Source organism: Cobetia sp. 5-11-6-3, assembly GCF_013374055.1.
Lineage (GTDB): Bacteria > Pseudomonadota > Gammaproteobacteria > Pseudomonadales > Halomonadaceae > Cobetia > Cobetia marina.
This window is the reverse complement of the sequence record NZ_BLWJ01000005.1, coordinates 1-57,671: the sequence shown is the minus strand read 5'-3', so window position 1 is coordinate 57,671 and position 57,671 is coordinate 1. Positions and strand designations below refer to the sequence as shown.

Sequence of the window (57,671 nt, the reverse complement as noted above, 5' to 3'; positions counted from 1 at the left end):
AGGCGCCAGCCTTCCTGACGGGCGCGCGGCTGGTCACTGTCCAGCGCCGGCCACCAGGAGTACTGGTGAGCCTCGCGATTGACCTCACGGAAGGCATCGATGAAGCCGATCGGGCCGAAGACCTGATCCATCCAGGCGCGCTCTTCCGGCTTGAAGCCGGGCGTCATCTGGTTGTCGGACCAGTTGGCGAGATCGACGGTCTTGTGGGCCACATGCCAGGTGCCGCAGATCATGTAATCACGACGCTTGCGGCGCAGCTTGCTGAGGTATTCCTGATACTGCTCCATGAAGGCGCCCTTGGCGTCCGGATCACTGCCGTCAGGCATCAGGAAGGAGCAGATGCTGAAGCGGTCGTAATCGGCCTGCAGGTAGCGGCCTTCGTTGTCGCACTGCTCGAAGCCCAGTCCATACATGATGGCCTTGGGAATCTGGCGGCAGTAGAGGCCTACGCCCGAGAAGCCGTCTTTCTCGGCGTCAAGGAAGTAGCCTTCATACCCTTCCGGGTAGAGGATGCTGTCGTCGAGCTCGAAGCTCTTGGCCTTGAGGTTCTGGATGCAGACGACGTCGGCGTCCTGACTGGCAAGCCAGTCGAGGAAGCCGCGGCTGACCGCTTCTCGAATACCATTGACGTTAACTGTAGCGATTTTCATACGTGGTCCCTGGTTCGTCGCGCCTGTATGATACCCGAGCTTTAGACGATTTGGTAAATGGCTAACGAATTCAAAGGTGATATCGGATGCAGGACTACCAGCGGGAGTTCATTGAGTTTGCCATCGAGCAGGACGTGCTGCGGTTTGGCGAGTTTACGCTCAAGTCCGGGCGGGTGAGCCCCTACTTCTTCAATGCTGGCCTGTTCCGCTCCGGTCAGGCGTTGGCGCGCCTGGGCCGTTTCTACGCCCGCGCCATCGTCGACTCGGGCCTGGAGGCCGACGTGCTGTTCGGCCCTGCCTACAAGGGCATCCCGCTGGGTGCCGTGACGGCCGTCGCGCTGGCCGACCACCATCAGCGCGACATGCCGTTTACCTTCAATCGCAAGGAAGCCAAGACGCATGGTGAAGGCGGCTCGCTGGTCGGCGCGCCCCTGGAAGGCCGCGTGATGATCATCGATGACGTCATCACCGCCGGTACCGCCATCGGCGAAGTGATGGAGATCATCCACGCCGAGCGTGCCAAGGCGGCGGGGGTCGTGATCGCTCTGGACCGTCAGGAGCGTGCTCCGGATGGACAGGGTGGCTTGAAAGCGAACAGTGCCATCCAGGAAGTGGAAGCACGTTTCTCCATGCCCGTGGTCAGTATCGTGACGCTCGACCAGGTGCTGGAGTATCTTGAGCAATACGCACAGCAGGAACTGTCTGGGTACGCGGCAGCTATCCGCGACTATCGTGCGCAGTACGGTCTCCAGAGCGCCTGAGAGCGCTCATGACCCGCGCACACCACATTTCCCAGTCACGTAGAGAGACATGCACATGACAGCTTACCGTAACATTCTCGGCCTTTCGGCAGCTATCCTTGCCGCTAGCCTGTCCGCCCCGGCACTCGCCGGCAACGCCGATCTCAACCTCAACAGTGAAGCCGTCCAGGGCGAGCTGAACGGCGAGATCAGCAACGGCGTCCAGCTCGGCGGCGGTATCCTGTCCAGCGATGACCACGATGATGTCACCGCCGGTCACGTCCAGCTGCTGGGCACCGAGCGCACCAGCGAATACGACGTGGGCCTCGGCGCACGCTGGAGCCAGTACGACACCGACCACGGTGACGGCGGCGGTCTGGGCCTGGGCGGCTATGGCTACTACTACCTGCCGGGCGCGCCGCGCGTCTCGCTGGGTGGCTATGGCTACGTCACCCCGAACGTCGTGACCAGCGACGAGCTGGAGCACAGCTACGAGTACGGCCTGCGCGCCCGCTACCAGGTCATCGACAACGTCGAAGGCTATGTCGGCTACCGCAAGGTGAAGGCGGACTTCGACAACCGTGACGAGCGCACGCTGGATTCCGGCCCGCTGGTCGGCATGCGTCTGCAGTTCTGATTCCCGCCCTGCGCGATGGATGCGCATTGCGGTAAGATGGCGGGCCCTTCGGGGCCCGCTTTGCGTTGTCCTGGCGGGCGGTGCTGCCATGAGGGGAATGCTGGCCTGCCAACGCCCTGTTTCGTCATCTGCCGCGAGTTAGCTCATGCTCGATATCGTGCTCTATCAGCCCGAGATTCCGCCCAATACCGGCAACATCATCCGCCTGTGCGCCAATACCGGCTTTCGCCTGCATCTGATCGAGCCGCTCGGGTTCGAGCTGGAGGACAAGCGCCTGCGGCGTGCCGGACTCGATTATCATGAGTGGGCACGTGTGCAGCGCCATGCCAGCCTCGATGACTTCGTCGCAACCGTGAAGCCTGCGCGCATCTTCGCGCTCTCTACGCGGGGTCGCACCGCGCCACATGAGGCCAACTTCCAGGCTGGTGATGCGCTGGTGTTCGGCCCGGAGACGCGCGGCCTGCCACAGGCGATGCTCGACAGTCTCCCCCGCGAGCAGGTATTGCGCCTGCCGATGCTGGCCGACAGCCGCAGCATGAATCTGTCGAATGCCGTCGCCGTCGTTGTCTACGAAAGCTGGCGTCAGCTCGACTTTGCCGGGGCCGTGCAGCTTGATTGAGTGCGCTGCCCGGTCGTGCCCGGCACCACCAGAGATGTTTCTTCGATTGATTTCCTCGCCCAGCAGGACACCGTGATGACCGAGATCCGTGATCGCCTCGCCAAGCTCAATCCCCGCCAGCAGGAAGCCGTGCGCGCCATCGATGGCCCCTGTCTGGTACTGGCAGGGGCCGGTTCCGGCAAGACCAGCGTGATCACGACCAAGATCGCCTATCTGGTGCAGGAATGCGGCATGAAGGCACGCAACATCGCCGCCGTGACCTTCACCAACAAGGCGGCGCGCGAGATGAAGGAGCGAGTCGGCAAGATGCTCAAGGGCCGCGAGGGCCACGGGCTGATCGTCTCGACCTTCCACACCCTCGGCCTGACCATCATCCGCGGCGAGCTGAAGACACTGGGCTACAAGCCGGGCTTCTCGCTGTTCGACACCGATGACGCCAAGGTGTTGATCAAGGAACTGATGCACAAGGAAGCCGACACCGACGCCGAGCAGATCAATGCGGTGCAGAGTCAGATTTCCACCTGGAAGAATGACCTCATCCTGCCCGGGGCGGCGCTGTCGCATGCCGAGGATGAAGACGCCCAGTACGCCGCAGTGATCTACGAGGCCTACAACCGGCATCTCAAGGCCTACAACGCGGTGGACTTCGATGACCTGATCCTGCTGCCGGTGGTGCTGTTTCGTGACCACCCCGAGGTGCTGGCACGCTGGCAACGGCGCATCCACTACATGCTGGTCGATGAGTATCAGGACACCAACATCAGTCAGTACCTGCTGGTGAAGATGCTGATGCAGGAGCGTCAGACCTTCACCGTGGTGGGGGACGATGATCAGTCGATCTACGCCTGGCGTGGCGCGCGCCCCGAGAACCTCGTCACCCTCGGCGAGGATTTCCCGCGCCTCAATCTGATCAAGCTGGAGCAGAACTATCGCTCCACCGGCATCATCCTGCGCGCGGCGAACACCCTGATAGCCAACAACCCGCACGTCTACGACAAGACGCTGTGGTCGCAGATGGGCGATGGCGACCCGATCCGCATCATCATGAATCGCAACGAAGAGGCCGAGGCCGAGCGCGTGGCGGGGGAGATCCTGACGCGGCGCATCAAGGAAGGCGCCGAGTGGCGTGATTTCGCGGTGCTCTATCGTGGCAACTTCCAGGCGCGCCTGCTGGAGCTGAAGCTGCAGCACTATCAGATTCCCTACAAGCTCTCCGGCGGCACCTCCTTCTTCGGGCGCAACGAGATCAAGGACGCGATGGCCTATCTGCGTCTGCTGATCAACCCGGCGGACGACAATGCCTTCCTGCGCATCGTCAACGTGCCGCGACGCGAAGTCGGGCCGGGCACGCTGGAGAAGCTGGCCAACTACGCCACCGGACGTGGCGTGTCACTCTACGCCGCCTGCAGCGAGATGGGCCTGCGTGAGCAGCTCAGCGAGCGGGCGCTGGACCGCCTCGGCCGCTTCACCCACACGCTGGACCGCGTGCGCCGCGAGATGGATGCCGGTCAGTCGATCAGCGCGATCCGCGAGCTGTTTCATGAAGTGGATTACGAGGGCTGGCTGTATCAGAACGCCAGTGCCCCCAAGATCGCCGAGCGGCGCATGGCCAACGTCTGGATTCTGATCGACCAGCTGGAGAAGTCGATCAGCGGCAATCCCCAGGAGGAGGTGGAAGAGCTTGAGGGCAGCGAGGCGATGGTCGGTGACACCGAGACCGGTGATGTCGCGGCGGCCATCTCACGTCTGGTGCTGCGCGACATTCTCGAGCAGCAGGCCGAGGAGGACGATTCGGACCGTGTGCAGCTGCTGACGCTGCATGCCTCCAAGGGCCTGGAATTCCCGCACGTCTACGTGATGGGGCTGGAGGAAGACCTGTTGCCGCACCGCAACTCCATCGAGATGGAGACGGTGGAGGAGGAGCGTCGCCTCGCCTATGTCGGCATCACGCGGGCACGGCGCACGCTGGTGCTGACACTGGCCCGGCAGCGCAAGACCTATGGCGAGATGATGGACTGTGTGCCGAGTCGCTTCCTGGACGAGCTGCCCCCCGAGGATCTCGAGTGGGAAGGGCGTGCCGACAAGCCGCAGGATCAGGAGAAGAAGGTGGCCCGCGGACGGGATGCCATCGCGGGCCTGCGTTCCCTGCTCGGTTAGTCGCGCTCGAGGGTCAGCGCACGGAGTCGAGCAGATAGTCCACGGCGGCCTTCACTTCCTCATCGGACAGCGCCGGGTTGCCGCCCTTGGCCGGCATCGCATTGAAACCTTCGATGGCATGGGTGTAGAGCGTCTCGTCGCCCTTGGCGAGACGCGCTTCCCAGTCGCCGGCCTCACCCAGACGCGGTGCGCCTGCCGCGCCCGTGGTATGGCAGGCCATGCAGATACCGCCGTAGACCTTCTCGCCGTCGATCGCGCTGGCAGCACGGGCGGAGTCAGTCTCCGCCGCCGCAGACGGCTGTTGGCCCGCTCCGGCCATGTCACCTGCGCAACTCTCACCTTTCAGGCATAGCTCACCCACCGGCTTGAGGCGCTCGGCGATGGCGTCATGCGAATTGTCCGCGGCGAGCGCCTGTGAACTGACAAGCACGCTGAACAGCATCGCGCTCAGGGAAACCGGCAGGGAAGAGCGCGTGAGGAATGACGCGGATGGCTGGCGAGCTTGCATGAGGTGCACCTTTTGAAGGCTGTGTATCGAGCCAGTATAGCGCTGGCCGAGGGGGCGGCAACCGTGTGACGGGCGTGATATCTCGACAACGTAGAATCAAGACGTTACCATAAGCGCGCCTTGGTTCTCCGCAACCATGGCATGCGCGCCCATAGCTCAGCTGGATAGAGTACTGCCCTCCGAAGGCAGGGGTCGCAGGTTCAAATCCTGCTGGGCGCGCCAACGAATTCCGTCATCGGCCGATCGGCAAGATGACATCCGAGAAGCCCTCGCACCTCACGGTGCGGGGGCTTCTTGCATTCTGGCTTGCGTGGATTGTCGTGCAGACTTTCTTTGACGCCATCAAACGAGTGTTCTAAAACGGAGTGAGCCACGACGACGTCTGTCATTCTCGACAGCTCCCACCGGATACGCTCATGACGCCTGCTTCCCCTGAAGACCCCCGTGCTGTTGACGACCTGCCTGCCACCTCCGACGCTGCGACTGCCTCATCAGACCACGAGGGAGAGGCCGAGATGGCTCGCATGCGTGAGTTGCTGGACGCTCAGCGAGCAGCCTTCGCCCACGCGCCGATGCCGAGTGCCGAGGAGCGGCGTGGCTGGCTGGCAGCGCTGCGTGATGCCCTCAAGGCGCACGAGGAGGCCTTGGTCGCGGCCATCAGCCGAGATTTCGGTCATCGCAGTGCTCACGAGACACGCCTGGCGGAACTGGTACCGAGCTACGAGGGCATTCGCCATGCACGCCGTCACCTGAAGGGCTGGATGAAGCCCTCGAAGCGCCACGTCAGCGCCGCCTTCCAGCCAGCCAGTGCAAGTGTCGTCTACCAGCCACTTGGTGTGGTCGGCATCATCGTGCCGTGGAACTATCCGCTGTATCTGGCGATCGGCCCCTTGATCAGCGCGCTGAGCGCCGGCAATCGGGTGATGATCAAGATGAGCGAATTCACGCCGGAAACCGCCGAGGCGCTGCGCGGCATGCTCGCGGATGCCTTCGAGGAAGTGCAGGTCGCGGTGGTGACCGGCGAGGCCGAGGTCGCGGCGGCCTTCTCGGCACTGCCCTTCGACCACCTGCTGTTCACCGGCAGCACGGCGGTGGGCCGGCATGTGATGCGCGCCGCGGCGGAGAATCTGACCCCCGTCACGCTGGAGCTGGGCGGCAAGTCGCCGGTGATCATGTCGCGCCAATTGATGGCGGACAACGCGCAGCGCCGCGAGGCGGCCTCACGTCTTGCCTTCGGCAAGGGCATGAATGCCGGCCAGACCTGTGTCGCTCCGGATTACGTGCTGTGTGCGGAAGATCAGATCGAGTCGCTGGTTCAGGCGTTGGGGGAGTGCTTCCAGCGCTTCTATCCGCGCTTCGCCGAGACGCAGGATTACTCGCGCATCATCAATCAGCGTCAATACCAGCGCGTGAGGGAAGTGCTCGAGGATGCACTGGCCAAGGGTGCGACGCTCAGGCCACTGCTCGACAGCCCTGACTGGGATGACCCGGCGCTGGTCGAGAAGCGTCTGATGCCGCCGCTGGCACTGCTTGAGGTGACGGATGAGATGCGGGTGATGCAGGAGGAGATCTTCGGGCCGCTGCTGCCGATTGTCGCGCTGCCGGACGCGGCGGTGGATGAGCTGTCCGCTGCGATGGCCTACGTGAATGCGCGCCCACGCCCGCTGGCGCTTTACTACTTCGGCCACGACAGGCACGAACAGCAGCGGGTCACCGAGGGCACGCATGCAGGTGGAATGTGTCTGAACGACACCTTGCTGCATGTGGCGCAGGATGACATGCCGTTCGGCGGCATCGGGCCATCCGGCATGGGGCATTACCACGGGCGGGAAGGATTCCAGACGCTGAGCAAGGCCAAGGGCGTCTTTGCCAAGGGGCGCATGAATGGCGCGAAGCTGATGTATCCGCCCTATGCCGACGGGCCGGCAGCACGCGCCATCCATGGTCTGATCCGCCGCCTGCTGATGCGCTAGGCGCTGTCAGCGGTGCAGATCGCCCGCGCTTTCCGGCTGGTAGTGGAGCGCCTCGATGCGTACCTCGTGCAGGCTGCCATCCGGCAGCTGCCACTCGATGAGGCTACCGACCCGCAGCCCCAGCAGAGCGGCTCCCAGAGGCGCCAGTACTGACAGGCCATCCTGCTGGTCTGACAGGGCGTGCGGATAGACCAGCGTGCGTATCAGGGTCTGCTGGCGGGTCAGATCCGTGAACTCCACGCGGCTGTTCATGCTGACGATATCGGCGGGCACCTCGTGAGGCTCGACGATATCGCCGCGCTCCAGTTCGTCCTCAAGCTGTTCCGCCACCTGGCGGTCGGCAGCCGAGACGCGATCAATCAGGCGCTCGAGGCGTTCGGCATCCAGACGATTGATGATGATCGAGGGAAGTGTGGCCATGTGACCTCCTGTCAGGTGTGGTATCCGCGCCTTGCTGACAAGGCCTGGCGAGTTACCAAAAAAACAGCCCTCCGCCGGGTAGGCGAAGGACTGTGTGCAGAAGTCATCATATAAACTTCACTCAGCGCTGGATAGTCCTGCAAGCCATCGTTTCAGGCGCTGGAGCTGACGAACAACCAGTCGCTGATCTCGGCATGATTCAACACCACCAATTGCTGCGCACGGGGCGACTCATCCAGATAATCCGGATTGATGCCCAGCTCACGCAGCACATACTGGACGAGGGCGCCGCGAGTTGGCAGGTGAAGCTCGCCGTCGACCATGCCGTGGTCCTGTTCGATCAGGCCACGCTCATCTGGCGTCAGGCGAGGGTCTGCCCCCAGGCGCAGGGTGACCCGGGTTTCCCAGCCGTCATCGAATTCACGTTGACTGCCTTCAAGTGCCTCGCCGAACAGCTCAGGGACATCGCGGAATCGAGACAGCACGAAGTCGCGAAAAGCCCGGTTCTTCTCACAGAAGGCCCGCACATGCCAGCGACCTGCGGCATAGACCAGCGTATGTGGACACAGGATACGTTCTTCCCCCTGAGGGGAGTTCAAAGAGGCGTAGGTGACCTCCAGGCGTGCTCCCTGGCTGGCCGCTTCAATCAATGTCCGGACCACGGGCGGGCTGGCGCTGCGGGACGGCAAGCGGAGCGCCTCGGTGTTGGCCTGACCGAGTCCGAGTCCGGTGAAGTGGGGATTCAGATTGTCATGATTGCCGAGCAGCTGCAGATATTCATCCACCTCACCCCGCGTCAGCATCGGGTGAAAATTGGCGGAGGGGCGGTAGCCCTTGATCACGGGATCATATTCAAGATTGTGTTCGGCGACGGTCTCGCGATAGGTCTTCATGACGCGTGACGCCTGCTGGCGTGCTATCCCGAAGGCGTTGCCCAGATGACGTGACGTGACGCGGCCTTCCCACAGGGCGATGATCTCGATCAGACGGTAGCGTGCCAGCGTGTCCCAGGGCAGGGTTTCCAGGCGTTCCTTGATGCTCATTGATGAATCCTTTCATACGGGTCTTCTATGGCGCCGAAATGCGAGATTGCTGGAGAGGGCCCTAGCAATGGCAACGCGTGGCAGGCGTCATTGATGATCGGGAAGATGACCCGGTTCCGGGCTTCCTGTGATGGCTGAGGACTTCTTAAATGCTGGGTAGGCATGAAAAAAGCTCCGGCAGAAGATACCTGTTCGGATGCGTTGACCCCAGTGTCCGCGAAAGGCGCGACATCATTGCGTCGCATGGAAGTGACGCATTGAAATAATCTGTTGCCATATAAACAGGTTCCAGTTTTCTATTGCGGCTTCTGGCCATTACGGGCAACAAGTTGGCGCATCCGAAAACCACTATCGCCGGGTGGAAGAGAGCAGCACTGCGATATGCGCAACAACAGAAGCTTGATATGACTCACATTTAAGAGGTTAGAACGCGTTAGGCCAAGGAACGGACGTTTGAGGGGGGAAACTGCCGGCCCTAATGGCGACGCACTATCTGCAATGACATGCTCGAGTATTAGGGAAGTGGCGTTGTTAACGCCTGAAACGCAAAAGACCCGCCGGGAGGCGGGTCTTTTGCGTTTCAGGCTTGCCCTCCACTTGGGGTGGAGGGCTGCACGGGCAGCGTCTTACTTGCTGGCGCGCTTGCGCTCGTTCTCTTTCAGGTACTTCTTGCGGATACGGATGTGCAGCGGAGTGACTTCCACCAGCTCATCGGAATCCAGGAACTCGATCGCCTGTTCCAGAGTGAAGCGGATCGGCGGCGTCAGCACGATGTTCTCGTCGTTGCCGGTGGAGCGCATGTTATCCAGCTTCTTGGCCTTGGTCGGGTTGACGACCAGGTCGTTGGCACGGTTGTGGATACCCACCAGCATGCCTTCATAGACTTCGGTACCGTGACCGATGATCAGCTTGCCGCGCTCCTGCAGAGTGTACAGGGCGTAGGACAGTGCCTTGCCCGGCACCATGGAGATCATGACACCGTTGCGACGCTCGACGCCTGCGCCTTCCTTCAGGTCACCGTAGTGATCGAAGCGGCTGGTCAGGATGCCGGTACCGGAGGTCAGGGTCAGGAACTGGCCACGGAAGCCGATCAGACCACGTGACGGGATGATGAAGTCCAGACGCACACGACCCTTGCCATCCGGGTTCATGTTGGTCAGCTCACCCTTGCGGTAGCCCAGCTCTTCCATGATGGAGCCCTGGTGCTGCTCTTCACAGTCGATGATGACTTCTTCGTACGGCTCCTGCTTCTTGCCGTCGATTTCCTTGATGATGACTTCCGGGCGGCCCACGGCCAGCTCGAAGCCTTCACGACGCATGGATTCGATCAGTACGGAGAGGTGCAGCTCACCACGGCCGGAAACGACGAATTTCTCCGGCGTCTCACCCTGTTCGACGCGCAGGGCGACGTTGTGGATCAGTTCCTGATCCAGACGCTCACGGATGTTGCGGCTGGTGACGAACTTGCCGTCCTGACCGGCGAACGGAGAGTCATTGACCTGGAAGGTCATGGAGACGGTCGGCTCATCGACGGTCAGCGGCGGCAGCGCTTCGACGGTCGCGGTGTCGCAGATGGTGTCGGAGATCGCGAGGTTCTCGATACCGGTGATGCAGACGATGTCGCCGGCGGTCGCCTTGTCGGTCTGCACGCGGTCCAGACCCATGTGGGTCATGACCTGGCCGATCTTGCCCTTGCGGACAGCGCCTTCCTTGGTGACGATGGAAACCTGCTGACCCGGGCTGACGGAACCGCGCTTGATGCGGCCCAGACCGATGACGCCGACGTAGCTGTTGTAGTCCAGTGCGGAGATCTGCATCTGGAACGGACCGTCCAGCTCGACCTTCGGCGGCTCGACGATGTCGACGATGGACTGGAACATCGGGTCCATGGTGTCTTGCAGGTCTTCCGGATCCATGCCGGCAATGCCGTTGAGGGCAGAGCAGTAGATGATCGGGAAGTCGAGCTGCTCGTCGGTCGCGCCCAGGTTGTCGAACAGATCGAAGATCTGGTCGACGACCCAGTCAGGACGAGAGCCCGGACGGTCGATCTTGTTGACGACGACGATCGGCTTCAGACCCTGGGCGAAAGCCTTCTGGGTCACGAAGCGAGTCTGCGGCATCGGGCCATCGACAGCATCGACCAGCAGCAGCACGGAATCGACCATGGACATCACGCGCTCGACTTCGCCACCGAAGTCAGCGTGCCCAGGGGTATCCACGATGTTGATGTGGTAATCGTTCCACTGGATCGCGGTGTTCTTCGCGAGAATGGTGATGCCGCGCTCTTTTTCCTGGTCGTTGGAATCCATGATGCGTTCCTGACCCTCGGCCTTGCGGTCCAGGGTGCCAGACTGACTCAGGAGCTTGTCGACCAGGGTAGTTTTACCGTGGTCAACGTGGGCGATGATGGCTATGTTGCGAAGTTTCTCGATCACGACGGGAACCTGTGCGGAAAATGGGCGCTCGCGTACCGGGCGCTTGTGATTTGGGGCGCATTATAGGGGGCATGGCATGCCTCCTGCCAGCATCGTGCATTCACGAGGCGGGTCAGTGAGGGCCATGGATTGGCCTGAAGTGCCCAAATGATTGTCTCTCAAGTCTTTTCCGCGCGCTTGTGACAGATGAAAAAAAACTTGTGGCCAGGGGCTGCCATGACGATCACGAGCGAAAAAGACCGTCATCGACAGCGAGTTCTCTCGAATTGACGCGGCCAGCGTGAGGCTGATGCGACCGGTCAGATCGGCCTGATGGCTCGCCGTGCACCATATTGGTGCCAGGGCATTTTTTGATGCACCAATATGATAATTCGTGCCTGCGCAATCCTCTTTTCTGCACCTTGTGGGGTCATGTTTCTCGCTGCAAAATCCAGCATGTCATCTTTGGGTGCATGTATTTCTTCATTGTTTTCAGTCAGTTATTGTTGTTGATGTTCTGGTGCGCTTCATTCTGGCACGCTCGATGCATTATCAGGTCATCCTCTTCATGGCTGGCATCCATTGGCTGACCATGAGAAAAAAGACAGACAACGAAAGACCTGAACAGACAACGCTGACACCAACTGCAACCGAGCCGCCGGCTCCATCGGAGAATTACCATGGCTGAGAAGACACTTGCCCTGATTGAAGAACACGAAGTCAAGTGGGTTGATCTGCGCTTCACCGACACCAAGGGCAAGGAGCAGCACGTCTCCATCCCGGCGCGCACGGTTGACGAAGAATTCTTCGAGAATGGTCAGATGTTCGATGGTTCTTCTATCGAAGGTTGGAAGGGCATCAACGAGTCCGACATGATCCTGATGCCGGACGACGGCACTGCCTTCCTTGACCCGTTCACCGAAGACACCACTCTGGTGCTGCGCTGTGACGTCATCGAGCCGGCCACCATGCAGGGCTATGAGCGCGACCCGCGTTCCGTCGCCAAGCGTGCCGAGGAATATCTGAAGTCCACCGGTCTGGGCGATACTGCCTTCTTCGGTCCGGAGCCGGAATTCTTCATCTTCGATGAAGTGCACTGGAAGAACGAGATGAACGGCGCGATGTTCAAGATCTCTTCCGAAGAAGGTGCATGGGCGACCGATTCCACGCCGGAAGGCGGCAACCTGGGTCACCGTCCGCGTCTGAAGGGCGGCTACTTCCCGGTCCCGCCGATCGATAGCTTCCACGATATCCGTGCTGCCATGTGCAACACCCTGGAAGCCATCGGTCAGGAAGTCGAAGTTCACCACCACGAAGTGGCGAACGCCGGCCAGAACGAGATCGGTGTCAAGTTCAACACCCTGGTCAAGAAGGCCGATGAGGTTCAGGAACTCAAGTACGTGATCCACAACGTGGCGCACGCTTACGGCAAGTCCGCGACCTTCATGCCCAAGCCGCTGGTCGGTGACAACGGTTCCGGCATGCACGTTCACCAGTCCTTCTGGAAGGATGGCGACAACCAGTTCGCCGGTGACGAGTACGCGGGTCTGTCCGAAATGGCCCTCTACTACATTGGCGGCATCATCAAGCACGCTCGTGCGCTGAACGCCTTCACCAATGCGTCCACCAACTCCTACAAGCGTCTGGTGCCGGGCTTCGAAGCCCCGGTCATGCTGGCCTACTCTGCCCGCAACCGTTCCGCTTCCATCCGTATCCCGTACACCGCCAGCCCGAAAGGCAAGCGTGTCGAGGCTCGCTTCCCGGATCCGACGGCCAACCCGTACCTGGCGTTCTCCGCGATGCTGATGGCCGGTATCGACGGCATCAAGAACAAGATCCACCCGGGCGATGCCATGGACAAGAACCTCTACGACCTGCCGGCCGAAGAAGCCAAGTCCATCCCGACCGTGGCCGAGAGCCTCGAACAGGCACTGACCGCGCTGGACGGCGATCGTGAGTTCCTGACCCAGGGTGGCGTCTTCACCGACGACATGATCGATGCCTACCTCGAGCTGAAGGGCGAAGACATCCAGCGCCTGCGCATGGCGACTCACCCGCTCGAATTCGACATGTACTACAGCGTCTGATCTACCGACGGCGCATGTCGCTCACGGCCCCGCCCGGAGCAGTCTGAGCGCGGGGCATGCGTGAGGCGAGACACACAGGGTCATACCGACAGGTATGGCCCTGTTCTCGTTTCTGAGACATGTGCTCCAAGAGCTGACTCCCGGCTGTCCAGGACCCGTGACCCGTCGCGGAAAGTCGCGTCGCAACAAGCAGGGCTGGTATCAACGCGGGAAGCTTTGTAACTTGGCAGCAGGATATGTCACTTCTGGCACGCTGGTAGCGTCCGAGTGAGTGACACGACTGGCAGGAGCGGATGCGCGCTTCTGGCTTCCCATGACTTCTTCAGGAATTCCCGGATGTGGCCCTTCACTTCTTCTTCGCGTGGCATCGGTTCAGTGGGTGACAGCAGGTCCTTGCCGGTCAAGGGAATGCGGCGGATGGCTCGCCTGCCGGGCATGACGACGCTCGGTCTCTGCCTGTCAGCGGTGCTGGCCCTGAGCAGCGTCTCGGCGGACCTCGAGGCGGCTCAGGTCTACCGGCACGTGGATGCCAACGGCAACGTGGTGTTCAGTGATCAGCCGGCGGGCGGCAGCAAGGTCAAGCTGACGCCGCTGAGTGTGGTGCCTTCCACCGAGGCTGCTCCCTCGCGCGCGCCTGCTTCGCGTGGCGTGTCATCTTCCCCGTCCGAGACCGCTTCCCGTAGCCGACCCTCCGCGCCTGCCGTGGATGTCAGCTTCCGTGGCTATACCCGCTTCTTCATCCAGAGCCCGAGCAATGAAGAGACGCTGCCCACGGGGCAGGCCGGCAACCTGGCGGTGCGCCTTGCCATCGAGCCGCAGCTGCGTCCCGAGCACAAGGTACGCGTGACCGTGGATGGCGCGCCGTCGCAATCGGCCATGAACAGCAGTGTCTTCATGGTGCCGGGGCTCGAGCGTGGCAAGCACGTCATCCAGGCGGAGCTGCTGGATGCCTCCGGACGAGTGCGCCAGACCACCGAGCCCCGAGTGGTCTACGTGCAACGCGCCAGCGTCAATCTCCCGCGCAATCCCAACAACCCGGCCAATGCCGGGGGTGGCTGAGAGACGGGGATGACAGCCCTCCTGGCTTGCGAACGACACGTGACTCGCGCGCCAGGTCATCAGGCCACCTTCGGGTGGCCTTTTTTGTCGCCAGGTCTGGCAACGGTATCGCCCGCGATGCAGCAGCACGCCCGCTGATGAGCAGGTCTGCTGCATCGGGTTGGCAGTGCGATCCTTTGGTGCACCATAATGGTGCTTCAAATCGACGCCCGAAAGAGGTGCATCGGCGCGGGTGCCATGCACGCGGCATTTGCACCAGACTGGCGCGGTTATTGCAGAACAGGGAGACGTACTGCGAATGGCGGATAAAGGCATGCATCAACGACTGCTCGAACACCTGAATACTGCCGTGGTGGTGCTGGATGCACAGCTGCGCGTGGTATGGCTGAACCCGGCGGCTGAGACGCTATTGGCGGTCAGCCTGGTGCGCGTCAAGGGCAGCTCCCCTGAACATCTGACCGGGCTGGATGAAGAGCCCATCAAGGTGCTGCGCAAGGCGCTGGAAGAACAGCATCCCTATACCCAGCGTGAGGCCGAGATCGTCAATGCGGCCAACGAGCCGCTGACGGTGGACTTCACCGCGACCCCGGTCAGCGCCAATGAGCTGCTGGTGGAAATCGAGCCGCGTGATCGTCTGATGCAGATCTCCCGCGAGGAGGCGCTGATCGCTCGGCAGGAAGCCGTCAAGGTGCTGACACGCGGGCTGGCGCATGAAGTGAAGAACCCGCTTGGCGGTATCCGGGGCGCGGCCCAGTTGCTGGAGCGCGATCTGCCGGAGCCGCAGATGGTGGAGTTCACGCGCATCATCATCGAGGAGGTGGATCGCCTGCGCGATCTGGTCGATCGCATGCTGGGGCCGAATCGGCCACCGCTGCAGTCGCCGGTCAATATCCACTCGGTGACCGAGCGGGTGCGCTCCCTGCTGGCGGCGGAAGGGCATCACATCAAGCTGACGGCCGACTATGACCCGAGCCTTCCTGAAGTCATCGGCGATGAAGGCCAGTTGATCCAGGCGGTGCTCAACATCGCGCGCAACGCGACCCAGGCCCTCAACGAGCAGCCGCAGCCCGAATCAGCCGATGGCAATGAGGCGCCGTGGGAGATCACCCTGCGCACGCGGGCCCGGCGGCAGTTCACGCTGGGTCATGAGCGCCATCGTCTGGTCTGCGAGCTGGCGATCAGTGACAACGGCCCGGGCATTCCCGAGGCGCTGCGCGAGACGCTGTTCTACCCGATGGTCTCGGGGCGCGCCGAAGGCTCAGGGCTCGGGCTTTCCATCGCCCAGGGCATCCTGCACCAGCATCAGGGGTTGATCGAGTGTGACTCGCGCCCCGGCCATACCGAATTCCGACTATTAATCCCGCTTGCCGGCACTTCTGGAGATCCCTCATGAGCGAGACTGCACGCGTCTGTATCGTCGATGATGACCGCGCCATCCGCTGGGTACTGGAGCGCGCTCTGGCCCAGCCTGACCTCGAGGTGGAAAGCTTCGAGCGCCCGGATCAGGCAGAAGCCAGCATCATGCGCCAGTGCCCGGATGTGCTGATCACCGACATCCGCATGCCCGGTATCGATGGCCTCGATCTGATGGCACGAGTCCGCGAGCGCTATCCGGACCTGCCGGTGATCGTGATGACGGCCCATTCCGACCTCGACAGTGCCGTGGCCTCCTATCAGGGCGGTGCCTTCGAGTATCTGCCCAAGCCCTTCGATGTCGATGAGGCGCTGGCGCTGGTGCGGCGTGCCGTGGCGCACGCGCGGGAATCCAAGGCCCCCGCGGTGGTGCCGGAAGGATTGACCAAGGAGATCATCGGGGAAGCGCCAGCGATGCAGGAGGTCTTTCGAGCCATCGGCCGCCTGTCCCAGTCGCACATCACCGTACTGATCAACGGCGAATCCGGGACCGGCAAGGAGCGTGTCGCCCAGGCGCTGCATCAGCATTCGCCCCGCAAGGCCAAGCCGTTCATCGCGTTGAACATGGCGGCGATCCCCAAGGACCTGATGGAGTCAGAGCTCTTCGGCCACGAGAAGGGCGCCTTCACCGGTGCCACCGCTCTGCGTCGCGGACGCTTCGAGCAGGCCGATGGTGGCACCCTGTTCCTGGACGAGATCGGCGATATGCCGGCGGAAACCCAGACACGCCTGTTGCGGGTGCTGGCGGATGGCGAGTTCTACCGCGTGGGGGGCATCACGCCGGTCAAGGTGGATGTGCGTATCATCGCCGCGACCCACCAGCACCTGGAGGCGTTGGTGGAGGATGGTCGTTTCCGCGAGGATCTCTTCCACCGCCTCAACGTGATTCGCGTCCACCTGCCGCGGCTGTCAGAGCGCCGTGAGGACATCCCGCGCCTGATGCAGCACTTCCTCGCTGAAGCCGCACGCGAGCTGGCCACGGACCCCAAGGTGCTCACCGAGGCGGCCGAGAAGCACCTCACGCGCTTCGACTGGCCGGGCAACGTGCGCCAGCTGGAGAACACCTGTCGCTGGCTGACGGTGATGGCCTCGGGCCGCGAGGTGATGGTCGAGGATCTGCCGCCGGAACTGCGTGACGTCAGTGGCACCGAGGCCGCGTCCGGGGACTGGCGTGGTGCCTTCCGTGAGTGGGCGGACCGCGCGCTCGCCGCCGGCCACACCCATCTGCTGGAAGAGGCGGTGCCCGACTTCGAGCGCATCCTGATCGAGACGGCGCTCAAGCATACCGGCGGTCGCAAGGGCGAAGCCGCCGAGTTGCTGGGCTGGGGACGCAACACGCTGACGCGCAAGCTCAAGGTGCTGTTGCCGGCACTGGCCGAGGATTGAGCCGCCCCGGCGCCAGGCAGTGTCGAGCACCCTTCTCAGACTGAGCGGGTGATGAACCACCTGAGCGGGTAGAGAAACCGTCTGGGCGGACAGGAGAACCGCCCAGCGGTCTGGAGAGAAAGAGAACAGGGTGCCACAATCCCTGTTCTCTTTTTTTCTGCCCGTCATTCACCGTTGTCTGCTCGCCGGCGTCGTTTCTCGGGCGCCTGCCAAGGAGTTGCCTGATGTCATCAATGAACTGGGAACGACTGCTGGAGCCGAGTCGCCTGCATGACGCACCGGGCACCGTATCGCGTGAGATGGGCCGTACGCCCTTCCACAAGGATCACGACCGGATCGTGTTCGCGGGCTCCTTCCGACGGCTGGGTCGCAAGACCCAGGTGCATCCGCTGACCGACAACGACCACATCCACACGCGTCTGACCCACTCCCTGGAGGTCGGCTGCGTCGGGCGTTCGCTGGGCATGATGGTCGGCGAGAAGTTGAAGGACCATCTGCCCGAGTGGGTCACGCCCGCCGACCTCGGCGTCATCGTCCAGACCGGCTGTCTGGGACATGACATCGGCAACCCACCCTTCGGGCATGCCGGAGAATATGCCATCCGTGACTGGTTTGCCGCAGAGGCCGCCAGTGACCACGGGCGTCTGTCAGGCTTGAGCGAGGCCGAGCGCGAAGACCTGCTCACCTATGAAGGCAACGCCCAGGGCTTTCGTATCGTCACCCAGATCGAATACAACCAGTTTCATGGCGGCATGCGCCTGACGGCGGCGACGTTGGGCACCCTGCTCAAGTATCCCTGGACGGTGAAGCACGCCACGGCAGGCGGCAAGTTCGGTTGCTACCAGAGTGAGCGTGAACTGCTGGATCAGGTGGCCGAGCGCTGCGGGCTGCTGGCGCGTGACGATGGCCGCTGGTGTCGCCACCCGTTGGCGTGGCTGGTCGAGGCTGCCGATGACATCTGCTATGCGCTGCTCGATCTCGAGGATGGTCTCGAGATGGGCATACTGCAGTTCGAGGAGGTCTACGAGATTCTGACCGGCATCAGTGGTGGCGCGCCGCGGGAGTATGACGACATGGTCGCGCGTGGCACGTCACAGCGGCGCAAGGTGGCGGCCCTCAGGGGCGCGGCGATGGAGCGGGCGGTCAATGACGTGGCCCAGGCCTTCGTGCAGCATGAGGCGGAATTGCTGGCGGGCACCCTCAGTGAGGACCTGCTGGATCTGTGTCATCCCGATCTCGGCTGGGGCGTGCGGGAAGCCAAGAATCTGGCGCGCCAGAAGATCTTTCGCAACGAGCGCAAGGCCAAGCTGGAAATCGGCGCCTACACCACGCTGGGCATCCTGCTCGAAGCCTTCATCGGGGCTGCCCATGAGCTGCACACCACGGGGCGCTCCAGCTTCAAGCATCAGCGCGTGCTGGCGCTGATCGGCGAGAACACCCCGACGCGTGACTGGGATCTCTACCGCAGTTACCGGCGCATGCTCGATTTCATCGGCGGCATGACCGATCACTTCGCCGTGGACCTCGCTCAGGAGATGGGTGGCCGCCTGCGCGGCGACTGAGCCATCCGCTCGAGCATGACGACTGTCCGGCAAGCCGTGCCGGGCAGTCGTGGTCTGCCGTGTCATTTCCGCGTTGCCTTGCCGGCCTCCTGCCGGTCACGCGGCCCATCTGTTCCGGCAACTCCTTTCCCGCTTTCCCTCCGTCCCTCTTTTCCTCGATGTCTCCGTTGACGTCATCCTGGCCGGCTGCTGTCTCGCGTGACGTCCTTGCGCTGACAAGCGGTAAATTTTCTTTACGTAGCCTATCGAGTTGTTGTACTAGCTTTGTACGAAGTGTGAACGCGCAGGTCACTTTTCATTCATGATAAGCTATTATCATGCAGGGCAATAACGATAAATGAGGCTTATTTATGAGCAAGAAAACCCCCGGAGGAACCGCTGCCAACGCGGAGAACAAGCCAGAGAAGGCCTTCGACATGATCGACAAGCCGACCTTCTTCGGCTCGATCTTTCTGCTGCTGGCAGTGACGTTGCCATTGGTCATCTTCCCCGAGCAGGGTGCGATGTGGGTATCGGCGGCCAAGAATTTCGTCACCAGCAAGCTGGGTGTGCTCTACCTGATGCTGGGTGTCGGAGCCGGTGGCTTCATGATCTACATCATCTTCAGTGATATCGGGCAGATCAAGCTGGGCGACGCCGAAGAGAAGCCCGAGTTCTCGATCGTGTCGTGGGCGGCCATGCTGTTCTGCGCCGGTATCGGGGCCTCCATCCTCTACTGGTCGATGATCGAGTGGGTCTACTACTACCAGTCGCCGCCGTTCCACGTGGAAGGTCAGACACCGGAGGCCGCGGAATGGGCCGCCGCCTACGGTATCTTCCACTGGGGGCCGCTGGCATGGGCGATCTATCTGATTCCCGCCGTGCCGATCGCCTACTTCTACTACGTGCGTCACCACAGTGTCCTGAAGATTTCCGAGGCGCTGATGCCGGTGCTCGGCGAAAAGCTGGCGCGTGGCTGGCTGGGCAAGCTGGTCGACATCAGCTTCGTCTTCGGCATGCTGGGTGGCGGGGCGACCACGCTCGGTCTGGCAGCTCCGATGATCAACGAGGGGGTGCATGAGCTGTTCGGCGTACCCAAGTCGCTGATGACCCAGGTCGTCGTGCTGCTGGTGTGTACCGCGCTGTTCGGCTACAGCGCCTACGTGGGGCTCAAGAAGGGCATCAAGCTGCTGTCGGATATCAACTTCTGGCTGGCGGTCGGGTTGCTGCTGTTCATCTTCATCGCAGGTCCGACCCTGTTCATGGCCAATACCGGTCTGGACGCGCTGGGGCGCGTGATGAGCAATCTGATCCACATGGCGACCTGGCTTGAGCCGTTCGCCGAGTTCAAGGGCTTCGAGAACACCCACTTCCCGCAGGACTGGACCATCTTCTACTGGGCCTGGTGGCTGGTGTTCGCGCCCAGCGTGGGGCTGTTCATCGCGCGCATCTCGCGGGGTCGCACCATTCGCGCGATGGTGGCGGGCTCGATGTTCTTCGGCACCATGGGCTGCTTCCTGTTCTTCATGGTGATGGGCAACTACGGCCTGTACCTGCAGCTGTCAGGTGAGCTGGACGTGGTGACCATACTCAACGAGCAGAGTCCGACCGCTGCCATCTTCGCCATGCTGCATACCCTGCCGCTGGACTATGTGGTGATCTTTGCCTTCACGCTGCTGGCACTGATCTTCACGGCCACCACCTTCGACTCCATCTCCTACATCCTGGCGGCCGTGGTCCAGAAGGAAGTGGATGAGGAGCCGATGCGCTGGAACCGTCTCTTCTGGGCCTTCGCGCTGTCGTTCATGCCGATCGTGCTGATGTTCGTCGGCGGGCTGGAAACCCTGCAGACGGCCTCGATCATCGGTGGCGTGCCGTTGCTGGCGGTGGCGTTGCTGCTGTGCATCTCCATCGTGCGCGCCGCGCACTATGACCTGCGCTATCAGCCGGATTACACGGTCAAGGAGATCAATATCGAGGAATTCCCGGAAGACGACCCCTGGACGGAAGAGGGCACCTGGGAGATTCCGGACGAGGACGTGCCTGCGGCGGGCAAGCCGCAGCAGGACACGCCCAAGGATCATGTCGAAGGCGACCCGCACAGCCGTCCATCCCGACTGTGATCCGGCCGGCCTGAAGGATCAGGCCGCCGACGACAGAAAGCCGCCCCTCGGGGCGGCTTTCTGTCGTCTGGATGGGCTGGTGAGTCTCAGGGGCGATGACTCAGGCGGTTTCCTGCAGTGTCTCGCTGCGGGAGCGGCGCGGTATCAGCACCGGCGGCGTCGGGTCCTTGTCGTCATTGTCGAGGGCCAGATAGCGACTGATGGCGGCACCGATACGCCGTGAACTGTCCTGAATGCCCTGGTTGCCGAACAGACGATTGAACTCGAAGACCATCGGATGGCCATCGACCATCGCGATATCGAAACCGGCGTGGTCGACACTCAGCGCCTCGGCCAGCTGCAGCGCCAGCTCGATGGCGGGCGCCGGGATGTTGTCATAGGCCGTCTCGCCGCCCTGACTGACATTGGAGCGATAGCCGCCCAGCGGCGTGACGCGCCAGTAGGCAGTGATGACTTCGCCACCGACCACCACGATGCGCAGGTCACGATCGATATCCAGCCGCGGCTGGGCATACAGCACCGGGTGCTCGGCTGCGTGGGCTTCCAGCTCGCCACGTGACTGGATCAGCTTCACCCCGGCCCCCATGGAGCTCTTCACTTCCTTGACGATCAGCGGATAGCCGAAGCGTGCCTCGATGTCGTCGATTGCCTGACGGCTGGCACCCCGAATCTCGGTGGGCGGCACATTGCCCGGGCAGATGGCCTGAAAGACGCGCGTCTGCTCGACCTTGTCGTGGCCGATGGCGTAGCTGGGCAGGCTCGGGAAGATGCGTTTTCCCAGGCCGTAGACCAGGGTGGTGATCTGCCAGTATTCGGGAAACAGCAGGATGTCGGCGGCGCGGATCTCGTCGAGGTGATCCAGCATGCGTTCCGGCTTGATGTAGCGAACGCCGGCGATACCGAGGGTGCGAAATGCGTCGAAGGTGATGAGTTTCATGGGGGATATGTCGCCAGAAGCGCCATCATTGCGATGGCGCGATCAAGGAGCCAGGGCTGGACCGGCGCGTATTTAACGTCGCGCCGGCCCGCTTGGCAAGTCCTTGTGACGGGCGGATGGGAGACCGCCAGTCGCTGGCCTAGGGCGTTGCCATGCGTTCGGCCTGTACCCGCAGCAGAATCGCCTCGTTGATGCGCTGCTTGAGTGCCTCATCCAGCGCCGGGCAGCCATCCTCCGGGGTCATGCAATGGGTGCTGAGCCACTCGGCCAGCCCTTCGCCATTGACGACGTCCGGGTCTCCCTTGCGCTGTTCACCACGCCGGATGATCTGCCAGCCCGGCAGCGCCAGAATGCCGTGTACCGGTACCTCGACACCACACTCGCGCTTGAGCCAGGCGGCAGTCCAGTCACGCGCGACGCGTGTCTCGCGCAGCGGCTTGCGCTCGCGCCCGCCGGGGAAGTGCAGACGCCCATCCTCCAGCTTGACCTCGTTCTTGATCGCTCCCAGAGCATCCAGCGGACGCGAGCGCGCCTTGGTGCGGATGGCATAGGCACCGAGCGGCGTGAGTACCAGATGGTCGATATGGAAGCCGTCGGCGGGGACGTCATGATAGACCACGCTGCTCAACTGCTCCGGGCGAATGAGCTGATCCAGCTCCTGGCCGATGGACAGCTCGCAGGCCAGCCCCAGCTTCAACTTGCGGATGCGCTGGAAGTGGCGGGTGAGGCGCAGCGCGAAGATCAGCACGAACAGCGCGCAGGCCAGTCCATAGCCCGCCCACTCCAGCCAGTTCTGTTCTTCGCCGAACACCATGCGTCCCATGCCATAGATCAGCGGGCTCAGTGTGATGAGCGGTCCCAGTGCGCCATCGAGAAACAATGACTGGAAGGCGTCATCGAGGCGGTCTCGCAGGCTCTGGCCCGGCTCGCGCAGCTGGCGGCGGGTCAGGGGTGACTGGATGCGGCGCTCATGCAGGCCGCGCATGCCCAGCACCACCAGCGCGATGGCGCCCAGCGGGGTGAGAAAGAAGACAGGTAACAGGTATTCCAGCCAATCCATCGGGATGTCCTATCTACAGGAGAGGGGAGCGTATTCAGTGGCCCAGCGCACGTGGCAGCGGCACGATCGGCACCTCGACCTCACCCTGCGCTGCGTTGTGGGTAGTGTCCAGTACTGGCACCACGCTGTCATTGATCCAGTACAGCTTGCCGTCACTGCGCACGTCGGCCTGCAGTGCATAGCGATGGCCATCCTCGATGGCATTGCGATCATATTGCAGGCTGACCGGGAAAGGCCCCTGGCGCAGACCGCCGAAGCGGGTGCTGGCGATCAGGTTGGCCGGTGTATCGGCTCTGGAGATATCCACCAGGCGGACCTCCAGCAGCGCATCACCCGGTGCCTGGAAGGCCTGCTGTGGCACCACGCGTGCCTCCAGCTGAGCGAAGTCAGGGCCGGTCATGCAGCCCGCCAGCCCCAGCGTGCCGAGCAGCAGTGCGCCGATGGCCAGAGAGCGGGAAGGATGAGGCATGGAGAGTTTCAGCATGGAGGTCCCTTGTGCGGTCGGCGATACGCCGCCAACCGAGATGTCTGATGAGACGGATGCCGGGGCGTGCAGGTTCAGCCGCCGGCCAGCTTGACGGTATAGCCGCGTCGCGTCAGCTCGGTCTTGAGCGTCTCGCGGTGATCGCCCTGGATCTCCACGATACCGTCCTTGAGGCTGCCGCCGGTGCCACACCGCTGCTTGAGAGTCTTGGCAAGCGCCTTGAGTTCCTTCTCCGCCAGCGGAATCCCGCTCACGGTGGTCACGCCCTTGCCCTTGCGGCCGCTGGTCTCGCGGCGGATACGCACCACGCCATCGAGGCTGTCGAGCCGTTCGCGCTCGGCGAGGTCCGCGCACTCGCAGTCGGCTTCGGCGCGGCGGCATTCGGGGCAGGTGGCGCCGTGTTCAGTGGAATAGACAAGCCCGGAAAGTTGATCCTTGAGCGAGGCCATGATGTCTCCTGCGGTACCAGAAAAATGATGCGTTGTCGGCGGTGTCTGAGGAAAGGATACCCGTGCGCGTCGGCAGCGGCACCCTGATGCGTCAAAAAAAGGCGGCCCCTGCGGGCCGCCTTTCGTTCATGCCGTCGTGCGCATGGCCGTCAGATCAGTTGATCTTCGGGTCCAGCTCGCCACGGTGGTAACGCTCGAACATCGCTTCGAGGTTGATCGGGTCGATCTTGCTGCCGTGGCCGGCAGCACCGAAGGCTTCGTAGCGAGCGATGCAGATGTCGCGCATCGCCTTCACGGATTCCTTGAGGTACTTGCGCGGGTCGAATTCAGACGGGTTCTGGGCCATGAAACGACGGATGGAGCCGGTGGAGGCGAGGCGCAGGTCGGTATCGACGTTGATCTTGCGCACGCCGTGCTTGATGCCTTCGACGATCTCGTCGACCGGAACCCCGTAGGTTTCCGGAATCTTGCCACCGTATTCGTTGATGATTTCCAGCCAGTCCTGCGGCACGGAGGAAGAGCCGTGCATCACCAGGTGAGTCTCGGGGATGCGGGCGTGGATTTCCTTGATGCGCTGGATGGACAGGGTGTCGCCCGTCGGCGGCTTGGTGAACTTGTAGGCGCCGTGGGAGGTGCCGATGGCGATGGCCAGGGCATCGACGTGGGTCTTCTTGACGAAGTCGGCGGCCTCTTCCGGGTCGGTCAGCATCTGGTCGTGGTCCAGCTTGCCTTCCGCACCGATGCCATCTTCTTCACCGGCCATGCCGGTTTCCAGCGAGCCGAGGCAACCCAGTTCGCCTTCGACGGACACGCCACAGGCATGCGCCATCTCGACGGTGCGACGGGTCACATCGACGTTGTATTCGTAGCTTGTCGGGGTCTTGCCATCTTCCCCCAGCGAACCGTCCATCATCACCGAGCTGAAGCCCAGCTGGATGGAGCGCTGGCAGACGGCTGGCGAGGTGCCGTGATCCTGGTGCATGACCACCGGGATATGCGGGAATTCCTCGATCGCGGCCAGAATCAGGTGGCGAAGGAACGGCGCGCCGGCGTATTTGCGAGCGCCTGCAGAGGCCTGGACGATCACCGGAGAGTCGGTGTGGTCGGCGGCTTCCATGATGGCGCGCATCTGCTCGAGGTTGTTGACGTTGAACGCGGGAATGCCGTATCCGTACTCGGCTGCGTGGTCCAACATCTGGCGCATGCTGATCAATGCCATGACATCACCTGTCTTCTTGGGGAATGGAAAAGGGAGTAGCGTCTGGCCACCCTGTGCCGCAGGCAGAGGATGGCCCTGTTACCGTGACCCAGTTACCGGGTACCCCGGGCATGTGGCTGGCTCAGGGTACCGGGACAGTCGATGAGGACCTTGTCGCTGCGCCATTCGAGCGCAGCCCGGGTCAGCTTGCAGCGGCTTCCAATGCCGCCACGGCCGGTAGCGTCTTGCCTTCCACGTACTCGAGGAAGGCACCGCCACCGGTAGAAATGTAGGACACGCGGGACTCGACAGCGTATTTGTCGATGGCCGCCAGGGTGTCCCCGCCGCCAGCGATGGAGAAGGCGTCGCTCTCGGCGATGGCCATGGCCAGCTTCTCGGTACCGTTGGCGAACTGGTCGATCTCGAACACGCCCACCGGGCCGTTCCACAGAATGGTGCCGGCATCCTTGAGCAGCGCCCCGAAGCGGGAGGCGGTGTCCGGGCCGATATCCAGAATCATCTCGTCATCACGCACGTCGGCAACGTCACGCACGATGGCCTCGGCCTTGTCGGAGAACTCGGTGGCCACGACGACGTCGGTGGGCAGCGGGATCTCGACCTTGTCCATCAGCGCGCGAGCGGTCTCCAGCAGGTCAGCCTCGTAGAGCGACTTGCCGACGTTGTAACCGGCGGCGGCGATGAAGGTGTTGGCGATGCCGCCACCGACGATCAGCTGATGGCACTTGTCGGACAGCGCCTTGAGCACGTCCAGCTTGGTGGAGACCTTGGAGCCGCCGACGATGGCGACCATCGGCGCGCGCGGCGCGGCGAGTGCCTTCTCGAGGGCTTCCAGCTCGGCAGCCAGCAACGGGCCGGCGCAGGCGTCCGGGGCGAAGCGTGCCACGCCATGGGTGGAGGCCTGGGCGCGGTGCGCAGTGCCGAAGGCGTCCATCACGTAGATGTCGCACAGGGCGGCGTAGGCGCGAGACAGCGCTTCATCGTCCTTCTTCTCGCCGGCATTGAAGCGCACGTTTTCCAGCAGCACGACCTCGCCCTCGGCGACGTCCGGTGCCGTGTCGAGATAGTCGGTGATCAGACGCACCGGGCTGCCCAGCAGCTCGCCCAGGTGTGCCGCGACCGGTGCCAGAGAGAACTGCTCTTCCGGCTGCCCTTCGGTGGGACGGCCCAGGTGGCTCATCAGCATGACGCGCGCTCCCGCATCGCGGGCCGCCGTGATGGTCGGCAGGCTGGCGCGGATACGCGCGTCGCTGGTCACCTGACCATTGCGAACCGGCACGTTGAGATCTTCGCGGATCAGCACGCGTTTGCCTGACAGGTCGAGGGCGGTCATCGTTTGCACGTTCATGACGGGTTCCTTGGTCGTGAATCGGTGGAGAGAGCTCCCGTCGCCAGAGGCGTTGTCATCTCGCAGGCGTGCCAATGGGTGGCGACGTCCAGCATGCGATTGGCAAAGCCCCATTCGTTGTCGAACCAGCACAGCATCTTGATCAGCCGGCCGCCGGCAACACGGGTCTGGGTCGCATCCACGATACCCGAGCGCGGATCGTGGTTGAAGTCGATGGACGCCGTCGGCTCCTCGCTCAACCCCATCAGGCCCTGCAGGCGTCGTGCGCAGGCCTCGCGCAGCAGGTCATTGACCTCGTCCGCGCTCACGTCGCGCTTCACCTCGATGGACATGTCCATGCAGGACACGTTGATGGTCGGCACCCGCAGGTGCAGACACTCGAAGCGTCCTTCCAGATGCGGCATCAGGCGGTTGATGCCCTTGGCCAGCCCCGTATCCACCGGCACGATCGAACTCATCGCGGAGCGCGTCAGGCGCAGGTCCGTCTGGTGGTAGGCGTCGATCACCGGCTGGTCGTTCATCGCCGAATGCACCGTGGTGGTGACGCCACGCTCCAGCCCGAAGGCCTGCTCCAGCACCGTGAGGATCGGGATCAGGCAATTGGTCGTACACGACGCCGCCGAGACGATGCGCATGCCGCCAGCGTCCTGCCCTGTCCCGGCGGGGGCCAGCGCCGACTGGTTGATGCCGCACACGATGGTGGCATCGACATCGGCGTCGGTATCGCCGGGCTGGGAGAACAGCAGCCGTCCCGCGCCTGCCGACAGATGGCGCTCGGCGGTGGCCCGGTCCTTGAAGCTGCCGGAGCACTCCAGGACCAGGTCAATCCCCAGTGCCCGCCAGGGCAGGCAGTCTGGATTGGCCTCGGACAGGATGCTGATCGCATGGCCGTTGACGACCAGCTGGCCGTCGCGCTGCTCCACCGTGCCGGGGAAGCGGCCATGGGTGGTGTCGTAGCGTGTCAGATAGGTGATGGTGTCCAGGTCTGACAGCTCGTTGATCGCCACCACTTCCAGTGGCAGCGTCTCGCCACGTGCTTCACGTTCCACCAGCGCTCTCAGCACACACTGACCGATGCGTCCGTAGCCATTGATGGCCACTCGCAAGGGGGCGTTCCTCTGGCGAAGGCGCATGCTGGCCTCCTGGGAGGCGTCGGAGGTGGGCAGAGGGGACTGATGGCTCAATGAGGTCTCGTTCCGGGTGTTTTTCAGGGGGTCCATGGTAGCGCATCGCTTTGCTGGGCGGAGGGAGCGAAAGGCGCGCAAGCGCCTGATTTCTGGTTTTTTTCGTCTAAGAACACGTAGTCACACTACCCAACTGGAGGGGTTGTGTAGTCGCCATCCACGCTGTCTGTCGAGGGCTGGATCGCCGGAGAATGACCGTTCATGCAGGATGAATCGTGTCATCAAGCTGTGACTGACATGGAGCGCGTCGACTACAGGCGACAGCCGGTGACGGTGGAGGGCTTCTCGAGTGTCGCACAGACGAAAACGCCGCCGCTCCCAGCGGGAAGCGGCGGCGTCGATCTGCATCCCACTCCGTCATCGACGGGGTGAGTCAGGCGGTGATCAGCCCAGCAGCGTGTTGGCGCGTTCGACCACGTTCTCGACCGTGAAGCCGAAGTGCTTGAACAGGTCGCCAGCCGGCGCGGATTCCCCGAAGGTCTCCATGCCGATGATGTCGCCGTTCAGGCCGACATACTTGAACCAGTAGTCACGATGCCCGGCTTCGATCGCCACGCGCGCGGTGACGGAGGACGGCAGCACGGATTCGCGGTATTCCGCGTCCTGGGCATCGAACAGGTCGGTGGCCGGCATGGACACGACACGCACGGCGCGACCGGCGGCTTCCAGCTCGGCGGCGGCATCCATCGCCAGGCCGACTTCGGAGCCGGTGGCGATCAGGATCACTTCCGGCTGGCCGTTGGCGGCGTCCTTCAGCACGTAACCGCCACGGCTGATGTTGGCCAGCTGGGCCTTGTCGCGGTTCTGGTGCGGCAGGTTCTGACGCGACAGGATCAGCGCGGTCGGGCCAGAGTGACGCTTGATGGCCGCATCCCAGGCGGCTGCGGTCTCCACGGCATCCGCCGGACGCCAGGTGGACAGGTTCGGCGTGGTGCGCAGGCTGGTCAGCTGCTCGATCGGCTGGTGCGTCGGGCCATCTTCGCCCAGACCGATGGAGTCGTGGGTGAAGACGTAGACGGCCTGCTGACCCATCAGGGCGGCCATGCGAACGGCGTTGCGCATGTATTCCATGAAGATCAGGAAGGTCGCGCCGTACGGGATGAAGCCGCCGTGCAGACCGGCGCCGTTCATGATCGCGCCCATGCCGAACTCACGCACACCGTAATGCAGGTAGTTGCCGCTGAAGTCTTCGCGGGTGATCGCCTGGGCGCCCTTCCAGAAGGTCAGGTTGGACGGGGCGAGGTCGGCGCTGCCGCCGAGCAGTTCCGGCAGCTGCGGGCCGAGCTGGTTCAGGCACTCGAAGGAGGCCTTGCGCGATGCCGGGCTGTCGCCGGCGGCCTGAGCGTCCTCGATCATCTTCTCGCTGCTCAGGGCGTGCGGCAGCTTGCCTTCCAGACGACGGGTGAACTCGGCGGCCAGTTCCGGGTGCGCGTCGGCGTAACGGGCGAAGCGCGCATCCCAGTCACTCTCGAGCTTGGCGCCGCGCTCGCTGGCATCCCAGCTCTGATAGATGTCTTCCGGGATGTGGAAGGGTGCGTGGGTCCAGCCCAGCTTCTCGCGGGTCGCCGCGACTTCGTCGTCGCCCAGCGGAGCGCCGTGGCAGGACTCGGTGCCTTCCTTGTTCGGGGAGCCGAAGCCGATGACGGTCTTGCAGATGATCAGGCTCGGCTTGTCGTCGTGGCTCTTGGCCAGGGCGATGGCGGCGTTGATCTCTTCCGGCTTGTGGCCGTCGACGTTGGCCACGACGTGCCAGCCATAGGCTTCGAAGCGCTTGGCGGTGTCATCGGTGAACCAGCCTTCGACTTCCCCATCGATGGAGATGCCGTTGTCGTCATACAGGGCGATCAGCTTGCCCAGACCCAGGGTGCCGGCCAGCGAGCCGACCTCATGGGAGATGCCTTCCATCAGGCAGCCATCGCCCAGGAAGCACCAGGTGGTGTGGTCGACGACGGTGTGGCCCGGACGGTTGAACTGCGCCGCCAGTGTCTTCTCGGCGATCGCCATGCCCACGGCATTGGCCAGCCCCTGGCCCAGCGGGCCGGTGGTGGTCTCGATACCCGGCGCATAACCGTATTCCGGGTGACCGGCGGTCTTGGAATGCAGTTGGCGGAAGTTCTGCAGATCTTCAAGGCTCAGCTGGTAGCCCGTGAGGTGCAGCAGGGAGTAGAGCAGCATGGAGCCGTGGCCGTTGGACAGCACGAAGCGGTCACGGTCGGCCCAGTTCGGGTTGGCCGGGTTGTGCTTGAGGTGGTCGTTCCAGAGCACTTCAGCGATGTCGGCCATGCCCATGGGGGCGCCGGGGTGGCCAGACTTGGCCTTCTGAACGGCGTCCATGGAAAGTGCACGGATGGCGTTGGCCAGGTCAAAACGGGAAGGCATGCAATAGCTCCTCGCCTGCGGGGCGTCAAGAGTGTGGCAATGAATCACGGCGTTCTGCCTGTGGTGCGCAGCGCGCCGGAAAGGACAGTGCGTCGCGTGAACCTTGTGCGTACGAAGCTTCGCCCGTACGCGATCTCCGGGCCAGTATTGTCACCGAGATGACGGGGCGCGGCAAATCGCATCCGGGCCCCGCAGCCGTCCATGCGTCTTGCTGACTTATGCCGGTTGGTGTCCTTCTTGTGGCAAAAAGGTCTCGAAACGGCCGTCGTGCAGTCCGCATGGCGCTAGGCACTCACATAAGTGGCGTGTAAACTCGCCCCCCCGAGGCCGGGCCGTCTGTGTCAGTCCTCAACGTGCGCCGCAAGCGTGTTTCTACTCGGTCTCAAGCAGCCATCTGCCGTCAGTGGCCGAATCATCCCCGCATCCGAAAAGAGGGTCGAGGACCAATGAGCGAATACTCACTCTTCACATCCGAGTCCGTGTCCGAAGGGCACCCGGACAAGATTGCCGACCAGATTTCCGATGCCGTGCTCGATGCCATCATCGCGCGCGACAAGCAGGCACGCGTGGCGTGCGAAACGCTCGTCAAGACAGGCGTGGCCATCGTGGCCGGTGAGATCTCCACCAGCGCGTGGGTCGATCTCGAGGAGCTGGTACGTCGTGTCATCACGGATATCGGCTACACCTCTTCCGATGTCGGTTTCGACGGCGAGACCTGTGGTGTCCTGAACCTGATCGGCAAGCAGAGCGTCGATATCGCCCAGGGCGTCGATCGCACCAAGCCGGAAGATCAGGGCGCGGGCGACCAGGGCCTGATGTTCGGCTATGCCACCAACGAGACCGACTCCTTCATGCCGGCGCCGATCCACTACGCTCACCGTCTGGTGGAGCGTCAGGCGGAACTGCGCAAGAACGGCATGCTGCCGTGGCTGCGTCCGGATGCGAAGAGTCAGGTCACCTTCCGCTACGACGAAGCCGGCAAGCCGGTCGCCGTCGAAGCCGTCGTGCTGTCCACCCAGCATGACCCGGAAGTGTCCCAGGAAGACCTGCGCGCGATGGTCAAGCGCGAGATCATCGAGCAGGTCCTGCCGGCCGAGTGGCTGTCCGAGACCACCGAATACCACATCAACCCGACCGGCAACTTCGTCATCGGTGGCCCGGTGGGTGACTGTGGTCTGACGGGCCGCAAGATCATCGTCGACACCTACGGCGGCATGGCCCGTCACGGTGGTGGTGCCTTCTCCGGCAAGGACCCGTCCAAGGTCGATCGCAGCGCCGCCTATGCCGGTCGTTACGTGGCCAAGAACGTCGTCGCCAGCGGTCTGGCCGACAAGTGCGAGATCCAGGTCTCCTACGCCATCGGTGTCGCCGAGCCGACTTCCGTCTCGATCAACACCTTCGGCACCGGCAAGATCAGCGATGCCAAGATCGTCGAGCTGGTGCGCGAGCACTTCGACCTGCGTCCGTATGCCATCACCACCATGCTGGATCTGGCGCACCCGATGTATCAGCTGACCGCTGCCTACGGCCACTTCGGTCGTGAGCCGTTCGAGCACAGCTACAGCTGGACCGACGTGACCGGCGAGAAGAAGACCGAAACCTTCACCGCCTTCCCGTGGGAAAAGACCGACCGTGCCGCTGGCCTCAAGGCTGCTGCCGGCCTGTAAGGTCGTCAGCTCGACAGGCTTGGCAGGGGAGGGGCATCTCGCCCCCACCGGCTCAGTGTCATGACAGGAAAACCCGCTTCGGCGGGTTTTCTTGTCTCTGGTGGAGCGTTAGCGGCGCGAGCCCGACTGACACGCAGGTCTGACCCTTTGTGGGACAGCAACAGGAGAGAGGCCCAGTGGCTGATCTACGCTATCTCAAGGGCTACGGCCCCGAGATCCAACAGCAGGCGAGTGAACTGCTGGCGTCGGGCAAGACGGCAGCCTTCTTTCTCGCTAGATATCCCGAGCCACATCAGCTGCAGGGGGCCCGTGCGCTGCATGACTACACCATGGCGCTGAAGAATCAGTACCTGCGCAGCTCGGCGCCGATCAGCAAGGTGGTCTATGACGACCGGATTCACGTCATCGACAACGCCCTGGGGCTGCACACCTTCGTGTCGCGTGTGCAGGGCAACAAGCTCAAGGCCAAGCACGAGATCCGCATCTCGTCGTTGTTTCGGCGCCTGCCGGAGCCGCTGCTGAACATGATCGTGGTCCATGAGCTGGCGCATCTGCGCGAGAAGGCTCACGACAAGGCGTTCTATCGACTCTGCTGTCACATGCAGCCGGAGTATCATCAACGTGAGTTCGAGCTGCGTCTCTATCTCTGTCACCGTGAACGTCACGGCGATCTCTGGTAGTCACGGCCAGTGCTGGGAATCACGGCCAGTGCTGGCAGTCACGATCAGCGCTGCTGGCCACGCGAGTGGCTCACCACACCAGCTCGTATGAAAGACGAATGACAAGGACGTCATGCCCTCCAGGGTATCGGCGCCACTGCAAAGGATCGTTTTCGGATGCTCAATCTCGCTGCACTGTTCATTACCATCACTGCCGTGTGCATGTGGTTCAACCACCGGGTCCTGCGCCTGCCCCCGACCATCGGCGTGATGGCCATCGGTCTGGTGCTGTCACTCGGCGTGATCGGGCTGGATCACTTCGCGGTGACCACCGTCGTGGCCGACATCGCGGAAGACTGGCTGGGGCGCATCAACTTCAACAGCCTGCTGATGGACGGCATGCTGTCCTTCCTGCTGTTCGCCGGTGCGCTGCACGTGGATCTCTCGCGTCTGAAGGCCTATCGCCGCTCCATCGGCCTGCTGGCCACGCTGGGCGTGCTGGTCTCGACCCTGGTGATCGGCTCCGCCGCCTGGTGGCTGTTCCAGTGGGCCGGCATCGAGGTGCCCTACCTGTATTGCCTGGTGTTCGGCGCGTTGATCTCGCCCACCGACCCGATCGCCGTGCTCGGCATCATGCGCAGCGCCGGAGCGCCTGCCGACATGGAGATCCGCATCGTCGGCGAGTCACTGTTCAATGATGGCGTGGCGGTGGTGCTGTTCACCGCGCTGTTGAGCGCGGCCTCGGCGGGCAGCGGTGAGGTCGAGCTCGGCCACATGGGGCTCCTGTTCCTCGAGGAAGCCGGCGGCGGGATTCTGCTCGGGCTGGCACTGGGAGCGCTGGTCTATCAGCTGATGCGCAGCATCGACCAGTATCAAGTCGAGGTGATGCTAAGCCTGGCGCTGGTGTTGGGCGGCTACGCGCTGGCCTCGGCGCTGCACGTCTCCGGCCCCATCGCGATGGTGGTGGCGGGGCTGATCATCGGCAACATGGCGCGTGATGGCGCCATGTCCGACAACACCCGCCGCTATCTGGACGGTTTCTGGGAGCTGGTCGACGAGATCCTCAACGCGGTGCTGTTCGTGCTGATCGGCCTCGAGCTGGTGCTGATGCCGATCACCCTGACCTCGATCGGCATCGCCCTGGCGCTGGTGGCGGTCATCCTGCTCTCGCGTCTGGCGCTGATCGGCATTCCGCTGAGCATCTTGCGGCGCTGGTATACCTTCCGGGCCGGCACCACGCGCGTGCTCACCTGGGGTGGCCTGCGCGGCGGCATCTCGGTGGCACTGGCCCTGGCGATTCCCGAAGGTGACTTCCGCGAGCCGCTGGTGGTCACCACCTACATCATCGTGCTGTTCTCGATCCTCGTGCAGGGCCTGAGCATCGGCAAGCTGGTGACCGCAGTCGTCGGGGATCGCTCTCGCTCGGAGGCGCCGCACGACCAGCATTGAGTCAGAGCCTGCCAAGAGAAACGCCCCCTCACTGACAGCAGTGAGGGGGCGTTTTCGTTGCTGTCGAGAGAGGCAAGCCAAGGGCATCGCAATGGCGGGTCAGAGGGCGGCCAGCCCCCGGGCAAAGACGCCGCTGAGCGACTTGGCCTCGCCGCCCGGTGCCGCGCGGGTGACGGCGGGCTGGCGCATCAATGTCAGCAGCAGATCCCGTCCCGCCAGCAGCGGGTCGACCACCGGCAGACCGATATCCCGAGCGATGGCGTCGCGCAGCGGGCCCATCGCGGCGCAGCCCAGCACGATGCTGCCGGCACCGCTCGCCCTGGCCTGCTCACAGCTCTCAAGCAGCGCCTGCGGGGGAGTGCGCGCCTCGGACAGCGCCAGTACCGGGACGTCACAGGCCAGCAGTGCCTTGCACAGCGGACGCATCGCATAGCGCTCCAGCAGCAGCTCGGACATCGGCAGCGTGCTGGTCATGCTGGTGACGATGGCAAAGGAGGGAGCCGCCAGCGTGGCCATGTGCATGGCGGCCTGGGCGATGCCGATCACCGGCACGGGGCTCAGTTCGCGTGCGGCCTCGAGGCCGGGGTCACCGAAGCAGGCCAGCAGATAGCCATCGGCGGGGGGCGTGTCCAGCAGGCCTTCTCTGTCCCGGGCGATCAGACTCAGCAGCGCGACCACCGCCATGGCTTCCTCGACGGCCGTCTCGATGCTGGGGGCGCCATGCTCGGCGGTCAGTACCTCGAGTCGGACGTCGTCCGCGAGCTGTCGTTGCAGCGAGTGCGCCATCTGCTGGCTCATCGCCTGGCTGGTGTTGGGATTGATGACCTTGAGACGCAACATGGCGCGTGTCTCCTGTGATGAGGTTCGGCTCGCGGGGATGGGTGAGACGTTCGAGCAGTATGGTCAATACATGAGCAGCATTCGTGCCAGACGGGCAATCACCGCTTAAGCAACGTTCGTTTCATCGTTGGTGCGCCCTGGTGGTGCATATGGCGAATGCAGGGGGAGTCGATGGTGCTTGAGGGGGCAGCGATTTCGGCTTGAGAGGCAGTACTGGCAGGAGGTGCAGGCAGAACGGGGGCTGGGGGAAACGCTGGGAGATTGAAAAGCCGCAACATGTGTTTCATTGGCATGCTTGTTGATAGAGGGATAGGCATGGCGAGGCGTGATGCCTCGTGACCGGCCCACGGACGGAACGTCCACTCGGGCACCAAGCCCCCTCTGGAGACAACAATGACACCCCAGACTCCCCCTGACCTGAGCAACGCCAGCAAGCGGCTCATCAACGACGACCTCGCGCCCTGCGAGCAGAACTGGAACTGGTACAACATCTTCTCGTTCTGGATGTCCGACGTGCACAGTGTCGGTGGCTATGTCTTCGCCGCCAGTCTGTTCACTCTGGGCCTGGCCAGCTGGCAGATTCTGGTCTCGATGCTGGTGGGGATTCTGGTGGTGCAGGTGTTCGCCAATCTGATCTCGCGGCCCAGCCAGCAGACGGGGGTACCGTTTCCGGTGGTCTGCCGCCAGTCCTTCGGCATCTATGGCGCCAATATCCCGGCGATCATCCGCGGGCTGATCGCGGTGGTGTGGTACGGCATCCAGACGTATCTGGCGGCACATGCCTTGATGCTGGTGCTGCTGCGTTACGTGCCGTCGCTGGAGGGGCTGACCGAGGTCCAGTACCTCGGCCTCTCGCAGCTTGGCTGGTACTGCTTCCTGTTCATGTGGGTGCTGCAGGCGCTGGTGTTCTGGTGGGGCATGAACGCGGTGCGCCGTTTCATCGATTTCGCCGGGCCGGCGGTCTATGTGGTGATGTTCGCGCTGGCGGGCTGGATCGTCTGGCAGGCCGGCTGGGACAACATCAGCTTCACGCTGGGCAGCAAGACACTCTCCGGCAGTGATGCCCTGTGGCAGATGGTGATCGCCGCGGCCCTGGTGGCGGGCTACTTCGCGGGTCCGACGCTCAACTTCGGCGACTTCTCGCGCTACTGCGCCACGCCTGGTGACGTGAAGCGCGGCAACTTCTGGGGCCTGCCGGTCAACTTCCTGCTGTTTGCCGTCATCACCGTGGTAGTAGTGTCCGGCACGCAGCCCATCTTCGGCGAGATGCTGCATGACCCGATGGAGACTGTCGCGCGCATCGACAACGGTGTCGCGGCGGCGCTGGGCATCCTGACCCTGGTGCTGGCGACCATCGGCATCAACATCGTGGCCAACTTCGTGTCACCGGCGTTCGACTTCTCCAATGTGGCGCCGTCGCGCATCAGCTGGCGGATGGGCGGCATGCTCGCCGCCGTCGGCTCCATCTTCATCACGCCGTGGAATCTGTTCAACAATCCGGAAATCATCCAGTACACCGTGGGCATTCTCGCCGCAGCCATCGGCCCGGTGTATGGCGTGATCCTGTTCGATCACTACTTGATCCACAAGGGCGGCATCAACACCCGGGCACTGTTCACCGACAGCGCGCAGGGGGAGTATTTCTTCGAGAAGGGCGTCAATGTCGCGGCGGTCAAGGCGTTGCTGGCTTCCTCGGCGGTGACGCTGGTGATCAGCTTCCTGCCGCTGGGTGACATCACCCACTTCACGCTGTTCATCGGCGGCCTGATGGCGGCAGGGCTGTATGGCATCTTCTCGGGATATTGGCTGGGAGATGCCGCCTCCGCGCGCATCTATGTGCCTGCTGGCTCACGCGGCAAGGTCGTCTGACCGCAGGCGAAAGGCGCGAGTCACGTCGAGACGCTCAGGGCCCGTACCTTCCCGGTATCGGGCCCTGAGTGCATCTCGCCGCCAGGACACGTGGCAGTAGCGTTGGCGGGACGCGAGCCGTCGGGATAGGGGGAGGCTGGCGGCAGGTGTAGCATGAGGCCATGCCCCAGCTTTCCGAGAGGACGTGCCGTGTCGATCCATGATCACCTCATGCCATGCAGTGAGATGGAGGATGAGGAGTCTCGCCATTATCGGGCGCGACTCAATCATACCTTCGTGCTGTTCGCGATGGCGGGTCTGGCGTGCTTTCTGCTGTTCGATTACTTCCAGGTCCCTGACGCCTGGCCGACCCTGTGGCTCGGGCGCTTCCTGCTTCTCGGTGTCTGTGTGCTGTGTGTGACGCTACTGCGTCGCCAGCCACGTCGGCCCGACGATATCGCATTGCTCGGCGCCGTCTGCGCCAATCTGTATTTCTGCTTCGGCGCGACGATGATCCAGGATGCCATCACGCTATCGCTGTGGAACCTGAGCTTCTCGACCTCCATGCTGATCGCCATGCCGGCGTGGCTGGTGTGGGGCTGGCGGTACCAGCTGGTCAGCAGTCTGCCGTTGATACTGGGCTATCTGCCGCTCTTTCTATGGCTGAGCCCGCTCTCGCTCAAGGACCTTGCCGGCGCGGGAGGTGCCTACATGGTCGCGACGATGATCATGGCGCCGGCGCTGGCGCACGCCCGCAGCTCCACTTTCCTGCGTACCGTCAAGCTGCGCCGGGCACTGGAGGTGCGCAACGCCGAGCTCAGCCACATGAATCAGCAGCTGCTCACGCAGCAGCATGAGCTGGAATACCGTGCCAACCATGACCTGCTGACCAGCCTGCCCAACCGCCGCTGTGGTCTCGAGTTTCTCGACAGGACGTTGGCCGCCAGCCTGCGAGAACGCCGGTGTCTGTCCATCCTGTTCGTGGATGTCGATCGCTTGAAGTACGTCAACGACACCTTTGGCCATCCCCAGGGGGACCGGCTGATCCAGCTGGTCGCCGCAGGCGCGGCACAGGCCGCGGGAGAGGAAGGGATGGCCTGCCGTCTGGGCGGAGACGAGTTTCTGGTCGTGCTGCCCGGGGCCTGCGATATGGCCAGTCAGCAGGCGGCGAATCAGCTGATGCATCACCTGGAGGCGCAACGTCTCGAGGAGCAGATCGCCTTTCCGGTCGAGGTGAGCATCGGGCGGGTCACGCATGACTCGGTACTGCAGGGCGAGATCAGCGTGCAGGATCTCATCCACATCGCGGATGATCGCATGTACCGCCAGAAGCGCGCCGGCCGGCATGCGGTGGTAAAGGGGAGCAATCAGCAGGCGTGAGCGGCGGGTTGTCATCGCCCGGTCATGGTCCTGTTATGGAGGCGTCATCGCACGCGGTCACTCTGGTCCGGCAATCCGGGGCGTAGCCATGTCTGTCTGCGCTCGCCGATCCCGAGGTGATTGATCAGAGGTAACTGACATGCCCGTGCCGCACTTCGCTCCCCCGTCCTCTCCGGCGTCTTCTGCAGAGGCGGCGCCACGGCATGCGTCACTCGGCCAGGTGCGGACATTGTTCATCTCGGACGTGCATCTGGGCACGCCGGACTGTCAGGCGGCGCTGCTCGCGAAGCTGCTGCGGCGCGTGCGCCCTGAGCGTCTGTATCTGGTCGGCGATATCGTGGATCTGCTGGCGATGCGCAAGCGTGCGGTGCTCGACAAGGACCAGCAGGCGCTGGTGGCGCGGGTACTGCGCCTGGCACGCAGTGGCTGCGAGGTCATCTACATTCCCGGCAATCACGATGCCGCCTTCCGTCGTCTGTGCGGTCTGAAGCTACACAACGTCAGCATCGAGCGGCGCGCGATTCATACCACGGGCAGTGGACGTCGCCTGCTGGTCTCCCACGGCGATGAATTCGATACCCATGTGCGCATCGCGCCGTGGCTGCTCACGCTGGGGGATGGCATGCACGGCTTCATCCTGTCACTCAATCGCTGGTGCAACCGCGCGCGTGGCATGTTCGGTCTGCCTTACTGGTCGCTGGCCAGCGCGCTCAAGCGCCGCAGTGGCGTCGCCCAGCGCTATGTGGCCCAGTTCGAGGAGGCGGCCATGCGCCAGGCACGTCTCGAAGGCCTGGATGGCTATGTCGGTGGGCATATCCACCAGGCGGGCTTTCGGGTCGAGGATGGCGTGCTCTACTGCAACGACGGCGACTGGGTAGAGCACTGCACTGCGCTGGCGGAAGATGGCGACGGCGCACTGCATCTGATCGACTGGCAGGGGCAGATTCTCGAAAGCGCCCCGCGTCATGTGATGCCGCGTCAGGCCGTGCCACCCGCCACCGAGGCCGTCACCCCCGAGATGGCCGGGGCCTGAGCCTCACCCCAGCCCGCTGATCGTCAGCATCCATGACAGGTAGAGTGGGATGATCAGCGGGGCCGCCAGGGTAGTCAGCATCACCGCGATCGCGCCCTTGGCCGGCTGGATGTTCAGCTCGATGGCCAGCACGACCACATTGGCGGCCATCGGCACCACTCCCAGCAGCAGCAGGACCTGCGCCAGTACCGGGTCGAGTGCGAACAGGCTGCCCAGCAGCATCACGCTGCCCAGACTCAGCAGCGGCCACATCACGAAACGCAGGGCAGTCGCGGCCAGGATGAAGCGCGGGTCGACCTCGCGCAGGCTTATGCCCCCCAGCGTCATGCCGATGATCATCATGCCCAGCACCGTGTAGCTGTACTTGAAGTAGTCGAGCCCCTCCATGACCGCCCCCGGCACCTGGAGCCCCAGCGTGCCGACCAGCAGTGCGGCCATGAAGGCGTAGATCAGCGGCAGCCGCGCGATCTTCACCAGACTTTGCTGCATCGAGAACTGCCCGCGCGCACTGACGTAGAAGCCCAGCGTGAACTCATACAGGGTGATGCCAAGCAGGCAGAACAGGTACTGGGTCACGCCTTCCGGCGGCAGCAACAGCATCGCGACCGGCAGGCCGAAGTAGCCGGTGTTGCCGGTGCCGGAAGAGAAGGCGAGCAAGGCGGCCTCCTGCGGCGGGAAGAACTTCGCGGCCAGTGGACGCACCAGCAGACAGATGAGGCTCGACAGCGTGAACAGGCCCAGTGTCAGACCCAGATCGCTCAAGGAGGGCTCGCCCAGCACCAGTCCGCGGAAGAAGGTCAGCGGCGCGATCACGTAGATCAGCAAGGTGGCGATGGGGCGTGGGTCGATGGCCAGCTTGCGGGCGCACAGTGCGCCGATGGCAACGAAGGTGATCAGCATCCAGAGCGGTTGCTGCAGATCCAGGTGATCCATCACGGTTCCTTGTGAAGTGGGGCGGGGCGTGCGAGCCATCATGCCGTGAGTCATGTGCCGACGTCATCTCGAAAACGGCGCCCGCTCAGGCCGCAGGGAGGATGTGGCGCAGCAGGTGAGTCGGGTAAGGCGTTGTGGTTATAAGAAAGCAGATTCTTATATGAATGATATTGATGTTGAGGCGAAAACCTTTCATTGGCCGTGGATCGAGGCGCAGGTCATGATGCATGACATGCACCGTGCGCGCGCTTGTGTCATCAGCGCAGCGCCTCACGGCAGCACGCACACCGCGACGTGTGCGGCACAAGAACATCAATGCCGGACACGACCGACCAGGAGGCCGCCCCATGAGCGCCAGCGAACACCCCTCAGGTATCAGTTTCGAGTTCTTTCCACCGAATACCGAGGTGGGACGTGAAAAGCTGATGGGTGTCCGTGACCGTCTGGCCGCGCTGGACCCGGCATTCTTCTCGGTCACCTATGGCGCTGGTGGCTCCACGCGTGAGCGCACCTTCAATACCGTGCAGTCCGTGCGCAGCAGCGGTATCTGCACGGCGCCGCATCTGTCGTGTGTCGGCAGCGACCGTGGTGAGCTGCGCGAGATTCTCGGCGAGTATCGCGAGCAGGGCATCAAGCGCCTGGTGGCGCTGCGCGGTGATCTGCCGTCCGGGATGGGCGCGCGCAGTGAACTGCGCCATGCCAATGAGCTGGTGGAGTTCGTGCGTGACGAGACCGGCGATCATTTCGAGATCGCGGTGGCCGCCTACCCGGAGTGTCACCCGCAGGCTGACAACTACCGTATGGATCTGGAGAACTTCGCGCGCAAGATGAATGCCGGGGCCGACATCGCCATCACCCAGTATTTCTTCAATGCCGATGCCTACTTCCACTTCGTGGAGCGAGCACGTGATCTGGGCATCCAGCAGCCGATCATCCCGGGCATCATGCCGATCACCAATTACACCAAGCTGGCGCGTTTCTCCGACTCCTGCGGTGCCGAGATTCCGCGCTGGATTCGCAGGCAGCTCGAGAGCTACGCCGATGACAGCGAGAGCCTCCAGGCCTTCGGTACCGAGGTGATCTCGCGGATGAGTCAGCGTCTGCTGGATGGCGGCGCGCCGGGTCTGCATTTCTATACCCTCAACCAGGCCGGGCCGTGTCTCAAGGTGCTGGAAAACCTGGGGATCTCTTCTCGCTGAGGTGTGCTCGCCCAGCGTACGCGGCAAGTCATTGGCAGAATTGCATTGAATGTGACGTCTCTCGCCCTGAGGTCTGAGGGGTAGCCGCTTGCGACAGCGGCCCGCAAGCCACTCAAGGCGTCGGCAGTGGAGCCGGCCTCAGTGAAGGAGAGATTGCTCATGAATCACGAGACACAGCACACGGCATCCTTTGCGTCATCTACCAGACAGCCCTTCAAGAGCGCCGCTGCGGTGGCGCTGGGTGCCTGGTTGTTCGGGGGTGTCGCCCAGGCGGCCACCGAGGTGGAAATGCATCGTGTCAGCAGTGACGGGGTGGGCGAGACCGTCGGTAGCATCATGGCCGAGGACACTGCTGATGGTCTGCTGCTGACGCCGAAGATCGAAGGGCTCGAAAGCGGCATCCATGGCTTCCACCTGCATGCCAATGCCAGCTGCGAACCCGCCGAGAAGGACGGTGAGGCCGTGGCCGGTGCCGCGGCAGGTGGCCACTTCGACCCAGAGGAGACCGGCACCCACCAGGGCCCGTATGGCGATGGTCACCTGGGCGATCTTCCGGCGCTGAGCGTCGATGCCGATGGCAAGATCTCGCTGCCGGTGTTGGCTCCGCGCCTCAAGGAGAGCGATCTCGGCGGTCATGCGCTGATGATCCACTCCGGCGGTGACAACTACACCGATACGCCCAAGCTGGGCGGTGGCGGCTCGCGCGTTGCCTGCGGCGTGGTCAAATGAAAGCCGTGCCCTGCTGACGGCCAGTCGAGCTGATACGCAAAAGCCCCGCCATCTGGCGGGGCTTTTTCATGCAGCAAGCATGGATGCCACGGGGGGCTCGCGATATCACATGCGGTCAGTGCCGCTTGCCGGGGTCCAGGATACGCACCGGCTGGACCTCATCACTCGCGGGCTCGTCGCGTGGCGCGTTCACGCGCGTGGACAGCTCCTCGAGGGTGGGCGGTTCCTCGATGGCCTGCTGCTCGAAGAAGTCACAGGACACGCAGTCACGGTAGCGTGTCTCGTTCTGCTCCCAGGTGCGCAGGCGGTCCATTGCTCCGCAGCGTGGGCAGACGGCACCCGCGATGAAGCGCTTGATGGTAGACATGGTGCCTCCAGTCAGGATCTGGTTGTGTCAGGCCGCTCGGCATCGGGCAATGCGAGCGTCAGGCGGACGATGCGCCATATGATACGCCCCCGACCGGCAAAGGTCAGGGGCGCAGGGACAGCGGTGTGTGATCAGGCTTGCGCCGTCATCAAGACCGGGGTCTGGGCGAGGCTCAGGCCGCCTGGGCACCGATGCCGGAGTGACGCAGCAGGGCATCGACCTGCGGGTCACGGCCCCGGAAGGCGCGGAACAGCTCGGCGGCATCACGCGAGCCACCCTTGGCCAGTACCTCTTCCCGGAAGCGCTGACCGGTAGCAGTGTCGAAGACCGCGCTTTCCTCGAAGGCGCTGAAGGCATCCGCCGACAGCACTTCGGCCCACTTGTAGCTGTAGTAGCCCGCGGCGTAACCGCCGGCGAAGATGTGGCTGAAGCCATTCTGGAAGCGGTTGAACTCGACCGCCGGGACCACGGCGACCTTGCTGCGTACCTCGTCGAGCAGCGTCTGGACATTGCCGGCGGACGGCGTGTCGAGCTCGTGATGCAGGCGGAAGTCGAACAGCGAGAATTCCAGCTGGCGGACCATGGTCATCGCCGCCTGGAAGTTGCGTGCCGCCTGCAGGCGCTCGAGCATGTCGTCGGGCAGGCGCTCGCCGGTATCCACGTGACGCGCGATCAGATCCAGCCCTTCACGCTCGTAGCAGAAGTTCTCCATGAACTGGCTGGGCAGCTCGACGGCGTCCCACGCCACGCCATTGATGCCGGAGACTTCGGCGACTTCCTGACGGGTCAGCATGTGATGCAGACCGTGACCGAACTCGTGGAACAGCGTAACCACTTCATCGTGGGTCAGCAGCGCCGGGCGGCCACCCACCGGGCGGGTGAAGTTGCAGGTCAGATAGGCGACCGGCAACTGCAGGCTGCCATCCTCGCGGCGACGACGCACGCGGCACTCGTCCATCCAAGCGCCGCCACGCTTGCCTTCGCGGGCATAGAGATCGAGATAGAAGCCGGCGATCGGCGTGTCATTCTCGATCACCTCGTAGTAGCTGACGTCGTCGTGCCACACCGGCACTTCACGCTGCTGGAAGGTGATGCCGTAGAGGCGATTGACCACCTCGAACAGTCCGTCGATGGCCTGCGGCGCCGGGAAGTAGGGGCGCAGCTGTTCCTGATTGATCGCGTAGCGTGATTCGCGCAGCTTCTCGCTGGCGTAGCCGACATCCCACGGTTGCAGGTCATCGATGCCGAGGCTTTCGGTGGCGTAGGCCGCCAGCTCGTTGAACTCTTCACGCGCCTGGGGCACTGCACGGGTCGCGAGGTCCTCGAGGAAGCTGATGACCTGTGCCGGCGAGTCGGCCATCTTGGTCGCCAGTGACAGTGAGGCGTAATCGTCGAAACCGATCAGCTTGGCCAGTTCCTGACGCAGGGCCAGAATCTCCTCGATCACCGGACCGTTGTCGAAATCACCGGCGTTGGGACCCTTTTCCGAGGCGCGGGTGACGAAGGCGGTGTAGACCTCCTCGCGCAGCTCGCGGTTGTCGGCGTAGCTGAGCACCGGGAAGAAGCTCGGGAAGTCCAGGGTGATGCGATAGCCTTCCAGCCCCTTGGCCTCGGCGTTGGCCTTGAGCGCCGCGAGGCCACTTTCCGGCACGCCCGCCAGCGCCTCTTCCTCGACATCCTTGTGCCAGGCCTGGGTGGCATCCAGCACATGGTTGGAGAAGGTGTTGGAGAGTTCGGACAGGCGCGCCTGGATCTCGCCATAACGCTGCTTCTTGTCCTGGGGCAGATCGACACCGGCGAGACGGAAATCGCGCAGACTGTTGGTGATCGCCTTCTGCTGGGCTTCATCGAGGCTTGCGAATTCGTCGCTGTCCGCAAGGCGCTGATAGGCCGCAGCCAGATCGCTGTTCTGACCCACCCAGGTGGAGTAGGCCGACAGCTTGGCCAGACAGGCCTGATAGGCCTCGCGCAGCTTGGGGGAATTCATGGTCGAGTTGAGGTGCGAGACCGGTGACCAGGCCTGACTCAGGCGGTCGCCCAGCGCTTCCAGCGGCGCGGCGAAGTTGTCCCAGCGCGTGTCGTCGCGGGTGGCCTCGATCAGGCGCTCGATCTCCTGCTGGTTGTGCTCCAGCAGTTCGCTGATCGCGTCTTCGACATGCTCGGCCTTGAGGGTGTCGAAGGGAGGCAGAGTGTTGCGTTCCAGCAGGGGATTGATCGACATCGTGTACCTCGCGTCATTCGGATGGGCGGCAGCGGTGAACGGTAAAGGAAGACTGGCGCATCGGAGGCGCCACGAGAACGGTGTCACCGTCGCCGCGGGGATACCTAGAATGTGAGGCCTTGGCGCGTGTTATTCAATCTATCGACCCGATAGGAGGCGGCTCGGACCTCTCCGCGCGGGATGCCCGAGCCGAGCCCGCATTGGCCCTGAACGACGCGGCTGCTATCTTGCAGCCCCTGATGAGCCTTCATTGACTATCGATTCTTCACCACGAGAGCAGACATGAGCGAAACCACCGAACGCTGGGGCAGTCGCCGCGCCTTCATCCTGGCCGTCACCGGCGCTGCCGTCGGGTTGGGCAACATCTGGCGCTTCCCGTACATGACGGGCGAGAACGGCGGTTCGGCCTTTCTGCTGCTGTACATCGGCTTCGTGCTGCTGCTGGGCCTGCCGGTGATGATGGCCGAGATCATGATCGGTCGCGCCGGTCGGCGCGGGCCGATGCAGGCGCTCGCCCATCTGGCGACCAGCGCTGGCCGTACGCCGAACTGGCGCTGGCTGGGCTTCTTCGGTGCCATCACCATGTTCTTCATCCTGTCGTTCTATTCGGTGGTGTCGGGCTGGTCGATCGAGTATCTGGTCGATTCACTGAAGGGGGACTTCAGCGGCATGAGCCCGCCGGAGATCGGCGCCTCCTTCGGTGCCTTTCTGGAAGACCCGGTCACCATGACCTTCAACCACACCGTCTTCATGCTGATGACCATGAGCGTGGTGGCCGCCGGCATCTCCTCGGGGCTCGAGCGTCTCAACAACCTGATGATGCCGCTGCTCTACGTGCTGTTGCTGGCATTGGCCGGTTACAGCATCAGCACTCCGGGCTTCGGTCCCGCCATCAGCTGGCTGTTCATGCCCAATCCCGACGCCATCACGCTGGACGTGATACTCAATGCCATGGGGCATGCCTTCTTCACGCTGGCGGTCGGCGCCTGTGCGCTGATGGCCTATGGCGCCTACATGCCGGAGCGCCAGAGTCTGCCGACGGCCGCGATCGCCGTGGCGGCGCTGGACATCGGGGTGGCATTGCTGGCGGGGATCGCCATCTTCGCGGCGGTGTTCAGTCAGGGGCTGGACCCGGCTTCCGGGCCCGGCCTGATGTTCGTCAGCCTGCCCATCGCCTTTGCCAATCTGCCGGGCGGCAGCCTGCTGCTGGCGCTGTTCTTCCTGTTGCTGCTGCTGGCGACCTGGACCAGCTCGATCAACATCGCCGAGCCCATCGTCGAGGTGCTGCAGGGCTGGGGAATGACACGTCGGCGTGCCGCGCTGGCGGTGGGCATCGCGGTCTGGGCGATGGGCCTGTTGTCGGTGCTGTCCTTCTCGAGCCTCAAGGAAGTGCACCTGCTGGGCGAGATGAACGCCTTCGATGTGGTGACGACGATTCCGCCGGACTTCTTCCTGCCGATCGGCGGCCTGCTGATCGCCATCTTCGCGGGCTGGATCATGCCGCAGAATCTGGCATTGGCGGGGCTGGGGACGTCGCGTCGTTTCTTCCGTCGCTGGCGTTGGGTGCTGCGCTGGATCTCGATTCCGCTGGTGCTGGTCGTGCTGGGGTGGAGCTTCTTCAAGTAGGCCGCCAAGGGTTACGTGAGCAGGGCGTTTAGTCCTCGGGAGGGGCGGTGCCGCAAGGCGGGGAAATGAGCGTCGTCGAGCAAACCGCAACGCGATTCAGGCTGCCGCGCTATTGGCATCATGACGATGGGAGCAGTAGGCTGGTGGCCTAATTCAGGAGGCAAGGCATGAGCATTCGATCCTTCAAGGGCCTGACGCCGCGGCTGGGCGAACGGGTTTTCATCGACCCCAGCAGTGTCGTACTGGGCGATGTCGCCCTCGGTGATGACAGCTCGGTATGGCCACTGGCCGTGATCCGCGGCGACATGCACCGTATCCGTATCGGCGCGCGTACCAGCGTGCAGGACGGGGCAGTGCTGCACATCACTCACGCCAGCGACTTCAATCCGGGCGGCCATCCGCTGGAAATCGGTGACGACGTCACCATCGGCCACAAGGCCGTGCTGCACGGCTGCACCATCCATGACCGCGTGCTGGTCGGCATGGGAGCCATCGTGATGGACGGTGTGGTGGTGGAGGATGAGGTCATCATCGCGGCGGGCGCACTGGTGCCGCCTGGCAAGCGTCTCGAAGGCGGGCATGTGTATGCGGGCAATCCCGCGCGTGCGCTGCGTCCCATCAAGGACAGCGAGCGTGAGTTCTTCACCTATTCGGCGGTGAACTACGTCAAGCTGAAGGATCAGCATCTGGCTGAGGATTACGCCGGCTGAACCTCCTTCAAGGAGTTCCCCGAGCGCAGCAAAGAGCACTCCCCCGTCAGCCCTGGCTGGCGGGGGAGTGCGCGTTTCGGGGGCTGCATTTCCCGAGCGTTGACGGTGGAGGCAGCATCTGCACTCACAAACCCGGACAAGCCATTGTTTTTCATGAAATGCTTGCGTCATAATCTGGACATATATCCAGTGCCAGCGTGTGGTGACTGGTCCAGTGACATCGTCGAGGGCTCGCGACCCGTATCTCATGGCCAATTTTCGTACCCATATCACCGTGGCAGCCTTTGCCGGCGGTATCGTGGCGGCGGCCGGCTGGCAAGGCGGCCTGTGGTCGCTGGCGGAGGGTGTGCCGCTGGCGAGCCTGACGACCTTCGGTGGCATCCTGCCGGACATCGACTCCGACAACTCGCGCGCCATCCGTATCCTGTTCACGCTGTTTGCGGTGCTGGCGACCATGGCCTGCGTGCTGCTGCTGCAGGACCGCCTGCTGGCGGGGCCGCTGATGATGGCGGGTGGCGCGACCTATCTGGGCGTGCGCTATGTGGCCAGCGCCATCTTCAAGCGTTTCACCGTCCATCGCGGTATCTGGCATTCCCTGCTGGCCTCATTGCTGTGCTCGCTGGGCGTGACGGCCGCCAGTCTGCATCTGCTCGGTCAGAGTGAGGAGCAGGCCTGGTGGCAGGGCGCCGCCCTGTTGTTCGGCGCCATGATCCATCTGTTGCTGGATGAGATGTACAGCGTCGACATGGTCGGAGCGCGTCTCAAGAAGAGTTTCGGCACTGCCTTCAAGCTGTTCGATTACCGCGAGCCGGGCAACTCGCTGGCGATGGTGGCGGTGATTGCCGCGATGACTCCCTGGCTACCGCCGCTGGCGGTGCTGGTGGACATCATGCACCTGCAGGGACCGCTGTCCGTCTTCGGCGCCAGCCTGTCTCGCCTGATGGCCGGTGTCTGACACGACGGCTACCTCTCCCGCAGCCCGCCATGCGCTTCAGCGCCGGTAGGGTTCGGCACTCAGGCCATGCTTCTTGAGCTTGTCGTAAAGTGTCTTGCGCGGCAGTCCCAGTCGTTCGCAGGCCATCACGACCTGTCCGCGGCACGCGGCCAGCGCGTCACGGATGAGCGCGGCCTCGAAGGCCTCCATGCGTGTCGGCAGTGCCTGCCCTTCGGTTGCCTGGCTGACGCTCTCTTCCAGTGACATCTCCGCCTGCAGGCTGCGTTGTTCGGCGGAACCTCCCGGCGGCTGCCCCTCCGCCATGCTGTCGCCGATATTGCCCTCCAGTCCCCCCAGCAGCACATGACGCTCCGCACAGTTTCTCAGCTCACGCACATTGCCCGGCCAGTCATGGTCGAGCAGCGCCTGCAGCGTACGCGAATCCAGCGGCGGAACCTCCAGACTGGTGCGCTCGCTGGCCAGAATGGCGAAGTGTCGAAACAGCTGCAGGATATCCTCGCGATGCTCACGCAGTGGCGGCAGATACAGCGTGACGACGTTCAGGCGGTAGTAGAGGTCTTCACGAAAGTCGCCGGCGCTGGCCGCTTCACGCAGGTCACGCTTGGTGGCCGCGATGACGCGGATGTCGATGGGGCGCGGTGTATTGCTGCCCAGTCGCTCGATACTGCGCTCCTGAAGGACACGCAACAGCTTGATCTGCAACGACATCGGCATGGACTCGATCTCATCGAGAAACAGGGTGCCGCCGTCGGCGTGTTCCAGCTTGCCGATCCGGCGCTCGCTGGCGCCGGTAAAGGCCCCCTTTTCGTGGCCGAACAGCTCCGACTCGATCAACGTTTCCGGCATGCCGCCACAATTGAGTGCCACGAAGGGCTTGCTGGCACGGAGACTGCGCTCGTGCAGACAGCGGGCCACGCGATCCTTGCCGGCTCCAGTCTCGCCGTACAGCAGGGTATCGGCATCCACCGCCGCCAGCCGTGAGACCTGGGCATCCAGGCGCTGAATCACCTCGCTGCTGCCGACCAGGCGCGGCCCGGCGCTGTTGCGCTGGGTATCCAGCTGCTCGCGCAGCGAGCGGTTCTCCAGCGCCAGACGTCTGGCGGCCACCGCACGCCGCACCCCGTCCAGCAGCCGCTCACGATCGAAGGGTTTCTCGATGAAGTCCCAGGCGCCGCCCTGCATGGCGGAGACGGCGGTATCGACATCGCCATGCCCTGTCATCACGATCACCGGCAGCTCGTCATCCAGCTCACGGGCAGCGCGCAGCAGGCTCAGACCATCCATGCCCGGCATGCGGATGTCGGTGATCACCACGCCTTCGAAGGGGGCTTCGGTGTTCAGGATCTCAAGCGCTTCCTCGGCACTGGCCAGCGGCCGGGTGAGGTAATCGGCCAGCATCAGGCTCTGGCTCAGGCTGTCGCGTAGATGTGGTTCGTCATCCACGACCAGCACCTGCATGTCAGCATTCGTGACATCACTCATGACGGCTCCTGTGAATTGGCGGCGGCGGATGGGGAAAGGGGCTGTGAGGGCGTGCCCGACGCCGGCAGCGTCAGCCGGAACAGTGCGCCCCCCAGCGGTGAGGGATGCGCCTCGAGGGTGCCGCCGAGATCCGCCACGATACGCGCGCTGATCGACAGCCCCAGTCCCAGTCCCTTGCCATCGGCGCGCTGGGTATAGAAGGGTTCGAAGACCCGTGTCAGCTGGGCTGGCGCAAGCCCCGGGCCGTTGTCATGCACTTCCAGCACCACTTGCGTGCCTTCACTGCCGGCTCGTTCATGCAGGTTCAGCTGGAGGCAGGCTGGCGCTGACGGCCTGTCGGCCAGCGCATCCAGTGCATTGCTGAGCAGATTGACCAGTACCTGCTCGAGGCGTACCGGTTCGGCGCGCACCCTGGGCAGGGCGGTGCTCTGCTCACGCGTGATGTCGACTGCCTGGGCATCACGGCGTGGCTGCAGCAGGCGCAGGGCATAGTCGAGACTGGTGGCGAGGTCGACCGCTTCCAGGCGGTCACCACTCTTGCGCGAGAACTGGCGCAGCTGGGCGCTGATCTCGCCCATGCGCTGGGTCAGCTCGGTGATCTGGCGCAGGTTGCTCTCGACCTGAGGTGTCTGGGCACGGGCGAGGAAGGCGCTGGCATTCTCGGCATAGGCGCGGATGGCGGCCAGTGGCTGGTTGAGCTCGTGGTTGATGCCGGCGGCCAGCTCGCCAAGCACTGCCAGCTTGGCAGTCTGGATCAGTTCATCGCGGGTCGCGCGCAGCTCACGCTCGGCGCGGGTGCGTTCCTCGACTTCCGCGCTCAGGCGCGCATTGCTGGCAGCGAGGTCACGGGTGCGCTCGACCACGCGTTGCTCGAAGGCATCGCGTGCCTGGGCGAGGGCCTCGGCCTGGGCGCGCCGCTCGCTGACATCGAAGACCGTCACCAGCCAGCGCGGGCCATTGGGGCTCGGTAGCGGAGCGCAGGACAGCTCCAGCGGCACGGCCACTCCGCTGCGCAGGCCATGCACTTCCAGCGGCCCGATCGGGCGGGGGCGGGTCAGGTGGTCCAGCAGCACACGCTCGGCCGGCAGGAACAGTTCGCGCAGGTCACGCCCCTCGCGTGCGCTGGGCTGCCGGGGGCTGTCGTCCCGTGAGGCATCGGCGCTCAAGGGCGAACCGAACAGCGCCACGGCGGTAGGATTGAGGTACACCAGGTGAGCACGTTCATCGAGGATACACAGCCCCGCCTGAGTGCGGTCGATGATGCCCCGCACCCGTTGCTGACTGGCGGCGAGCGACTGTCGTTCACGTTCGGCGAACAGACGCCGCTCGCGCAGGATGCGCAGCCGTTGCCAGCCCAGCCCCGCCAGCAGGCACAGCAGTACGTAGCCACCGGCGGCCAGTCCGGCGGCTTGCCAGATGCTGCCGCGCAGCGGGGCCAGTGGCTTGAGCACATGCAGGCGCCAGCCGATGTCCGGCAGCGGGCGTGACAGGCTCAACCAGGCGTGCTGCCAGAGATCGCCCGGCGTCAGTTGCAGCAGCTCGACCGTGGTGACAGCGTCGAGACGCAAGGGCGGCTCGGGCGTCGACAGATCGGACAAGGCTTCACGGTGATAGAGCCGCAGGGGGCGCAGGCGTTGATTGGCATAGCGCTGGGTGTCGAGCAGCCGGTTGCGGGTCTCGTCACTGAGGGGTTCCAGCGTGCGCAGTACCCGGTCGGGCTGACTGGCGATGAAGATCACGCCGTGCGGGTCGGTGACCATGATGTCGGCATTCTGATCCAGCCATGCCGCTTCCAGCGCGGCGATCTGCACCTTGGCCACCACCACGCCGCGCCGCCCGCGGGGACTCACCACGCTGGCGCTGAAGAAGTAGCCACGCTCGCCGGAACTGGTCCCCAGCCCGTAGAAGCGTGCTTCGCCGCCATCGATGGCGTCCTTCCAGTAGGGGCGGAAGCGATAGTTCTGGCCGATGAAGGTGGATGCCGAGCGCCAGTTGCTGGCGGCGATGGTGGTGCCGACGTCGTTGACCAGGTAGAGGTCGGACACCTTCGCGAGCGCGCGCATGCGATCCAGCCGTTGATTGAGTGCCATCTCGGCGCTGGGGTCATCGGGGGCATCAAGGAAAGCGCGCAGCTGATCGTTCTCGGCGACCAGCCGTGGCAGGTAGGCATGCTGGCTCAGTTGACCACGCAGGCTGGCGGCGGTCAGGCGCAACTCGTTGTCTGCTTCATGGGTCAGGCGCTCGAGTGACTGGCTGCGCGCGACGGCCACCGCCTGCCAGACGCACAGCATCAGACCGATCGGTAGCACGATCGCCAGCAGCAGACGCCAGTGGTGAGGCAGACGCGTGTCCTTCATCGGCAGGCCTTCCTGGGCAAGGGCTCAAGGGGAAGGGGGGGGCGGCCACCCTCACTGATCCATCAGCGTTGCACCCTCAGCGCTCCGGCATGGCCTGGGCACGGCGCAGGGCACGCTGTGCACGGGTTTCGGCGCGCTCCAGCTCCAGCAGTGAATCCTCGACGAACACCAGGTGCTCGTGGGCCGCGTTGCGGGCGTCCTCGGCGCGTCCTTCCATGATCGCCTCGAACAGGGTGCGGTGCTGCTGGATCAGGCGCGGACGCGATTCCGGCTTCTCGAACAGGTGGCGCAGGTTGGCCACGATGCTCTTCTCCAGCAACTGGAACAGGCTGCGCATCGAGTGCAGCAGCACCACGTTGTGTGCGGCCTCGGCGATGGCGAGGTGGAAGGCGGCATCCGCGCCGGCTTCCAGTTCCGGGTCACGTCCCTCGAAACTCTTCTCCAGCGTCTCGAAGCATTGACGCAGCATCTCCTTGTCGGCCGGGGTGGAGCGCATGGCAGCGTAATAGGCGCTGATGCCTTCCAGGGCGTCGCGAAACTCCAGCAGGTCGAGATTGAACTCGGAGTGCCGACCCAGCAGCGCACTGAGCGGGTCGGACCAGGCGCGCGCCAACTCTTCGGACACGTAGGTGCCGCCACCCTGACGTGAGGTCAAAAGCCCGCGCGCCGCCAGCTTCTGGATGGCTTCCCGTACGGACGGTCGCGAGACCTCGAACTGCTCGGCGAGGGTGCGCTCCGGTGGAAGCCGCTCACCGGGCTTCAGACTGCCCTCGAGAATCATGCTCTCGAGGCGCTCGGTGAGCACATCGGCGATACGGGGTTGGCGGACGGGGGCGTAACGCATGGAAGTGTCCTTGCGGCAGGAGTGAAAGGTGGCGCTTCTTCTGCAAGCCGGTGTGCGGCATGCAGAAGAGGCGCGACCGAGGATCAGTGTGGCGTGTGGCGACTTCGCGCTACAGCCGACATTGGTCTTACCAATATGTATGACAACCACGCCTCGCGTGGCTGATTGGGATTGCCAACAATTGGTAATACCAATTTTAAAGGGCGATGGTGCTTTGACCAATGTCTAGATATCAGGCAGCTCATGATGTTTGACCGCCATGAGGGTGACGCCTAGATTATGCCGAGGTGCAGCAGGGTAAATTGGTATGACCAATTTATGTGAAGACCTGACCAGAGGGTGCGCCAACCCCGAGTGCTTCACTGCTGTGCCCGACAACAATCACAACAATTCGCCTGCGGAGTTTCCGTCATGTCCGAGCCCCTCTTGGCCTTGCTGGCCTTTGCCCCCATTCTGCTGGCGGGCATCCTGCTCGTCGGCCTGCAATGGCCCGCGCGCCGCGCCATGCCATTGGTCTTCCTCGTCACAGCTGCCATCGGCTATTTCGTGTGGCAGATGTCGCTGACGCGCATTCTGGCCTCCACGCTGCAGGGGCTGATGGTCACCGTCTCGGTGCTGTGGATCATCTTCGGCGCCATCTTCCTGCTCAACACCCTCAAGCATTCCGGGGCGATCGCGGTGATCCGTGGTGCCTTCACCACCATCAGCCCGGATCGTCGCGTACAGGCGATCATCATCGCCTGGCTGTTCGGCAGCTTCATCGAGGGCGCTTCCGGCTTCGGGACGCCTGCGGCCATCGCGGCGCCGCTGCTGGTCGCCATCGGCTTCCCGGCGCTGGGGGCGGTGATGGTGGGCATGATGATCCAGTCGACGCCGGTATCGTTCGGTGCGGTGGGCACGCCGATCGTGATCGGCGTGAACGCGGGCCTCGACAAGGCCAGCCTCAGCGAGCAGCTGCTGGCGAATCATTCCAGCTGGGAGGCCTTCCTGCAGCTGATCACCTCGGAAGTCGCCATCGTGCATGGCATCGTCGGCCTGCTGATGCCGCTGTTCATGACCGTGATGATGACGCGCTTCTTCGGCGCGAAGAAACGCTGGAGTGAAGGGTTGTCGATCGCACCGTTCGCGCTGTTCGCCGGGCTGTGCTTCACGCTGCCCTACGTGGCGGCGGGAGTCTTCCTCGGCCCGGAATTCCCGTCACTGATCGGCGCCCTGGTCGGTCTGATCATCGTGGTACCGGCGGCGCGTGTCGGTTTTCTGCTGCCGAAGGACAGCTGGGATTTTCCGCCCGAGGCCGAATGGCCCAGGCATTGGCTGGGCGACCTGACGCTGGAGCGTGATGAGGTCGAGATGGCCGCCGCCGGCAGACGCCCGCTACCACTGTGGCTGGCATGGCTGCCGTATGGCCTGATCGCGCTGATGCTGGTCGCCTCGCGCGTGTCGGGCGACGTCAAGGCGTGGCTGGTCAGCGTGCAGTTCAGTGCCACGGACCTGCTGGGGGCCAGCGGTGTGTCGGGGTCGATACAACCGCTCTACCTGCCGGGCGGCATCATGGTCTTCGTGGCACTGATCACCCTGATGCTGCATCGCATGCAGACGCGTCAGCTGGTGGCGGCGGCCAGTGAATCCTGGCGCACGCTGGTCGGGGCCGGATTCGTGCTGGTGTTCACCATTCCCATGGTGCGCATCCTGATCAACTCCGGCGTCAATCTGAACGACCTGGCCTCGATGCCGGTGGTGATGGCGAACGTGGTGGCTGACAGTCTCGGTCAGGCGTATCCACTATTCGCGTCCGGCATCGGCGCGCTGGGGGCCTTCATCGCCGGCTCCAACACGGTCTCGAACATGATGCTGTCGCAGTTTCAGTTCAATGTCGCTACCCAGCTCGGGCTCTCGGGGGCCCTGATGGTGGCGCTGCAGGCGGTCGGGGCGGCGGCCGGCAACATGATCGCCATCCACAATGTGGTGGCGGCCTCGGCGACCGTCGGCCTGCTGGGGCGTGAGGGACGCACCCTGCGCATGACGGCGATTCCGACGGCTTACTATCTGTTGGCTTCTGGCGTGCTTGGCTTGCTGGCGTTCCACTTGCTTGGCCTGAGTGACCCATTGCTCAAGTGACAGAGCCTTTTCGTGATGCTGCCCTGACTGACATCCACACCGTTTTTTCAAAAAGAGATTGGCCATGACTGCTCCTGACGCCATTGCACGAGATGCCTTGAGCGAGACCCCATCGGCGACTGAGCGTGCAGCTGCCTATCTGGCATTGCGCGAGGCGCTGGCATTGCACCTTCCCGCTGAGCGCTTGATTCACGACGCGTTGCGGACGCTGGCCTACGGCACGGATGCCAGCTTCTATCGTCTGGTGCCGCAGCTGGTGGTGCGCGTGCATGACGAGCAGGAGCTGGGACATGTGCTGCGCGAGTGTCGGGCGCGCAAGCTGCCGGTAACCTTCCGGGCGGCCGGGACGTCGCTGTCCGGTCAGGCGCTGACGGATTCGGTGCTCATCCAGCTGGGCGGTGAGTGGCGTGGGGCGCAGGTGCTGGAACAGGGCAGTCGCATCCGTCTGCAGCCGGGGGTGATCGGCGCGCGTGCCAATCAATTGCTGGCCCCCTTCGGGCGCAAGATCGGCCCGGACCCGGCCTCCATCAACAGCTGCATGATCGGTGGTATCGCGGCCAACAACGCCTCCGGCATGTGCTGCGGCACGGCACACAACAGTTATCGCACCGTGGAGGACATTCGCGTCATTCTCGCCGATGGCACCTGCCTGGATACGGCGGTGCCGAAGAGCGTACAGGCCTTCCGGGCAAGCCACGCTGGCCTGCTGGCAGCGTTGGAAAGGATGGCCTGCGATGTGCGGGCGGACCCTGAACTGGCGGAGCGCATTCGCCACAAGTACCGCCTCAAGAACACGACCGGCTACAGCCTCAATGCGCTGGTCGACTATGCCGATGGTCTCGAGATCCTCAAGCATCTGATGATCGGCTCGGAAGGCACGCTGGGCTTCATCGCCTCGATCACCTATCGCACGGTGATCGAGGAGTCGCACAAGGCGGCGGCGCTGGTCTACTACCCGAACATCGATGCGGCCTGTCGCGCCACCATGCTGCTCAAGACGGCGCCGGTCGCGGCGGTGGAGCTGATGGACCGCGCGGCGCTGCGCTCCGTCGAGGACGCGCCGGGCATGCCGGAGGTGCTGCGCTCCCTGCCGGAAGCGGCGGTCGCGCTGCTGGTGGATGTGCGCGGCGCGCATCAGCAGGAGCTGGAGGCGCGCATGGCGGAGGTCGCCCGCGTGCTGGAAGGCATCGAGACCTGTGAAGCGTGGGCCTTCACCCAGGATGCGCAGCGCTATGCGTTGTACTGGAAGATCCGCAAGGGGCTGTTTCCGGCGGTCGGTGCGGTACGGGATCTGGGGACCACCGTGATCATCGAGGATGTCGCCTTCCCCATCGAGCGGCTGGCGGAAGGGGTCGGGGCGCTGACGGAGGTCTTCCAGCGTCATGGCTACTCTCAGGCGATCCTGTTCGGCCACGCCCTGGAAGGCAACCTGCATTTCGTCTTCCCGCAGGGGTTCGAGCGTGAAGGCGAGGTGGAGCGCTATCAGGCATTGATGGATGACGTCGCACGGCTGGTGGGGCAGGAGTACGGTGGTTCGCTCAAGGCCGAGCATGGCACCGGTCGCAACATGGCACCTTATGTAGAGCTTGAGTGGGGCAAGGAGGCCTACGCCCTGATGTGGCGTATCAAGGAGGCTTTCGACCCGGACAATCTGCTCAATCCGGAAGTCATCCTGACGCGCAATTCCCGTCTGCATCTGGAGAACCTCAAGCCTCTCCCGGCAGCAGACCCGCTGGTGGATCGCTGCATCGAGTGCGGATTCTGCGAGTCGGTGTGTCCGTCGAAGAATCTCAGCCTCACACCACGTCAGCGCATCGTCATCCGGCGTGAGATCGCACGACTCGCCGCCCTCGATATACCGACGGACGAGCAGCGCGCTCAGCTGGCGGCGCTCAAGAAGGATTACGCCTATCAAGGCATGGAGACCTGCGCGGGAGATGGTCTGTGTGCGACCCAGTGTCCGGTCGGCATCAATACCGGGGATCTGATCCGCGGTCTGCGCCACGAGGAGAACGCCGGTGCCGATCATCCGGGCAAGGTGAAGGTGGCGCACTGGGCCGGCGAGCACTTCACGCATGTCACCAGTGGCATGCGCGGTGTCTTGCGCTTGGCAGATGGGCTGCATGGTGTGGTCGGTACGCGCAACATGCGACGGCTGACTCAGGCCGCCCGCAAGGTCTCCGGCGACAGGGTGCAGCAATGGACCCCCAGCATGCCGGCCGCCGCTCCGCGCCCCTATCTCAAGCGTCTGGCGCAGCCATTGGGGCGCAACGAGACGCCCAATGGGCATGTCGTCTATTTTCCGTCCTGTGCCACGCGTGTCTTCGGGGTCGCCACTGGCGACATCGATCCGCGCAGCGCCACCGAGATGGCGCTGGCCCTGATGGACAAGGCGGGATTCGAAGTCGTTCTGCCCAAGGGAGTGGATGCTCTGTGCTGCGGAATGGCCTTCCAGTCCAAGGGCCAGTTCGAGGCCGGGGATACCAAGGCCGCCGAGTTGGCAGCCGCGCTGGTGGAAGCGAGCGATGGCGGGCGTCTGCCGATCTTCTGTGATACCAGCCCGTGTCTCGCCCAGGCACAGGCCTACGCACGTGAACATCTCGAGGTATCACTCACGCTGGTCGAGCCGGTGCAGCTGGTGCTCGACTATCTATTGCCACACCTCTCGATCACACCGCTCAAGGCAAGAGTCGCGGTGCATGTCACCTGCTCCAGTGTTCGCATGGGCTTGGCGGAGCGTTTCGTGGCACTGGCGCGCCAGTGTGCGACCGAGATCGTCGTGCCGGAAGAGATCACCTGCTGTGGTTTCGCGGGAGACAAGGGCTTCGCGACACCGGAGCTCAATGCTTCGGCGCTGAAAGGGCTGAAGGACGTGGTCGCCGACTGTGACTATGGTGTCTCCAACTCGCGCACCTGTGAGATAGGGCTGAGTGAGCACTCAGGGCTCAGTTATCAGTCGATTCTTGGCCTGGTGGATCGTGCCTCGGCATCAAGGCAAGGATAGAGGGCAAGGATAGGGAGAAAAGGGAGTGTGACGCTCCGTGACAGCGTGATGACAATCTCTTGAAAAAGCCCTTGTGCTCAGCCCGGTTCGTGCGTAAAGTACGCATCCGCTGCCGGGGACGCATGGCGTTACCAGCGGTGAAAGAGGTTTGCAGGTGATTGTTTTATTTGATGATTTTGAAGTCCGCTTCCAAATCATCGATTGACAATCCCGGGCGATTCGCTAGAATACGCCGCACTCCTTACGGAACAGGTGATCGGGCAACGCTCCTCACCGCTGGATGATGCTTAGAGGCAGTCGATTGACTCATCATCAAGTGCTTGACTTCTCAAGCGTTCCGGATAGAATATGCCTCCTCGCTTAACAGCGACGCTCTTTAAAAATTTGATCAGGTAATTCGTGTGAGCGCTTGCCGATGAGTGG

Annotated in this window: 45 protein-coding genes and 1 tRNA gene (1 of these 46 running past the window's edge); 26 read left to right on the top strand and 20 right to left on the bottom strand. The window is 63.6% G+C overall.

Annotated elements, in window-relative coordinates:
- Positions 1–650: the 5' portion of an exodeoxyribonuclease III gene (locus HXS66_RS09990; protein WP_077379899.1), read on the bottom strand. Its footprint begins 118 nt before the window's first position; the window shows 650 of its 768 coding nt (coding positions 1–650); its start codon is at positions 648–650; its stop codon lies beyond the left edge, outside the window.
- Positions 651–736: 86 nt separating this feature from the next.
- Between HXS66_RS09990 and pyrE the strand changes: the two genes are divergently transcribed.
- The 4 genes from pyrE (at position 737) to rep (ending at position 4,803) form a co-directional block, all read left to right on the top strand.
- Complete coding sequence (pyrE, locus tag HXS66_RS09985) at positions 737–1,411, top strand: orotate phosphoribosyltransferase (RefSeq protein ID WP_077379901.1); 675 nt, start codon at positions 737–739, stop codon at positions 1,409–1,411.
- Positions 1,412–1,466: 55 nt separating this feature from the next.
- Positions 1,467–2,027 carry a YfaZ family outer membrane protein gene (locus tag HXS66_RS09980; protein ID WP_077379903.1) on the top strand — a complete coding sequence of 187 codons (561 nt, stop codon included), beginning with the start codon at positions 1,467–1,469 and terminating at the stop codon, positions 2,025–2,027.
- 145 nt (positions 2,028–2,172) lie between these two features.
- Positions 2,173–2,646 carry a tRNA (uridine(34)/cytosine(34)/5-carboxymethylaminomethyluridine(34)-2'-O)-methyltransferase TrmL gene (gene trmL, locus HXS66_RS09975; RefSeq protein ID WP_176503476.1) on the top strand — a complete coding sequence of 158 codons (474 nt, stop codon included), beginning with the start codon at positions 2,173–2,175 and terminating at the stop codon, positions 2,644–2,646.
- Positions 2,647–2,721: 75 nt separating this feature from the next.
- The gene (rep, locus tag HXS66_RS09970; protein ID WP_077379907.1) at positions 2,722–4,803 is read left to right on the top strand and encodes a DNA helicase Rep; all 2,082 of its coding nucleotides are present in this window, start codon (positions 2,722–2,724) and stop codon (positions 4,801–4,803) included.
- A 13-nt stretch (positions 4,804–4,816) separates the two neighbouring features.
- On the opposite strand, the gene HXS66_RS09965 is transcribed toward rep, so the two are convergent.
- Positions 4,817–5,311, bottom strand: coding sequence for a cytochrome c5 family protein (locus HXS66_RS09965; RefSeq protein ID WP_077379909.1), 495 nt, complete (start codon positions 5,309–5,311; stop codon positions 4,817–4,819).
- A gap of 145 nt (positions 5,312–5,456) precedes the next feature.
- Between HXS66_RS09965 and HXS66_RS09960 the strand changes: the two genes are divergently transcribed.
- Positions 5,457–5,533, top strand: a tRNA-Arg gene (locus HXS66_RS09960).
- 293 nt (positions 5,534–5,826) lie between these two features.
- Entirely contained in the window at positions 5,827–7,284 is a 1,458-nt protein-coding gene (locus HXS66_RS09955; protein WP_176503475.1) for a coniferyl aldehyde dehydrogenase, read from the top strand.
- Positions 7,285–7,290: 6 nt separating this feature from the next.
- Here HXS66_RS09955 and rnk read toward each other — a convergent pair whose 3' ends face one another.
- The 3 genes from rnk to typA all read right to left on the bottom strand — a co-directional run bounded on the left by rnk (position 7,291) and on the right by typA (position 11,182).
- Complete coding sequence (rnk, locus tag HXS66_RS09950) at positions 7,291–7,704, bottom strand: nucleoside diphosphate kinase regulator (protein ID WP_077379911.1); 414 nt, start codon at positions 7,702–7,704, stop codon at positions 7,291–7,293.
- Positions 7,705–7,856: 152 nt separating this feature from the next.
- Positions 7,857–8,747 (bottom strand): WYL domain-containing protein, encoded by an 891-nt coding sequence (locus HXS66_RS09945; RefSeq protein ID WP_077379913.1) that lies wholly within the window; start codon positions 8,745–8,747, stop codon positions 7,857–7,859.
- A gap of 626 nt (positions 8,748–9,373) precedes the next feature.
- Positions 9,374–11,182 (bottom strand): translational GTPase TypA, encoded by a 1,809-nt coding sequence (gene typA, locus HXS66_RS09940; protein ID WP_077379915.1) that lies wholly within the window; start codon positions 11,180–11,182, stop codon positions 9,374–9,376.
- Positions 11,183–11,555: 373 nt separating this feature from the next.
- Between typA and HXS66_RS09935 the strand changes: the two genes are divergently transcribed.
- From HXS66_RS09935 to HXS66_RS09905, 7 genes are all read left to right on the top strand, one after another.
- The gene (locus HXS66_RS09935) at positions 11,556–11,849 is read left to right on the top strand and encodes a hypothetical protein (RefSeq protein WP_176503474.1); all 294 of its coding nucleotides are present in this window, start codon (positions 11,556–11,558) and stop codon (positions 11,847–11,849) included.
- Complete coding sequence (gene glnA, locus HXS66_RS09930; RefSeq protein WP_065392424.1) at positions 11,842–13,248, top strand: glutamate--ammonia ligase; 1,407 nt, start codon at positions 11,842–11,844, stop codon at positions 13,246–13,248. The genes HXS66_RS09935 and glnA overlap by 8 nt, the downstream gene beginning before the upstream one ends.
- Before the next feature lie 417 nt (positions 13,249–13,665).
- Positions 13,666–14,307, top strand: a complete 642-nt coding sequence (locus tag HXS66_RS09925) for a DUF4124 domain-containing protein (RefSeq protein WP_255303201.1) — start codon at positions 13,666–13,668, stop codon at positions 14,305–14,307.
- A gap of 313 nt (positions 14,308–14,620) precedes the next feature.
- Entirely contained in the window at positions 14,621–15,700 is a 1,080-nt protein-coding gene (glnL, locus tag HXS66_RS09920; RefSeq protein ID WP_077380022.1) for a nitrogen regulation protein NR(II), read from the top strand.
- Positions 15,697–17,106, top strand: a complete 1,410-nt coding sequence (gene ntrC / locus HXS66_RS09915; protein ID WP_077379917.1) for a nitrogen regulation protein NR(I) — start codon at positions 15,697–15,699, stop codon at positions 17,104–17,106. The genes glnL and ntrC overlap by 4 nt, the downstream gene beginning before the upstream one ends.
- A gap of 224 nt (positions 17,107–17,330) precedes the next feature.
- On the top strand, positions 17,331–18,668 hold the full coding sequence (locus HXS66_RS09910; RefSeq protein ID WP_084207729.1) for a deoxyguanosinetriphosphate triphosphohydrolase: 1,338 nt from the start codon (positions 17,331–17,333) through the stop codon (positions 18,666–18,668).
- 350 nt (positions 18,669–19,018) lie between these two features.
- The gene (locus tag HXS66_RS09905; protein ID WP_077379921.1) at positions 19,019–20,770 is read left to right on the top strand and encodes a BCCT family transporter; all 1,752 of its coding nucleotides are present in this window, start codon (positions 19,019–19,021) and stop codon (positions 20,768–20,770) included.
- A 100-nt stretch (positions 20,771–20,870) separates the two neighbouring features.
- On the opposite strand, the gene HXS66_RS09900 is transcribed toward HXS66_RS09905, so the two are convergent.
- The 8 genes from HXS66_RS09900 to tkt all read right to left on the bottom strand — a co-directional run bounded on the left by HXS66_RS09900 (position 20,871) and on the right by tkt (position 29,827).
- The gene (locus HXS66_RS09900) at positions 20,871–21,707 is read right to left on the bottom strand and encodes a RimK family alpha-L-glutamate ligase (protein WP_176503473.1); all 837 of its coding nucleotides are present in this window, start codon (positions 21,705–21,707) and stop codon (positions 20,871–20,873) included.
- 139 nt (positions 21,708–21,846) lie between these two features.
- The gene (locus HXS66_RS09895) at positions 21,847–22,767 is read right to left on the bottom strand and encodes a nuclease-related domain-containing protein (RefSeq protein WP_176503472.1); all 921 of its coding nucleotides are present in this window, start codon (positions 22,765–22,767) and stop codon (positions 21,847–21,849) included.
- Positions 22,768–22,801: 34 nt separating this feature from the next.
- Positions 22,802–23,251: a YbaY family lipoprotein gene (locus tag HXS66_RS09890; RefSeq protein ID WP_176503471.1), complete on the bottom strand. Its 450-nt coding sequence runs from the start codon at positions 23,249–23,251 to the stop codon at positions 22,802–22,804.
- A 74-nt stretch (positions 23,252–23,325) separates the two neighbouring features.
- Positions 23,326–23,700, bottom strand: coding sequence for a translation initiation factor Sui1 (locus HXS66_RS09885; RefSeq protein ID WP_084207732.1), 375 nt, complete (start codon positions 23,698–23,700; stop codon positions 23,326–23,328).
- Between the two features lie 154 nt (positions 23,701–23,854).
- Entirely contained in the window at positions 23,855–24,919 is a 1,065-nt protein-coding gene (fba, locus tag HXS66_RS09880; RefSeq protein WP_077379931.1) for a class II fructose-bisphosphate aldolase, read from the bottom strand.
- 181 nt (positions 24,920–25,100) lie between these two features.
- Positions 25,101–26,264: a phosphoglycerate kinase gene (locus HXS66_RS09875; RefSeq protein ID WP_084207733.1), complete on the bottom strand. Its 1,164-nt coding sequence runs from the start codon at positions 26,262–26,264 to the stop codon at positions 25,101–25,103.
- Positions 26,261–27,397 carry a type I glyceraldehyde-3-phosphate dehydrogenase gene (locus tag HXS66_RS09870; protein WP_176503470.1) on the bottom strand — a complete coding sequence of 379 codons (1,137 nt, stop codon included), beginning with the start codon at positions 27,395–27,397 and terminating at the stop codon, positions 26,261–26,263. Before HXS66_RS09870 ends, HXS66_RS09875 begins: the two co-directional genes overlap by 4 nt.
- 435 nt (positions 27,398–27,832) lie before the next feature.
- On the bottom strand, positions 27,833–29,827 hold the full coding sequence (gene tkt, locus HXS66_RS09865; protein WP_176503469.1) for a transketolase: 1,995 nt from the start codon (positions 29,825–29,827) through the stop codon (positions 27,833–27,835).
- 446 nt (positions 29,828–30,273) lie between these two features.
- Here tkt and metK point away from each other — a divergent pair, with 446 nt between their 5' ends.
- The 3 genes from metK (at position 30,274) to HXS66_RS09850 (ending at position 33,602) form a co-directional block, all read left to right on the top strand.
- Positions 30,274–31,494 carry a methionine adenosyltransferase gene (metK, locus tag HXS66_RS09860; RefSeq protein ID WP_077379939.1) on the top strand — a complete coding sequence of 407 codons (1,221 nt, stop codon included), beginning with the start codon at positions 30,274–30,276 and terminating at the stop codon, positions 31,492–31,494.
- A 176-nt stretch (positions 31,495–31,670) separates the two neighbouring features.
- Complete coding sequence (locus HXS66_RS09855) at positions 31,671–32,174, top strand: M48 family metallopeptidase (protein WP_077379941.1); 504 nt, start codon at positions 31,671–31,673, stop codon at positions 32,172–32,174.
- Between the two features lie 156 nt (positions 32,175–32,330).
- Complete coding sequence (locus tag HXS66_RS09850) at positions 32,331–33,602, top strand: sodium:proton antiporter (protein WP_077379943.1); 1,272 nt, start codon at positions 32,331–32,333, stop codon at positions 33,600–33,602.
- 99 nt (positions 33,603–33,701) lie between these two features.
- Here the strand turns inward: HXS66_RS09850 and HXS66_RS09845 are convergent, their stop codons facing one another.
- Positions 33,702–34,442, bottom strand: coding sequence for an aspartate/glutamate racemase family protein (locus tag HXS66_RS09845; protein ID WP_176503468.1), 741 nt, complete (start codon positions 34,440–34,442; stop codon positions 33,702–33,704).
- Positions 34,443–34,835: 393 nt separating this feature from the next.
- Between HXS66_RS09845 and HXS66_RS09840 the strand changes: the two genes are divergently transcribed.
- The 3 genes from HXS66_RS09840 (at position 34,836) to HXS66_RS09830 (ending at position 38,703) form a co-directional block, all read left to right on the top strand.
- Positions 34,836–36,311 (top strand): NCS1 family nucleobase:cation symporter-1, encoded by a 1,476-nt coding sequence (locus tag HXS66_RS09840; protein WP_077379947.1) that lies wholly within the window; start codon positions 34,836–34,838, stop codon positions 36,309–36,311.
- Between the two features lie 210 nt (positions 36,312–36,521).
- A complete protein-coding gene (locus HXS66_RS09835) occupies positions 36,522–37,670 on the top strand; it encodes a GGDEF domain-containing protein (RefSeq protein WP_170212646.1) in 1,149 nt (382 codons plus the stop codon).
- A gap of 139 nt (positions 37,671–37,809) precedes the next feature.
- Positions 37,810–38,703, top strand: coding sequence for a UDP-2,3-diacylglucosamine diphosphatase (locus HXS66_RS09830; protein WP_176493856.1), 894 nt, complete (start codon positions 37,810–37,812; stop codon positions 38,701–38,703).
- Between the two features lie 3 nt (positions 38,704–38,706).
- On the opposite strand, the gene HXS66_RS09825 is transcribed toward HXS66_RS09830, so the two are convergent.
- Positions 38,707–39,636: an AEC family transporter gene (locus HXS66_RS09825; protein ID WP_077379953.1), complete on the bottom strand. Its 930-nt coding sequence runs from the start codon at positions 39,634–39,636 to the stop codon at positions 38,707–38,709.
- A gap of 347 nt (positions 39,637–39,983) precedes the next feature.
- Between HXS66_RS09825 and metF the strand changes: the two genes are divergently transcribed.
- Positions 39,984–40,835, top strand: a complete 852-nt coding sequence (gene metF, locus HXS66_RS09820) for a methylenetetrahydrofolate reductase [NAD(P)H] (protein ID WP_077379955.1) — start codon at positions 39,984–39,986, stop codon at positions 40,833–40,835.
- Positions 40,836–40,994: 159 nt separating this feature from the next.
- Positions 40,995–41,564 (top strand): superoxide dismutase family protein, encoded by a 570-nt coding sequence (gene sodC / locus HXS66_RS09815; RefSeq protein WP_176503467.1) that lies wholly within the window; start codon positions 40,995–40,997, stop codon positions 41,562–41,564.
- 115 nt (positions 41,565–41,679) lie between these two features.
- Here sodC and HXS66_RS09810 read toward each other — a convergent pair whose 3' ends face one another.
- Complete coding sequence (locus tag HXS66_RS09810) at positions 41,680–41,931, bottom strand: YheV family putative zinc ribbon protein (RefSeq protein ID WP_077379959.1); 252 nt, start codon at positions 41,929–41,931, stop codon at positions 41,680–41,682.
- Between the two features lie 172 nt (positions 41,932–42,103).
- Complete coding sequence (prlC, locus tag HXS66_RS09805; protein ID WP_176503466.1) at positions 42,104–44,152, bottom strand: oligopeptidase A; 2,049 nt, start codon at positions 44,150–44,152, stop codon at positions 42,104–42,106.
- Between the two features lie 282 nt (positions 44,153–44,434).
- Here prlC and HXS66_RS09800 point away from each other — a divergent pair, with 282 nt between their 5' ends.
- The 3 genes from HXS66_RS09800 to HXS66_RS09790 all read left to right on the top strand — a co-directional run bounded on the left by HXS66_RS09800 (position 44,435) and on the right by HXS66_RS09790 (position 47,443).
- The gene (locus tag HXS66_RS09800) at positions 44,435–45,778 is read left to right on the top strand and encodes a sodium-dependent transporter (protein ID WP_077379963.1); all 1,344 of its coding nucleotides are present in this window, start codon (positions 44,435–44,437) and stop codon (positions 45,776–45,778) included.
- Positions 45,779–45,945: 167 nt separating this feature from the next.
- Positions 45,946–46,488, top strand: a complete 543-nt coding sequence (locus HXS66_RS09795) for a gamma carbonic anhydrase family protein (protein WP_077379965.1) — start codon at positions 45,946–45,948, stop codon at positions 46,486–46,488.
- Between the two features lie 247 nt (positions 46,489–46,735).
- The gene (locus tag HXS66_RS09790; protein ID WP_077379967.1) at positions 46,736–47,443 is read left to right on the top strand and encodes a metal-dependent hydrolase; all 708 of its coding nucleotides are present in this window, start codon (positions 46,736–46,738) and stop codon (positions 47,441–47,443) included.
- Between the two features lie 36 nt (positions 47,444–47,479).
- On the opposite strand, the gene HXS66_RS09785 is transcribed toward HXS66_RS09790, so the two are convergent.
- The 3 genes from HXS66_RS09785 to HXS66_RS09775 all read right to left on the bottom strand — a co-directional run bounded on the left by HXS66_RS09785 (position 47,480) and on the right by HXS66_RS09775 (position 52,126).
- Complete coding sequence (locus HXS66_RS09785; protein ID WP_084207741.1) at positions 47,480–48,925, bottom strand: sigma-54 dependent transcriptional regulator; 1,446 nt, start codon at positions 48,923–48,925, stop codon at positions 47,480–47,482.
- The gene (locus HXS66_RS09780) at positions 48,922–51,282 is read right to left on the bottom strand and encodes an ATP-binding protein (protein WP_176503465.1); all 2,361 of its coding nucleotides are present in this window, start codon (positions 51,280–51,282) and stop codon (positions 48,922–48,924) included. Before HXS66_RS09780 ends, HXS66_RS09785 begins: the two co-directional genes overlap by 4 nt.
- A 76-nt stretch (positions 51,283–51,358) precedes the next feature.
- Positions 51,359–52,126, bottom strand: coding sequence for an FCD domain-containing protein (locus HXS66_RS09775; protein ID WP_077379971.1), 768 nt, complete (start codon positions 52,124–52,126; stop codon positions 51,359–51,361).
- 411 nt (positions 52,127–52,537) lie between these two features.
- Between HXS66_RS09775 and HXS66_RS09770 the strand changes: the two genes are divergently transcribed.
- Positions 52,538–54,244, top strand: a complete 1,707-nt coding sequence (locus HXS66_RS09770; protein ID WP_176503464.1) for an L-lactate permease — start codon at positions 52,538–52,540, stop codon at positions 54,242–54,244.
- A 64-nt stretch (positions 54,245–54,308) separates the two neighbouring features.
- On the top strand, positions 54,309–57,248 hold the full coding sequence (locus HXS66_RS09765) for an FAD-binding and (Fe-S)-binding domain-containing protein (protein WP_176503463.1): 2,940 nt from the start codon (positions 54,309–54,311) through the stop codon (positions 57,246–57,248).
- Positions 57,249–57,671: the final 423 nt, after the last annotated feature.

What these genes read in the sequence shown, in the direction of transcription:
- pyrE (WP_077379901.1), top strand. Translation starts at nt 737, where the DNA reads ATGCAGGACTACCAGCGGGAGTTCATTGAGTTTGCCATCGAGCAGGAC.
- HXS66_RS09980 (WP_077379903.1), top strand. Translation starts at nt 1,467, where the DNA reads ATGACAGCTTACCGTAACATTCTCGGCCTTTCGGCAGCTATCCTTGCC.
- trmL (WP_176503476.1), top strand. Translation starts at nt 2,173, where the DNA reads ATGCTCGATATCGTGCTCTATCAGCCCGAGATTCCGCCCAATACCGGC.
- rep (WP_077379907.1), top strand. Translation starts at nt 2,722, where the DNA reads ATGACCGAGATCCGTGATCGCCTCGCCAAGCTCAATCCCCGCCAGCAG.
- HXS66_RS09965 (WP_077379909.1), bottom strand. Translation starts at nt 5,311, where the DNA reads ATGCAAGCTCGCCAGCCATCCGCGTCATTCCTCACGCGCTCTTCCCTG.
- HXS66_RS09955 (WP_176503475.1), top strand. Translation starts at nt 5,827, where the DNA reads ATGGCTCGCATGCGTGAGTTGCTGGACGCTCAGCGAGCAGCCTTCGCC.
- rnk (WP_077379911.1), bottom strand. Translation starts at nt 7,704, where the DNA reads ATGGCCACACTTCCCTCGATCATCATCAATCGTCTGGATGCCGAACGC.
- HXS66_RS09945 (WP_077379913.1), bottom strand. Translation starts at nt 8,747, where the DNA reads ATGAGCATCAAGGAACGCCTGGAAACCCTGCCCTGGGACACGCTGGCA.
- glnA (WP_065392424.1), top strand. Translation starts at nt 11,842, where the DNA reads ATGGCTGAGAAGACACTTGCCCTGATTGAAGAACACGAAGTCAAGTGG.
- HXS66_RS09925 (WP_255303201.1), top strand. Translation starts at nt 13,666, where the DNA reads ATGGCTCGCCTGCCGGGCATGACGACGCTCGGTCTCTGCCTGTCAGCG.
- glnL (WP_077380022.1), top strand. Translation starts at nt 14,621, where the DNA reads ATGCATCAACGACTGCTCGAACACCTGAATACTGCCGTGGTGGTGCTG.
- ntrC (WP_077379917.1), top strand. Translation starts at nt 15,697, where the DNA reads ATGAGCGAGACTGCACGCGTCTGTATCGTCGATGATGACCGCGCCATC.
- HXS66_RS09910 (WP_084207729.1), top strand. Translation starts at nt 17,331, where the DNA reads ATGTCATCAATGAACTGGGAACGACTGCTGGAGCCGAGTCGCCTGCAT.
- HXS66_RS09905 (WP_077379921.1), top strand. Translation starts at nt 19,019, where the DNA reads ATGAGCAAGAAAACCCCCGGAGGAACCGCTGCCAACGCGGAGAACAAG.
- HXS66_RS09900 (WP_176503473.1), bottom strand. Translation starts at nt 21,707, where the DNA reads ATGAAACTCATCACCTTCGACGCATTTCGCACCCTCGGTATCGCCGGC.
- HXS66_RS09895 (WP_176503472.1), bottom strand. Translation starts at nt 22,767, where the DNA reads ATGGATTGGCTGGAATACCTGTTACCTGTCTTCTTTCTCACCCCGCTG.
- HXS66_RS09890 (WP_176503471.1), bottom strand. Translation starts at nt 23,251, where the DNA reads ATGCTGAAACTCTCCATGCCTCATCCTTCCCGCTCTCTGGCCATCGGC.
- HXS66_RS09885 (WP_084207732.1), bottom strand. Translation starts at nt 23,700, where the DNA reads ATGGCCTCGCTCAAGGATCAACTTTCCGGGCTTGTCTATTCCACTGAA.
- fba (WP_077379931.1), bottom strand. Translation starts at nt 24,919, where the DNA reads ATGGCATTGATCAGCATGCGCCAGATGTTGGACCACGCAGCCGAGTAC.
- HXS66_RS09875 (WP_084207733.1), bottom strand. Translation starts at nt 26,264, where the DNA reads ATGAACGTGCAAACGATGACCGCCCTCGACCTGTCAGGCAAACGCGTG.
- HXS66_RS09870 (WP_176503470.1), bottom strand. Translation starts at nt 27,397, where the DNA reads ATGCGCCTTCGCCAGAGGAACGCCCCCTTGCGAGTGGCCATCAATGGC.
- tkt (WP_176503469.1), bottom strand. Translation starts at nt 29,827, where the DNA reads ATGCCTTCCCGTTTTGACCTGGCCAACGCCATCCGTGCACTTTCCATG.
- metK (WP_077379939.1), top strand. Translation starts at nt 30,274, where the DNA reads ATGAGCGAATACTCACTCTTCACATCCGAGTCCGTGTCCGAAGGGCAC.
- HXS66_RS09850 (WP_077379943.1), top strand. Translation starts at nt 32,331, where the DNA reads ATGCTCAATCTCGCTGCACTGTTCATTACCATCACTGCCGTGTGCATG.
- HXS66_RS09845 (WP_176503468.1), bottom strand. Translation starts at nt 34,442, where the DNA reads ATGTTGCGTCTCAAGGTCATCAATCCCAACACCAGCCAGGCGATGAGC.
- HXS66_RS09840 (WP_077379947.1), top strand. Translation starts at nt 34,836, where the DNA reads ATGACACCCCAGACTCCCCCTGACCTGAGCAACGCCAGCAAGCGGCTC.
- HXS66_RS09835 (WP_170212646.1), top strand. Translation starts at nt 36,522, where the DNA reads ATGCCATGCAGTGAGATGGAGGATGAGGAGTCTCGCCATTATCGGGCG.
- HXS66_RS09830 (WP_176493856.1), top strand. Translation starts at nt 37,810, where the DNA reads ATGCCCGTGCCGCACTTCGCTCCCCCGTCCTCTCCGGCGTCTTCTGCA.
- HXS66_RS09825 (WP_077379953.1), bottom strand. Translation starts at nt 39,636, where the DNA reads ATGGATCACCTGGATCTGCAGCAACCGCTCTGGATGCTGATCACCTTC.
- metF (WP_077379955.1), top strand. Translation starts at nt 39,984, where the DNA reads ATGAGCGCCAGCGAACACCCCTCAGGTATCAGTTTCGAGTTCTTTCCA.
- sodC (WP_176503467.1), top strand. Translation starts at nt 40,995, where the DNA reads ATGAATCACGAGACACAGCACACGGCATCCTTTGCGTCATCTACCAGA.
- HXS66_RS09810 (WP_077379959.1), bottom strand. Translation starts at nt 41,931, where the DNA reads ATGTCTACCATCAAGCGCTTCATCGCGGGTGCCGTCTGCCCACGCTGC.
- prlC (WP_176503466.1), bottom strand. Translation starts at nt 44,152, where the DNA reads ATGTCGATCAATCCCCTGCTGGAACGCAACACTCTGCCTCCCTTCGAC.
- HXS66_RS09800 (WP_077379963.1), top strand. Translation starts at nt 44,435, where the DNA reads ATGAGCGAAACCACCGAACGCTGGGGCAGTCGCCGCGCCTTCATCCTG.
- HXS66_RS09795 (WP_077379965.1), top strand. Translation starts at nt 45,946, where the DNA reads ATGAGCATTCGATCCTTCAAGGGCCTGACGCCGCGGCTGGGCGAACGG.
- HXS66_RS09790 (WP_077379967.1), top strand. Translation starts at nt 46,736, where the DNA reads ATGGCCAATTTTCGTACCCATATCACCGTGGCAGCCTTTGCCGGCGGT.
- HXS66_RS09785 (WP_084207741.1), bottom strand. Translation starts at nt 48,925, where the DNA reads ATGAGTGATGTCACGAATGCTGACATGCAGGTGCTGGTCGTGGATGAC.
- HXS66_RS09780 (WP_176503465.1), bottom strand. Translation starts at nt 51,282, where the DNA reads ATGAAGGACACGCGTCTGCCTCACCACTGGCGTCTGCTGCTGGCGATC.
- HXS66_RS09775 (WP_077379971.1), bottom strand. Translation starts at nt 52,126, where the DNA reads ATGCGTTACGCCCCCGTCCGCCAACCCCGTATCGCCGATGTGCTCACC.
- HXS66_RS09770 (WP_176503464.1), top strand. Translation starts at nt 52,538, where the DNA reads ATGTCCGAGCCCCTCTTGGCCTTGCTGGCCTTTGCCCCCATTCTGCTG.
- HXS66_RS09765 (WP_176503463.1), top strand. Translation starts at nt 54,309, where the DNA reads ATGACTGCTCCTGACGCCATTGCACGAGATGCCTTGAGCGAGACCCCA.